Source organism: Flavonifractor sp. AGMB03687 (genome assembly GCF_017811815.1).
GTDB lineage: Bacteria > Bacillota > Clostridia > Oscillospirales > Oscillospiraceae > Flavonifractor.
The window spans coordinates 1-57112 of sequence record NZ_JADKZI010000008.1; the positions used below are offsets into that span (position 1 = coordinate 1).

Annotated in this window: 54 protein-coding genes and 1 tRNA gene (1 of these 55 cut by a window edge); 9 read left to right on the plus strand and 46 right to left on the minus strand. The window is 62.4% G+C overall.

The window, feature by feature from the left end; genetic code table 11:
* Positions 1 to 129 precede the first annotated feature (129 nt).
* Together J9789_RS14060 and J9789_RS14065 are read right to left on the minus strand one after the other, a co-directional pair.
* Entirely contained in the window at positions 130 to 456 is a 327-nt protein-coding gene (locus tag J9789_RS14060) for a hypothetical protein (RefSeq protein WP_209346477.1), read from the minus strand.
* Positions 457 to 714: 258 nt separating this feature from the next.
* On the minus strand, positions 715 to 1326 hold the full coding sequence (locus J9789_RS14065; RefSeq protein WP_245185289.1) for a single-stranded DNA-binding protein: 612 nt from the start codon (positions 1324 to 1326) through the stop codon (positions 715 to 717).
* A gap of 140 nt (positions 1327 to 1466) precedes the next feature.
* Between J9789_RS14065 and J9789_RS14070 the strand changes: the two genes are divergently transcribed.
* On the plus strand, positions 1467 to 1739 hold the full coding sequence (locus tag J9789_RS14070; RefSeq protein ID WP_209346326.1) for a hypothetical protein: 273 nt from the start codon (positions 1467 to 1469) through the stop codon (positions 1737 to 1739).
* Positions 1740 to 1772: 33 nt separating this feature from the next.
* On the opposite strand, the gene J9789_RS14075 is transcribed toward J9789_RS14070, so the two are convergent.
* From J9789_RS14075 to J9789_RS14135, 13 genes are all read right to left on the minus strand, one after another.
* Positions 1773 to 2189: a cupin domain-containing protein gene (locus tag J9789_RS14075; RefSeq protein ID WP_209346327.1), complete on the minus strand. Its 417-nt coding sequence runs from the start codon at positions 2187 to 2189 to the stop codon at positions 1773 to 1775.
* Positions 2182 to 3267 carry an ethanolamine utilization protein EutH gene (gene eutH, locus J9789_RS14080; protein WP_209346328.1) on the minus strand — a complete coding sequence of 362 codons (1086 nt, stop codon included), beginning with the start codon at positions 3265 to 3267 and terminating at the stop codon, positions 2182 to 2184. The genes J9789_RS14075 and eutH overlap by 8 nt, the downstream gene beginning before the upstream one ends.
* Before the next feature lie 21 nt (positions 3268 to 3288).
* Positions 3289 to 3519, minus strand: coding sequence for a EutN/CcmL family microcompartment protein (locus tag J9789_RS14085; RefSeq protein ID WP_209346329.1), 231 nt, complete (start codon positions 3517 to 3519; stop codon positions 3289 to 3291).
* Positions 3494 to 3766 carry a hypothetical protein gene (locus tag J9789_RS14090; RefSeq protein ID WP_209346330.1) on the minus strand — a complete coding sequence of 91 codons (273 nt, stop codon included), beginning with the start codon at positions 3764 to 3766 and terminating at the stop codon, positions 3494 to 3496. Before J9789_RS14090 ends, J9789_RS14085 begins: the two co-directional genes overlap by 26 nt.
* Positions 3763 to 4377, minus strand: coding sequence for a phosphate propanoyltransferase (locus tag J9789_RS14095; protein ID WP_245185306.1), 615 nt, complete (start codon positions 4375 to 4377; stop codon positions 3763 to 3765). The genes J9789_RS14090 and J9789_RS14095 overlap by 4 nt, the downstream gene beginning before the upstream one ends.
* Positions 4370 to 5095 (minus strand): ATP-binding protein, encoded by a 726-nt coding sequence (locus J9789_RS14100; RefSeq protein WP_209346332.1) that lies wholly within the window; start codon positions 5093 to 5095, stop codon positions 4370 to 4372. Before J9789_RS14100 ends, J9789_RS14095 begins: the two co-directional genes overlap by 8 nt.
* A complete protein-coding gene (locus tag J9789_RS14105) occupies positions 5096 to 5392 on the minus strand; it encodes a BMC domain-containing protein (protein WP_209346478.1) in 297 nt (98 codons plus the stop codon).
* A gap of 313 nt (positions 5393 to 5705) precedes the next feature.
* The gene (locus J9789_RS14110) at positions 5706 to 7163 is read right to left on the minus strand and encodes an acetaldehyde dehydrogenase (acetylating) (RefSeq protein WP_209346333.1); all 1458 of its coding nucleotides are present in this window, start codon (positions 7161 to 7163) and stop codon (positions 5706 to 5708) included.
* 4 nt (positions 7164 to 7167) lie between these two features.
* Positions 7168 to 7821: an ethanolamine utilization microcompartment protein EutL gene (gene eutL / locus J9789_RS14115; RefSeq protein ID WP_209346334.1), complete on the minus strand. Its 654-nt coding sequence runs from the start codon at positions 7819 to 7821 to the stop codon at positions 7168 to 7170.
* Positions 7822 to 7825: 4 nt separating this feature from the next.
* On the minus strand, positions 7826 to 8701 hold the full coding sequence (eutC, locus tag J9789_RS14120; RefSeq protein ID WP_209346335.1) for an ethanolamine ammonia-lyase subunit EutC: 876 nt from the start codon (positions 8699 to 8701) through the stop codon (positions 7826 to 7828).
* Between the two features lie 13 nt (positions 8702 to 8714).
* On the minus strand, positions 8715 to 10079 hold the full coding sequence (locus J9789_RS14125) for an ethanolamine ammonia-lyase subunit EutB (protein WP_209346336.1): 1365 nt from the start codon (positions 10077 to 10079) through the stop codon (positions 8715 to 8717).
* A gap of 18 nt (positions 10080 to 10097) precedes the next feature.
* Positions 10098 to 11513, minus strand: coding sequence for an ethanolamine ammonia-lyase reactivating factor EutA (gene eutA / locus J9789_RS14130; protein ID WP_209346337.1), 1416 nt, complete (start codon positions 11511 to 11513; stop codon positions 10098 to 10100).
* Complete coding sequence (locus tag J9789_RS14135; protein ID WP_209346338.1) at positions 11513 to 12598, minus strand: 1-propanol dehydrogenase PduQ; 1086 nt, start codon at positions 12596 to 12598, stop codon at positions 11513 to 11515. The genes eutA and J9789_RS14135 overlap by 1 nt, the downstream gene beginning before the upstream one ends.
* A 326-nt stretch (positions 12599 to 12924) precedes the next feature.
* On the opposite strand from J9789_RS14135, the gene J9789_RS14140 reads away from it, so the two are divergent.
* Complete coding sequence (locus J9789_RS14140; protein ID WP_209346339.1) at positions 12925 to 13404, plus strand: hypothetical protein; 480 nt, start codon at positions 12925 to 12927, stop codon at positions 13402 to 13404.
* Between the two features lie 52 nt (positions 13405 to 13456).
* Here the strand turns inward: J9789_RS14140 and J9789_RS14145 are convergent, their stop codons facing one another.
* From J9789_RS14145 to J9789_RS14170, 6 genes are all read right to left on the minus strand, one after another.
* On the minus strand, positions 13457 to 13660 hold the full coding sequence (locus tag J9789_RS14145) for an alpha/beta-type small acid-soluble spore protein (RefSeq protein ID WP_209346340.1): 204 nt from the start codon (positions 13658 to 13660) through the stop codon (positions 13457 to 13459).
* 183 nt (positions 13661 to 13843) lie between these two features.
* On the minus strand, positions 13844 to 15313 hold the full coding sequence (locus tag J9789_RS14150) for an S-layer homology domain-containing protein (protein WP_209346341.1): 1470 nt from the start codon (positions 15311 to 15313) through the stop codon (positions 13844 to 13846).
* Between the two features lie 1862 nt (positions 15314 to 17175).
* Positions 17176 to 18624 (minus strand): nicotinate phosphoribosyltransferase, encoded by a 1449-nt coding sequence (locus tag J9789_RS14155; RefSeq protein ID WP_209346342.1) that lies wholly within the window; start codon positions 18622 to 18624, stop codon positions 17176 to 17178.
* On the minus strand, positions 18621 to 19166 hold the full coding sequence (locus J9789_RS14160; protein WP_209346343.1) for an isochorismatase family cysteine hydrolase: 546 nt from the start codon (positions 19164 to 19166) through the stop codon (positions 18621 to 18623). Before J9789_RS14160 ends, J9789_RS14155 begins: the two co-directional genes overlap by 4 nt.
* 52 nt (positions 19167 to 19218) lie before the next feature.
* Positions 19219 to 19734 (minus strand): GNAT family N-acetyltransferase, encoded by a 516-nt coding sequence (locus tag J9789_RS14165; RefSeq protein ID WP_209346344.1) that lies wholly within the window; start codon positions 19732 to 19734, stop codon positions 19219 to 19221.
* Positions 19731 to 20537 carry a TIGR04255 family protein gene (locus J9789_RS14170; protein ID WP_209346345.1) on the minus strand — a complete coding sequence of 269 codons (807 nt, stop codon included), beginning with the start codon at positions 20535 to 20537 and terminating at the stop codon, positions 19731 to 19733. Before J9789_RS14170 ends, J9789_RS14165 begins: the two co-directional genes overlap by 4 nt.
* Before the next feature lie 132 nt (positions 20538 to 20669).
* Between J9789_RS14170 and J9789_RS14175 the strand changes: the two genes are divergently transcribed.
* Positions 20670 to 21548, plus strand: a complete 879-nt coding sequence (locus tag J9789_RS14175) for an aldose 1-epimerase family protein (RefSeq protein WP_209346346.1) — start codon at positions 20670 to 20672, stop codon at positions 21546 to 21548.
* Positions 21549 to 21596: 48 nt separating this feature from the next.
* Here the strand turns inward: J9789_RS14175 and bilS are convergent, their stop codons facing one another.
* The 6 genes from bilS to J9789_RS14205 all read right to left on the minus strand — a co-directional run bounded on the left by bilS (position 21597) and on the right by J9789_RS14205 (position 30167).
* Positions 21597 to 22079: a flavodoxin family protein BilS gene (bilS, locus tag J9789_RS14180; protein ID WP_209346347.1), complete on the minus strand. Its 483-nt coding sequence runs from the start codon at positions 22077 to 22079 to the stop codon at positions 21597 to 21599.
* Positions 22076 to 23188, minus strand: a complete 1113-nt coding sequence (gene bilR / locus J9789_RS14185) for a bilirubin reductase (protein WP_209346348.1) — start codon at positions 23186 to 23188, stop codon at positions 22076 to 22078. The genes bilS and bilR overlap by 4 nt, the downstream gene beginning before the upstream one ends.
* Positions 23161 to 23598, minus strand: coding sequence for a bilirubin utilization transcriptional regulator BilQ (gene bilQ, locus J9789_RS14190; RefSeq protein ID WP_209346349.1), 438 nt, complete (start codon positions 23596 to 23598; stop codon positions 23161 to 23163). Before bilQ ends, bilR begins: the two co-directional genes overlap by 28 nt.
* Positions 23599 to 23748: 150 nt before the next feature.
* On the minus strand, positions 23749 to 26760 hold the full coding sequence (locus J9789_RS14195; protein WP_209346350.1) for an S-layer homology domain-containing protein: 3012 nt from the start codon (positions 26758 to 26760) through the stop codon (positions 23749 to 23751).
* 234 nt (positions 26761 to 26994) lie between these two features.
* Entirely contained in the window at positions 26995 to 28434 is a 1440-nt protein-coding gene (gene proS, locus J9789_RS14200; RefSeq protein ID WP_209346351.1) for a proline--tRNA ligase, read from the minus strand.
* Positions 28435 to 28550: 116 nt separating this feature from the next.
* A complete protein-coding gene (locus J9789_RS14205; RefSeq protein WP_209346352.1) occupies positions 28551 to 30167 on the minus strand; it encodes an S-layer homology domain-containing protein in 1617 nt (538 codons plus the stop codon).
* A gap of 184 nt (positions 30168 to 30351) precedes the next feature.
* Between J9789_RS14205 and J9789_RS14210 the strand changes: the two genes are divergently transcribed.
* From J9789_RS14210 to J9789_RS14220, 3 genes are read left to right on the plus strand one after another with little or no spacing between them, the layout of a single operon-like run.
* Complete coding sequence (locus J9789_RS14210; RefSeq protein WP_209346353.1) at positions 30352 to 30924, plus strand: TetR/AcrR family transcriptional regulator; 573 nt, start codon at positions 30352 to 30354, stop codon at positions 30922 to 30924.
* A gap of 13 nt (positions 30925 to 30937) precedes the next feature.
* Positions 30938 to 33388 carry an MMPL family transporter gene (locus J9789_RS14215; RefSeq protein WP_209346354.1) on the plus strand — a complete coding sequence of 817 codons (2451 nt, stop codon included), beginning with the start codon at positions 30938 to 30940 and terminating at the stop codon, positions 33386 to 33388.
* On the plus strand, positions 33385 to 36546 hold the full coding sequence (locus J9789_RS14220; RefSeq protein WP_209346355.1) for a peptidase: 3162 nt from the start codon (positions 33385 to 33387) through the stop codon (positions 36544 to 36546). The genes J9789_RS14215 and J9789_RS14220 overlap by 4 nt, the downstream gene beginning before the upstream one ends.
* Before the next feature lie 39 nt (positions 36547 to 36585).
* Here the strand turns inward: J9789_RS14220 and J9789_RS14225 are convergent, their stop codons facing one another.
* The 9 genes from J9789_RS14225 to J9789_RS14265 all read right to left on the minus strand — a co-directional run bounded on the left by J9789_RS14225 (position 36586) and on the right by J9789_RS14265 (position 46329).
* The gene (locus J9789_RS14225; RefSeq protein ID WP_209346356.1) at positions 36586 to 37629 is read right to left on the minus strand and encodes a helix-turn-helix transcriptional regulator; all 1044 of its coding nucleotides are present in this window, start codon (positions 37627 to 37629) and stop codon (positions 36586 to 36588) included.
* 186 nt (positions 37630 to 37815) lie between these two features.
* Complete coding sequence (locus J9789_RS14230) at positions 37816 to 39417, minus strand: peptide chain release factor 3 (RefSeq protein ID WP_209346357.1); 1602 nt, start codon at positions 39415 to 39417, stop codon at positions 37816 to 37818.
* Between the two features lie 60 nt (positions 39418 to 39477).
* The gene (locus tag J9789_RS14235) at positions 39478 to 40119 is read right to left on the minus strand and encodes an HAD family hydrolase (RefSeq protein ID WP_245185290.1); all 642 of its coding nucleotides are present in this window, start codon (positions 40117 to 40119) and stop codon (positions 39478 to 39480) included.
* A 176-nt stretch (positions 40120 to 40295) separates the two neighbouring features.
* A complete protein-coding gene (locus J9789_RS14240) occupies positions 40296 to 42698 on the minus strand; it encodes an S-layer homology domain-containing protein (RefSeq protein WP_209346359.1) in 2403 nt (800 codons plus the stop codon).
* A gap of 71 nt (positions 42699 to 42769) precedes the next feature.
* The gene (locus tag J9789_RS14245; RefSeq protein WP_245185291.1) at positions 42770 to 43195 is read right to left on the minus strand and encodes a hypothetical protein; all 426 of its coding nucleotides are present in this window, start codon (positions 43193 to 43195) and stop codon (positions 42770 to 42772) included.
* Between the two features lie 14 nt (positions 43196 to 43209).
* Positions 43210 to 43386: a FeoB-associated Cys-rich membrane protein gene (locus J9789_RS14250; RefSeq protein WP_209346360.1), complete on the minus strand. Its 177-nt coding sequence runs from the start codon at positions 43384 to 43386 to the stop codon at positions 43210 to 43212.
* A gap of 39 nt (positions 43387 to 43425) precedes the next feature.
* Entirely contained in the window at positions 43426 to 45804 is a 2379-nt protein-coding gene (locus tag J9789_RS14255) for a ferrous iron transporter B (RefSeq protein WP_209346361.1), read from the minus strand.
* A 77-nt stretch (positions 45805 to 45881) separates the two neighbouring features.
* Positions 45882 to 46103 (minus strand): FeoA family protein, encoded by a 222-nt coding sequence (locus J9789_RS14260; RefSeq protein WP_209346362.1) that lies wholly within the window; start codon positions 46101 to 46103, stop codon positions 45882 to 45884.
* A gap of 13 nt (positions 46104 to 46116) precedes the next feature.
* Positions 46117 to 46329: a FeoA family protein gene (locus J9789_RS14265; RefSeq protein ID WP_209346363.1), complete on the minus strand. Its 213-nt coding sequence runs from the start codon at positions 46327 to 46329 to the stop codon at positions 46117 to 46119.
* A 202-nt stretch (positions 46330 to 46531) separates the two neighbouring features.
* Here J9789_RS14265 and J9789_RS14270 point away from each other — a divergent pair, with 202 nt between their 5' ends.
* Positions 46532 to 46846 carry a TIGR04076 family protein gene (locus tag J9789_RS14270; RefSeq protein ID WP_209346364.1) on the plus strand — a complete coding sequence of 105 codons (315 nt, stop codon included), beginning with the start codon at positions 46532 to 46534 and terminating at the stop codon, positions 46844 to 46846.
* 58 nt (positions 46847 to 46904) lie between these two features.
* Here the strand turns inward: J9789_RS14270 and J9789_RS14275 are convergent, their stop codons facing one another.
* From J9789_RS14275 to fabG, 7 genes are all read right to left on the minus strand, one after another.
* Positions 46905 to 47750 (minus strand): hypothetical protein, encoded by an 846-nt coding sequence (locus tag J9789_RS14275; RefSeq protein ID WP_209346365.1) that lies wholly within the window; start codon positions 47748 to 47750, stop codon positions 46905 to 46907.
* 161 nt (positions 47751 to 47911) lie between these two features.
* The gene (locus J9789_RS14280) at positions 47912 to 48613 is read right to left on the minus strand and encodes an ABC transporter ATP-binding protein (protein ID WP_348633703.1); all 702 of its coding nucleotides are present in this window, start codon (positions 48611 to 48613) and stop codon (positions 47912 to 47914) included.
* 12 nt (positions 48614 to 48625) lie between these two features.
* A complete protein-coding gene (locus tag J9789_RS14285) occupies positions 48626 to 49477 on the minus strand; it encodes an ABC transporter ATP-binding protein (RefSeq protein WP_209346367.1) in 852 nt (283 codons plus the stop codon).
* Complete coding sequence (locus J9789_RS14290) at positions 49470 to 50561, minus strand: branched-chain amino acid ABC transporter permease (protein ID WP_209346368.1); 1092 nt, start codon at positions 50559 to 50561, stop codon at positions 49470 to 49472. The genes J9789_RS14285 and J9789_RS14290 overlap by 8 nt, the downstream gene beginning before the upstream one ends.
* 10 nt (positions 50562 to 50571) lie before the next feature.
* Complete coding sequence (locus J9789_RS14295) at positions 50572 to 51444, minus strand: branched-chain amino acid ABC transporter permease (RefSeq protein WP_209346369.1); 873 nt, start codon at positions 51442 to 51444, stop codon at positions 50572 to 50574.
* A 177-nt stretch (positions 51445 to 51621) separates the two neighbouring features.
* The gene (locus J9789_RS14300) at positions 51622 to 52824 is read right to left on the minus strand and encodes an ABC transporter substrate-binding protein (RefSeq protein ID WP_209346370.1); all 1203 of its coding nucleotides are present in this window, start codon (positions 52822 to 52824) and stop codon (positions 51622 to 51624) included.
* Between the two features lie 141 nt (positions 52825 to 52965).
* Positions 52966 to 53688, minus strand: a complete 723-nt coding sequence (fabG, locus tag J9789_RS14305) for a 3-oxoacyl-ACP reductase FabG (RefSeq protein WP_209346371.1) — start codon at positions 53686 to 53688, stop codon at positions 52966 to 52968.
* A gap of 130 nt (positions 53689 to 53818) precedes the next feature.
* Between fabG and J9789_RS14310 the strand changes: the two genes are divergently transcribed.
* Positions 53819 to 53894: transfer RNA gene (locus tag J9789_RS14310), tRNA-Val, on the plus strand.
* A 102-nt stretch (positions 53895 to 53996) separates the two neighbouring features.
* Here the strand turns inward: J9789_RS14310 and J9789_RS14315 are convergent.
* Entirely contained in the window at positions 53997 to 54446 is a 450-nt protein-coding gene (locus J9789_RS14315; protein WP_209346372.1) for a hypothetical protein, read from the minus strand.
* 31 nt (positions 54447 to 54477) lie between these two features.
* Positions 54478 to 55281: a phloretin hydrolase gene (locus tag J9789_RS14320; RefSeq protein ID WP_209346373.1), complete on the minus strand. Its 804-nt coding sequence runs from the start codon at positions 55279 to 55281 to the stop codon at positions 54478 to 54480.
* 253 nt (positions 55282 to 55534) lie between these two features.
* Here J9789_RS14320 and J9789_RS14325 point away from each other — a divergent pair, with 253 nt between their 5' ends.
* Positions 55535 to 56125, plus strand: a complete 591-nt coding sequence (locus J9789_RS14325) for a TetR/AcrR family transcriptional regulator (RefSeq protein WP_209346374.1) — start codon at positions 55535 to 55537, stop codon at positions 56123 to 56125.
* A 67-nt stretch (positions 56126 to 56192) separates the two neighbouring features.
* On the opposite strand, the gene J9789_RS17160 is transcribed toward J9789_RS14325, so the two are convergent.
* Positions 56193 to 57112: the 3' portion of a S1C family serine protease gene (locus tag J9789_RS17160; protein WP_245185292.1), read on the minus strand. 361 nt of this gene lie beyond the right edge of the window; only the last 920 of its 1281 coding nucleotides appear in the window; its start codon lies beyond the right edge, outside the window — the gene reads right to left on this strand; its stop codon occupies positions 56193 to 56195.

Sequence of the window (57112 nt, forward strand, 5' to 3'; positions counted from 1 at the left end):
CCCAACGATCGGGGCCAGACGGGGCCCCCGGGCACCTACCCCTTGTGCGCCATGGTGTGGGGGGTGGGGGCGGCCCCTTTTTACCCCCCCCGGGGGGGGTGCTGCCACAGGCAGCACCACCGCTTTTCCTTACCCATCCTCCAGCAGGTCCCACAGCCGCAGTAGGGCGGCCAGCAGCACCAGCAGCGAGGCCCAGAAGTTGACCTCACCGCCCCGGGTGCTCTCCTTCCTGCCCTGCACCCCCAGGCAGAAGAAGTACCCCAGGGCCAGAACCACCAGGGATGAGCTAACCAGCCTCATCCCCGTCACATCCGGGGCCTTGCCGTCCCGGCACAGCCCCCGCCGCTGTCGGTCTAGGGCCAGCCAGGACAGGCAGATGGACCCCAGCAGCACACTGAGAAAGAACAGGGACCGGTCCGCCGTTTTAATCTGTTCCCGTAACGCCGTATCTTGCATCAAAAGCCCCCCTCCCGCCATCTTATCGGCGGAAGGGGGGCTTTGTGCCGCCCATCAGGCAAAATACGCCAGGGCACTATGGGTGATCAGCCCGATGGCCAGCGCCAGAAACACCAGCAATACTCTGAGGACTTGCACAGGAACGCTCCTCCAGAAAAAATATGAAACAAGCCTCCGCTTATTCCTACTATTTAAGTATTATATCAGGCTTCCGGATGCCGTCAGGCATGGGGCCCCTCCAAATCCTGCCGCCGGGGGTCAGCACTCCACCCCCTCCAGGCGCATCACCGACACCTCGAAGGCGGTGCGCTGGCGGCTCTCGCCGTTTTCCAGCTTGGTGTAGGCCCGGCTCTGGAGGCGGCCCTCCAGCCGCACGCCGTCCCCCACCTCCAGCTCGCCGCAGCAGCGGGCCAGGGCCCCCCAGGAGATGCAGGGTAAGTAGTCCGCCCGACCGTACTTGCGGTTGACTGCCAGCATGAGATCGCAGATCTCCCGGCCCAGGGGGGTGCGCCGGAGCACCGGCGGCTTGCACAGCACCCCGGCCAGGGTGAGGCGGTTTTCGTTGGGCCCCTCCCCCGGCCGGAGGCTCTTGGCGTGGAGGGTAATCACCAGCTTGCTGCCGGTGCCGCTCTTGTTGTTGAAAGAGCGCACCTCCCCCTCCACCTCCACCGGCATGCCCGCCTTTACCGGACAGGTCTCCAGCATCTCCCGGGGGACAATGACGTTGATGGTGTCCTCCGACCCGGACAGCCGGAGAACGGTAAGGGGAAATGTGTCGTACACAACGCCGTGGGTCTCGTGGGACCACACCGGGTCCGCCGCAGCGGTGCCCCGGAGCAGTGCCCGGTTTTCATTCCATCCTGTCTGCATATCCATCCACACTCCTGCCTGATTTCGATAGCTGTGGCATGTATATGCAGGTTTGTCCCTCACTATGCCCGCCGGATGAAGACAGCGGTTGACGGCACCCTCTCCTCTGGAGTATGATAGGCAAAAGGGGTGTAGCAAGCGTGAACAAACATTTTAAGAATCTGACCTTTCCCAAGCTCTTCTTTATCTGGTTTACCTTCTTCTTTGTGCTGCTGATGATCAACATGCAGACGGTGAGAAGCGGTCTGCTGGCCAGTCTGTCCGGTGCGGTTCTGGGTGTGTTCCTCCTGATTTTCCCCATTCCGCCCCGCTCCTTCCAGCGCCGCTACGGCCCGGAGCGTGCCGTCAATGTCACCCGCATCATGGCGGTGGTCATTATCGTCATCTCCTTTATCACCAAGATCAAGTTTTGAAAAAACGTCCAGCCCTGGGGGCTGGACGTTTTTTTACTGCTGATTCTGCCAGTCGGCGGGGTAGACGAAGTAGAGGAACCGGGCGTGGCCGGTGACCGAGAACTGGATCTCGCTGCCCTTGGGTATGTGGATCAGCTCCCCCGGCCCGGCGGACACCTTCTGCCCGTTGCACAGGATGTCCAGCCGCCCCTCCACCACATAGTCCATCTCGTCGTAGTTCAGGGTCCAGGGGAAGGTGGTGTCGGTCATCTCCATGATGCCCACCCCCAGCCGGGGGGACTGCTCCAGGGTAAACAGGTCCCGGGTGTATACCTTGTCACCGGGGTTGCCGGTGTTCATCCGGTGGGCCTCAGTGACGGTGAGGGCAGGCACCTTGACCGCCTGCACCCCACCGCCCAGGTGCTCCAGCAGCACTTGGCGGATGATCTCTTCCAGCTTACACTTATCCATGACCGGTCTCCTTTCGGGTGAGGAACATGGCCACCGCCACGGCAGTGACGCCGCCCACCAGCTTGCCCACGATCATGGGGAAGATCATGGTGGAGTCAAAGCCGGCGGTAAAGCCCAGATGGTCGCCGAACACGAAGGCCGCCGACACTGCAAAGGCCACATTGATGATCTTGCCCCGGCGGTCCATGTCGTGGAGCATCTGGAACATGGGGATGTTGTTGGCCAGGGTGGCCACCATGCCCGCCGCCGCCACGTCGTTCATGCCCAGCAGGCTGCCCAGCTTCATCAGAGGCTTTCTGAACACCTTGGTGATGACGTACACCAGGGGGAAGGCCCCCGCCAACACGATGGCGATGTCGCCCACGATGGAGATACCCTCGTCAATGGAGTTGAGGCCGGGGATGATGGTGAGGGGGGTCAGTGCCTCAATGATGGCGGCCGCCAGGCCGATGGTGATGATGATAACGATGATGCGGCCAAAGACCTGGAACCCCTTCACCATGCCGTTAGGCACAAAGGCCAGGCCCAGGGCGATGAGCACCGCGAAGAGCACGATAGGCAGCAGGTTGCGCAGCACCATCATCACGGGGAAGCCCGCCACCAGGCCGCCCACAAAGCTGCCGATGGGGATGGTGATGACGCCGGCCAGCACACCGGTGGCCAGGGCAGGCCGGTCCTCGGCCTTGATGATGCCCAGCCCCACCGGGATGGTAAAAACGATGGTGGGTCCCAGCATAGCCCCTACGATGAGGCCGCCGAACTGGCCTGCCTCCTCGGTGAGAGCCAGCTCTTGGGCCAGGGGCGCACCCCCCATGTCGTTGGCCAGGATGGTACCGGCGAACATGGCCGGGTCGGCCCCCAGGAACTGATAGAAGGGCACCACCACCGGCCGCAGCAGGTTGGCCAGCACCGGGGCCAGACAGATGATGCCGATCATGGCCAAAGCCAAAGAGCCCATGGCCATGATGCCCTCCTCAAACTTCTCGCCCAGCCCGAAGCGGTTGCCCAAAATGCGGTCGATGGCGCCCAGCGCCATGAACACCACCATCAGGTAGACGATGATCTCATTGATGGACATATTCTGTCCCCTTTCTTTTCCCTACGGGTCAATGATGCCCACGATGGCAGCGTCCACGGGGATATTGCCCCCCGCCGCCAGCCGGGCGGCGCCGCCGGTGGCGATGAGAACCCGCTCGCCCTCACCGGCGCCCACGCAGTCGGCACACACCAGCAGTCTGTCCCCCACCTCCACCGTCAGAAAGGTCTGACCGGTGAGGTTGGGGGCCTTTTTTGTGGCCCACACCTTACCGGCCACCTGTCCCAGCAACACAGATCCCCATCTCCCTCAGCTGCCGCTCCAGAGACAGGCAGCGGCGATAGATTGACGGCGGGGCGGTACGGCGGTAGAGCCGGTACTCCAGCGCCCGCCGCTCCAGGCACACCCTGGCTCCCGCCAGCAGGGCGGCCAGCACCTCAGTCTCTCCCGGGCTGCCGGGCGCCAGGGCAGCCAGCCGTCCCATGGCCCCCACCGGCAGCCAGGTGATGACCAGGGTGCGCCCCCGCCACTCCAGCCTCATGGCAGAAGCAGGGCCCGGTCCCCTTTTTTGAATCCGCAGGCGTTGGCCTCGTCGTAGTCAATGTGGGCGAAGGTGGCGAACTGGGGGGACACCCGCACCTCCACCCCCTCAAAGGTCAGGGGCCGCCCGGTGAGGCACTTGAGCCGCACCTCCCGACCATTCTCCACCCCGAAGCGGGCGGCGTCCTCCGGGGTCATGTGGATGTGCCGCTTGGCGGCAATGACCCCCCGGTCCAGACGGAGCACCCGGTCCCCGCTGCGCAGGGTGATGCCGGGGGTGCCCTCAATGTCCCCTGACAGCCGCACCGGGGGCGTAATGCCCAGCACCACGCCGTCGGTGAGGGAGATCTCCACCTGGCTCTCCTTCCGCTCGGGGCCCAGCACCACCACGTTGGGGATGGACCCTTTGGGCCCCTCCAGGGTGACCCGCTGGGCGCACACGAACTGTCCCGGCTGGGACAAATCTTTTACCCGGGTCAGCCGGAAGCCGGGGCCGAAGAGGGTCTCCAGGTCGGCCTGGGACAGGTGGACATGGCGGCCGCTGGCCTCCACCTCCACCATCAAGCGGCGGACGATCTGCTCCGCCAGGGCCTCGATATTGACATTATTCAGCGTGTTCATAGCGTCCCGCCTTTAGCTTGATCATCAAGATCCACATGAGGGAGGACAGCCGGTTCAGGGCCAGGATGATGTCCCCCCGGGTCACGTTGCCCTCCACATCTTTGAAGGCGGCATAGGCCGAAAGCTCGGCCTGCCGCACCATAGTGCGCACCTTGTTCACCGCCAGCAGGGCAGGCCCGTCGGTGTAGGCGGGCAGGAAGTGGGGCTGGCCCAGGTACTTGTCCGGGTAGTGGGAGTACTCCCGCAGCTGCCCGGCGTCGTAGCCGCACAAATTTAACTCCCCCACCGGCTCGTCCAGCACGTCGCAGCGGATGAGCCGCCGCACCAGGGCCAGGGCCTCTTCCAGCTCCTTCACCAGAGCCGGGTACTCATGGGATGCCTGTTGGGCCAGCATAATCTCCCCCTCCAGAGCGTCGATCATGCCTCGGAAGGCGATGCGGGGGTGGTCCTTGCGCACCAGGATATTGCCCTTGAGATGGGTCATGTGCTCCGGCTTTTCGTTCAAGGTAGCCCCAAAGAGGGTTCGGTACTTGGCAGCGGCAGGAGCAGCTGAATCATCCCGGCCTTGGGGAAAGACCGCCTGGATCTTGTGGGCAGCCAGCCAGTCCCGGGCCCCGGGGGTCAGCTTCTGGTCACGGTTGACCACCACTGGCCCCCGGGTGCCGTTGTCCGACATGCGGCGCACGTCCTCACGGGTAAGCAGCTCCATTTATTCGCTCATGCCCTCGCCGGCGTGGGGCAGGATGTGGTCCACCTCGGCGTGGGGGCGGGGAATGACGTGGACGGAAATCAGCTCGCCCACCTTCTCAGCGGCGGCGGCGCCCGCGTCGGTGGCGGCGTTGACGGCCCCCACGTCACCCCGGACCATGACGGTCACCAGACCGCCGCCTACCTGCTCCTTGCCCACCAGCTGCACATTGGCGGCCTTCACCATAGCGTCGGCGGCCTCAATGGCCCCCACCAGTCCCTTGGTCTCCACCATACCCAGCGCATTTGTATTTGCCATGTTCTGTTTCCTCCTGTCAGTTGTCTGTTTCATGGGCTCCACCGGTTGGGCGGGAGCCGCCTTACTTTTTCTGCCCCGGCCCGATTGGGCCTTCTTTTTTGGCTCCTGCCGGGGCATTTCGGCCACCGGCATATGGGGGGCTCCCCCGGCCTCGCCGGCCTCCTCCCCGTTGGCGGCCTGGACCGGGTGCTCCATATCCTCCTCCAGTCCCTCTGGCTTCTCGGCCAGCAGGGCATTGGTCAGGTTCTGGGCCTCCTGCAAAATGGCCTCATGGGGGTCCAGCAGTACGCCATCGGCGTTGACCTCGCTCATCTTATCTCAGCCTCCCCATGATCTGCTCCACCAGCCGGTTGAGCAGCGCCTCGTCCACGGTGCAGGTCGCGGTGGAGAGCGGACTGCCGCCCCGCAGCTCCTCCAGCTCCTTCACGCCCCAGGCCACCCGCTTGATGTTGATGAGGTCCAGAGGGCCGATGTTGTTGGAGGAGGACGACCCGCCCACCGCGCCGCAGCCCAGGGTAAGGGCGGGGAACAGGCAGGTGGTGGCCCCGATGCCGCCCAGGGCGGAGGGGGTGTTCACCAGCACCCGGCTGGCGGGGACAGCGGCGGCGAACCGCTTGGCCACCTGTTCGTCCTCGGTGTGGATGGAGAAGGTGTGACCCGCCCCCTCCCACTCCAGGATCTCGATGCAGCGGTTGAGCACCGCCTCCTCGTTGGGCTCCACAAAGCAGCCCAGGATGAGGCCCAGCTTCTCGCTGGAGTAGGGATGGCCCTTGCCCACCCCGGTCTCCCGGGCCACCAGCACCCGGGCGGAGGGGGGCACCCGATTTAAGCCCGCCAGCTGGGCCACGGTGGCCACGCTCTTGCCCACGATGGCGGGGTTCATGGTGCCGTTGGCCCGCAGGATGAAGCGGGAGAGCTGCTTTGTCTCCTCCTCATCCAGCAGATAGGCCCCCTGGGCCCGGAGGGCGGCTTTCACCGCCGGTTCCATCCGGGCCTCCATGATGACGCTCTGTTCGCTGGCGCAGATGGTGCCGTTGTCAAAGGTCTTGGAGTCCAGGATGCGCTTCACCGCCTGCTCCACGTTGGCGGTGTGGTGGATATAGGCCGGGCCGTTGCCGGCGCCCACGCCGATGGCGGGGGTGCCGGAGGAGTAGGCCGCCTTCACCATGGCCGCGCCGCCGGTGGCCAGGATAAGCCGGGTGGTGTCGTGGCGCATGAGGGCGTTGGTGGCCTCGATGGTGGGGGTGGTGATGCAGGAGATGGCCCCTGCCGGTGCCCCCGCCTCCTCCGCCGCCCGGCGGATCACGTTTACCGTCTCCTGGATGCAGTTGGCCGCACCGGGATGGGGGGAGAACACGATGGGGTTGCCCGCCTTCATGCAGATCATGGCCTTGTAGATCACGGTGGAGGTGGGATTGGTGGAGGGCACCAGACCGGCCACCACACCCACCGGCACGCCGATGTCCACCGTTCGGTGCTCCCTATCCTCGGCCAGGATACCGTGGGTCTTCTGGTCCCGAATGGCCTCGTACAAGGTCACCGCCGCGAAGCGGTTTTTGATCTCCTTGTCCTCCTTCCGGCCGAAGCCGGTCTCCTCCACCGCCATGTCGGCCAGCCGCCGGGCATGCTGGGCCCCGGCCCGGGAGATGGCCGCCGTGATGGCGTCCAGCTGTTCCTGGGTCATGACGGCCAGAGCCCTCTGGGCCTTTCGAGCCTGGGCCAGCAGGTCCCGGACCTCCTGAACCGATCTCAGATCTTTATCAAATTCCATAGGATCACACCTCCTTGGGATGGTCCGCCACCGCCTTCACCGCCTCGGCAAAGGCGGCTGCCGCCGCGTCGCAGGCACTCTGGGTGCCGGTGAGCAGGCCGCCGCCGAAGTTGGTTTCGCTGGGGGGCTCAAAGAGGGCCACCAGCTCCACATCGGAGGCCTTCATGGCTTCGTCCAGTCCCACCATGGCCTCCAGGGGCGGGGCGATGAGGTAGGCCAGCGCCTCCCCCTCCCGCACCCCCGCCACCTTGGACAGATAGGTCCCGGTGCGGGAGACGGTGTGGGCGAAGTAGATGACGGAGTCGTCCTGGTTGGCGGAGCGGAACCCCGCCCCGCTGTTCATGAAGTCCACGCAGGCCCGCAGGCCGGACTGGACCTCCGCCGGGTTGGGCCCGGCCAGGATGCCGATGACCTCACCGGCCAGGGCGGTGGAGGCATTGGCAGCCCCGGCATAGAGGGACTTGCCGTATACCACCTCCACCGCCGCCGCCTTGGTGGCCTCGTCCAGGGCGCAGTAGGTCATGTCGTCGCTGTCGGCGGTGATGAGGCCGATGGAACGGTACTGCCGGGGCAGGCCCAGCTTCTTGGCCAAGGTCTCGCTGACGTTGGCAATGGTGCGGGTGGCCAGCACCTTGGCCGGGATCAGATCGCCTACCATAGAATCACCCCCTTAGGTCAATGCCGCTGGCCTTCTTGTCCAGCATGGTCTTGATGAGTTCCGCAATATGGGCCCCGGCTTCCACGGCGGTGGTGCCCCCCTTGTGGATGTTGGAGATCACCGTCCGCTTGGACTCGGGGATGCCAATGTGGGGCTTGTAGGTCAGGTATGCCGACATGGACTCGGCGGTCACCAGGCCGGGCCGCTCCCCTACCAGCATGCACACAACCTCCGCACCCGTCAGGTCGCCGATGTGGTCGGAGGCGCCCACCCGGCAGTACTTCACATAGAGCACCGGGCCGCCCTCCAGACCGTAGGCCTTCAGGCCCGCCCGCACCGCCTGGAGGCAGTCCACAGCGTTGGCCTCGATGGCGGCGGAACTGAGTCCGTCCCCCACCACCAGGGCGATCTTGGGATTCTGCCCAAAAGTCTTTTTGATGATGGCCTGGTTCTCCTCGTCGAACCGGCGGCCCTTGTCGGGCCGGGTCAGGTACTCGTCCTTGGTCTGGCACAGGGTCTGGACGGGCACAAAGCCGTTGTTCACCGCAAACTCGTCGGGCACATGGGAGAACACCGAGTCCTGGGCAGCGGCGTGGTCGGCCCGCATCCGCAGCATGGAGATGGTCCGGTACCGGGCTCCCGCTCGCCCCAGGCCCAGCCGGGCGGGGGTCTTTAACTTCAGGTCCTGAAAGGCCTGGCCGCTGCGGGGGTTGTCCACCAGGTACTGCCGCCGCAGGTCGATCTGGGTAATATCCTCCAGGCAGCCCTGGCTCACATCCTCCTGCCGGGAGGCGGGCCGGGTCGCGGTCACGGCAGCAGGCTTTCCCGCCAGCTCCAGCACCATCCGCTCCACCATGGAGCGCAGTTCTTTTTCATCCAAATTCAAAACCTCCTTACCCCAGCAGCACCGACGCGTCACCCGCCAGGGGGGTCAGCTTGCCGTTCTCCACAAAGCCCATGTCCTCCAGCCACCGCTGGAAGGGGGGAATGGCGGTGAGGCCGAACATCTCCCGCAGGGCGGCGGTCTCATGGAAGCCGGTGGTCTGGTAGTTGAGCATCACGTCGTCCCCGTGGGGGATGCCCATAAAGTAGTTGCACCCGGCGGCGGTGAGCAGCACCGCCAGATCCTCGATGTCGTTCTGGTCGGCCTTCATGTGGTTGGTGTAGCAGGCGTCGCACCCCATGGGCACGCCGGTCAGCTTGCCCATGAAGTGATCTTCCAATCCAGCCCGTATTACTTGCTTGGAATTATATAGATATTCCGGTCCGATAAAGCCCACCACCGTGTTCACCAGGTAGGGCTGGAACCGCTTGGCAAAGCCGTAGCACCGGGCCTCCATCACCACCTGGTCCGCCCCATGGTGAGCCTCAGAGGACAGCTCGGAGCCCTGGCCGGTCTCAAAGTACATCACGTTGGGCCCCACGGCGGTGCCCTCCTTCAGGGCCAGCTGCCGGGCCTCCTCAATCAGCTTGCCGTCCAGGCCGAAGGCCTCGTTGCCCTTCTGGGACCCGGCGATGGACTGGAAGATCAGGTCGCAGGGGGCCCCCTTGCGCACCGCCTCCATCTGGGTGGTGACGTGGGCCAGCACGCAGATCTGGGTGGGGATGTTCCAGCGGTTGCGCACCTCATGGAACCGGTCCAGCACCCGGCGCACACTTTCCACCGAATCGTCCACCGGGTTGAGGCCCAGCACCGCGTCACCTGCCCCGAATGTCAGTCCCTCCAGCAGGGAGGCCAGGATGCCGTCCGGGTCGTCGGTGGGGTGGTTTGGCTGGAGGCGGCAGGACAGGGTGCCCGGCAGGCCGATGGTGGTGTTGCAGTGGGCGGTAACCTTGATCTTCTTGGCGGCATAGATCAGGTCCATGTTGCTCATCAGCTTGGTCACGGCGGCGATCATCTCGGCCGTCAGGCCACGGCTCACCCACCGGATGGCGTCGCCGTCGTGGTTTTCCGCCAGCAGCCATTCCCGCAGCTCGGCCACCGTCCAGTTCTTGATCTGGTCGTAAATCTTTTCGTTCACGTCGTCCTGAATGATGCGGGTGACCTCGTCCTCCTCATAGGGGACGGCGGGGTGGTTGCGCAGGTCGGCCAGAGTCAGATTGGCCACCACCACCTTGGCCGCCACCCGCTCCTCAGCGTTCTCGGCGGCAATGCCCGCCAGCCGGTCTCCCGACTTCTCCTCATTGGCTTTGGCCAGGGCGTCCTTGATCGACTTGAATTCATAGACATGCCCCAGCAGCTTGGTCTTGAGTATCATGTGATCGCTCCTTTGCGGCTACGATTTGTTAAATACAAGTGTTTTTATAACGATGGGTAATACCGCACCCCCGGCCACCGGGGCGCCGATGTCGATATAGTCCCCGTTGTCCACCCCCACGCTGTCCAGACAAAGCAGGGGGCCGGGCAGCAGGGCGGCCATGGCCTGACCCAGCACCTTGGCCTGGTCGGCCTCCACCGCCACGATGGGAACAAAGCCCGCCTCCACCAGGGGAGCCAGGCCCTTCGCCACCCCCTGGGCCAGCTCCTGGATGCGGCGGTAGGAGGGGTTGCGCTCTCCCCGCAGGGCCAGGGCCAGCTGCACCAGTCCCCCCTGGTCCTGGTACCAGCCCAGTTTGTCCCGAATACACCTTGCCAGTTCTTCCGGCGGTCCCCCCTCCTCTCCGGCGGCCAGCTTGAGGATGGGGATGTTTTTCAGGGGAAAGGTGATGTCCCGGTAGAAGATGGTGGAGCCGGACAGATCGGTGGCGTGGCTCCCCGCCCCCACCACCGTGGCCCGGATGGTCTCCGCCCCCCGGAAGCGGCCTGCCTTCTGAAAGGCCGGTGAGGCAGCAATGGCCCGCCCCAGCAGCACGCCCATGTCCCCGAAGGCCAGCCAGTCCGCTGACGGTTGATCGATGCAGTCGGCCACCCCGCCGGAGAAGGACACCACCGGCACCTCCTCCACCGTCCAGCTAGTGCCCTCCGTAAGAAAGGCATCCAGCTTATCCCGGCCGGGTCGCAGGCCCGCAGCCTGCTCCAGAGCCTCCACCATGATCCGCAGGGTGGGCTGCAAGGTTTCCGGCGTGACCCGCTGGCCCACCACCGGGGCGGGGCACCCGGCCCGGGGAAACACCGGGGACACGTAGGTGACCTGTCCGCCTTTGTCCACCTTGATGAGCCGCCCGCCCACGTCCAGGCAGCCGGTGCGCACCAGCTCTCCATTTCGGTACAAAGCCAGGTTGGCGGTGCCGCCGCCGATATCAAAGTGTAATACTGTTGTGTGATGCTCCTTTGCGTATTCATCCGCACCCGCTCCACGGGCGGCCAGGATGGACTCCAGGTCCGGCCCGGCGGTAGCCACCACGAAATCCCCGGCAAACTCCGACAGGGCAGAGAGCACCTCTTTGGCGTTCTCCTTCCGGGCAGTTTCTCCGGTGATGATGACCGCCCCGGTGTCTACCTGGGACTTGTCAAAGCCCGACTTGCGGTACTCCTCCTCCACAATGGTCCTTACCCCGGCAGCGTCGATGACGGTGTCGGACAGCAGGGGGGTGAAGTGGATGGCGGAGCGGTAGAGCACCTCCCGCCCGGCGATGGACACCCGGGGCACCGTGAAGGGGGTGGCCCGGTTCTCCAAAGTTAATCGGGATAAAATCAGTTGGGTAGTGGAGGTACCGATGTCAATGCCAACAGATAGCAGCTGCTCCCCCATTACGCCAGCTCCCGCAGAATGGTCTTGATGTCCTGGGCGGTGACGCTCCGGGGATTGGAGGGGGCGCACAGGTCGGCCAGGGCGGCGGCGGCGATCTCATCCCCCTTGGCCTTCACCTCCTTGGGGTCCACCCCGCACTCCGACAGGCGGCCCGGCTGCTCCAGCCGCCCCCGCAGCCGCTCCATGGCAAAGGCCAGCCCCCGGGCGGTGGGGGTCAGGCCGCAGGCCTTGGCCAGGGCGGCGTACCGCTCCGCCGTGTGGTGATCGGATGCGTTGAAGCGGATCACGTGGGGCAGCAGCATGGCGTTGAGCCGCCCGTGGGGGATGTGGAACCGTCCGCCCAGGGCGTGGGCCATGCTGTGACTCAGCCCCAGTCCGGCCCCATTGAAGGCCATCCCCGCCAGGTTGGAGGAGAGCAGCATATCCGCCTTGGCCTCCTGGTCCCCATGAAAGGCGGCGGGCAGGTTTTTCCAGGCCAGGGCAAAGGCCTTCTCCGCCAGGGCGTCGGTGTACACATTGGCACCCTTGGCCACATAGGCCTCGGCGGCGTGGGTGAGCACGTCCATACCGGTGTCCGCCGTCACCTTGGGGGGCACCCCGGCAAGAAAGACCGGGTCCAGCACCGCCCGGTGGGGCAGCAGATCGTCGTCCACCAGGGGGTACTTCACCCCCTTCTGGCTGTCGGTGAGCACGGCGAAGGAGGTGACCTCCGAGCCGGTACCGGCGGTGGTGGGCACCGCCCAGAAGGAAATCTCCCCCGCCGCCCCCAGCTTTTTGCCGTACTCCACCATGGCCTTGGCGCAGTCCAGGGCGGAGCCGCCGCCGAAGGCCACCACCGCCTGGGGCTTGAAGTCCGCCAGGGCCCTGGCACCCCTGGCCACCACCTCCAGCGGCGGGTCGGGCACCACGCCGGTAAAGGTCTCCACGGTGCAGCCGGGCAGCCGGGCCTTCACCTGGTCCAGCAGGCCGGATTTGGCCAAAAAGTCGTCGGTGACCACCATCACCCGCTGCCCGGCCAGCTCCTCCAGGGCGGCCAGCGCATCGGCTCCAAAGGAAATGGCGGTCTTCAGTCTGAATCGTTCCATGGGCGCCCCCTGTTTCTTCCTTGATGGCCTTAGTATGGCGGCAGTGGTTGAGAATATACCAAAAATCCACCCAAAGACATCGAAAGAAAAGCTTCATCATTCCTTTAGAATCTGTTCACACCCTGTTCACCATCCCTTGGCGAAAAACGGATATGATAACAGCGTCAGGTACAAATGACAAACCATTCTCCTCTCTCTCTTACCTCTCTGTTCAAACGCAGGAACGCCCGCCAAATGGCGGGCGTTCCTGTTTTTTGTCTTTCGGTGTATGCAAACGTACAACAAAAGGCCCTGTTTCTCCTTATAATAAAAGGAAGTGATCTCAAATGGGGCTATTCAACTATTCCATCCCGTCTGCCGGCGAGATCCAATCTCAGCAGATGCTGCACCTGCTCCAGCTCTTTGCCGCCCAGCTGGAACCCGCCCGGGCCATGGAGGTGGCTTGGGTCTACCCGGAATTTGTGCCCGGTGCAGTGTACCAGACGGGAGATTATGTCCGCCGAGGTTTCAACTCTGTGGGCGATCCCCAGCTCTACCAGGTGACCCTGGACCACCGGTCCTCCGCCGCCTCGCTGCCGGAGCACACTCCGGAGCTCTATGAGCCGGTGGGTCTGGACAGCGGCGGCGTCCCCCTGTGGAGCCGCCCCGCGGGGGATCGGGACGGCTATGCACGCGGGGACGTGGTGTCCTTCCGGGGCCTCCGGTACCGCTGTCTGACAGACGACTGCCTGCTCAGCCCGGAGGAAGGGCCGGACCAATGGCAGGCACGGAACGATACACGCACAGAAGAGCCGCCGGTCGATTGACTGGCGGCTCTTCTGCGTTGTTCAGAGCGGATCTTCGCTGATGACGGTTTACTTACTTGGTCATGCCGTCCTCATAGGCCTTGATCATCTTCTTCACCATCTGGCCTCCAACGGAACCGGCCTCACGGCTGGTGAGATCGCCGTTGTAGCCCTGCTTCAGGTTGACACCCACCTCGGAGGCGGCCTCCATCTTGAACTTGTTCAGGGCCTCGCGAGCGCTGGAAACCACGGGCTGATTGCTGTTGCTGTTGGACATGATGTTGCATCTCCTTTGCAATCGTTTTGTTGGATCGGTGATCCGAGCATAGCTTTGCCCCATGCGGATTTTCTATGCGATTTTTCTTCTGCCAATCCATGGACTACATAAATCAGCCAACCGCAAAAACTCAGCTCATAAAAATGGCCGCCCGAAGGCGGCCATTTTTTATTTGGATCTAATTTACTTTTCGATGAAGCGCATGAGGATGGTGGCAACCTCAGCGCGGGTAGCGGTGCCCTGGGGATTCAGAGCGCCGGCGCCGTTGCCGGTGATGACGCCGCTCTCCACGGCCCAGATCATGGCGTTCACCGCCCAGTCGCTGACAGAGGCGCTGTCGGGATAACCGGACAGGTCGCTCTCCACCACGGGGCTGCCGGCGTAGCGCCACAGCATGGTGACCAGCTGCTCACGGGTCAGGTTGGCCTCCAGGTTGGTGCCGTCGGACACGCCCTCGGCGATGGCCCACACAGCGCCAGCCTCATACCAGGTGGAGCCGGTGGAGGTGTCCACGCCGTCGTAGCGGGCCAGGATGGTGAGGATCATAGCCCGGCTGGTGGTGACGAAGGGAGAGAAGGTGGTAGCGGAGGTGCCGTTCATGAGGTCATTCTCATAGACGTACTCCACCGCATCGTGGTACCAGTCGCCCTTGTTCACGTCGGCGAAGGGCAGGGTGACCACAGGCTTGGTCTCCTCCTTCACGAACACGGCCTCCACGGTGACCTTGGAGCCGGGCATCTTGAAGGTGAACTTGTTGGCGCTCTTCTCGGTCAGCTTGACGGCGCCGCCGTCCTTGGCGGTGACGATCAGGCTGTCCAGCTCGTAGCCCTTGTCGGGTTTCACGGTGATGGTCACGGTGTCACCCTTGTCGGCCCGGCCGGGATTCACAGTCACACGGCCGCCGGTGGTGCGGTCCACATTCACCAGGTAGTCGCCGGAGGGCTCGGTGGTACCGCCAGTAGAAGAACCGCCGCCAGTATAATTCCAGTGGGCATAGATCGTGCTGTTGGCTGTAAATACATACTGTCCAGTAACCTGCATTCCACCCTCAGCGGCAGTATACCAGCCAGTAAAAATGTACTCGCCCGCTTTTGTCGGGGTAGGCAGTTCAGTTAGCTTACCCTCGTTATTAGTCGTAGCAGTCGTTTCGGCAAGTGCATTGCCGCCGTTGACGTCGAAGGTAATAGTGTAGGTCTGTGTGCCAGGAATTACGGTGCCTTCACCGCTACCTCCATCCGGTGCATAATACAGCGTGATCTCAGCACCATGGAGATACTTTTCATTGATAGCAGCAGCAATCTGCTCCTGGGTCGCGTCTTCGCTAATATGATCATCCTCAGCATTCAGAGCGATAGCGGTAGCCTTATCCGCATACACTAAGGGTTTGCCGGAGTTACCCGTCACATTGGACAGGGTGATCTCAGGGATCTCGGTCACTCCGCCGCCCATGGCATATTCGATATTGGCATAAGCACTTGCCGCCGGATGCAGATCGCAATTTTCCAATGTAACATTGGCACCATTGATCATAACAGAGGTGTAGGTACCGCCACGAACAGTTACACCACTAAGCTTGCCGCCACTACAGCAGTAAAACTGTACACCGTGCTTGATCTGGTCGTTAGTCTCAACGATCAGATTTTTAACGATCACATTCCCGCCACCAGCGTTTACAAACGCACCATCAGAGGGGGCTCCAACACTGCCGCCGGTATATGCCAGAGTCTTGCCATTACCATCCAAAGTTACTCCAGCAGGAATAGTGACAGCAACAGAGGACTCTACATCTTTCAGCAACAGAATAGTATCACCATTTTGAGCTGCATCGACCGCATCATCAAAAGATGCATAATAAGTAGAACCAATCCGTGCAGCAGCATCAAATAGATCATCCGCCTGTCTGTCACAGATAACACTCATACCATCAGCCAAGATGATCTTACCTCCACTGACGGTATATTCGCCCAACTTTAAAGTAAAGGGACCCACACCACCTGCCATTTTTACTTCCACATCATTGGTAAGGGTCGCATTTTGTCTCAGTTCGATACCTTCTCCGGGCGTCAGATTCAGGCCATTACTACTAGTTAAGACATCTTGCAAAGCGGCAAGGACACCGCCGCCCTCCCAGTAATAGTATACTTCATAGGAAGGCCATACAGGATTTCCATTTGGGGTATTGACCACCACCCCGTCTGTCAAATCGACGTGGCGCTCTATAAAGGCTATTGGGTCATCCATGTTACCAATATCAAACACTGCACCAGCACTACCACCCGTACTATCAGTAAAGGTCACCGTGCCATAAAACTTTACACTATTGTCATCTCTGTCGATCCGGATCAGTGTTTCAACCGGAGTTACATTACCGATAGTATCTGCAGCAATAGTAGAGTCTGCAATGACCAAACGATTTCCAGTTGCATCAGGATTTCCGGAATTATAAATATCCCCATTGATCACGATCACAGAAAAGCTATATTTTTTATCCGTATTATATTGTCCATTTGTACCAATGACCGTGGACTGATTCTGAATCGTGATACTGCCGTTGTCTGTCCAAATATTAAAACCACTCCAGCCCAGCAGCGAAGAATGATCCACAGTAATATCTGCACCATCCATATCTCCTGTGCTAGTAGTATTTACCGCATATTGCCACCCATATATTTTGGAATCATTTAAGATCTCAACAGAACTTACGGTATTTCCAGGCAGATTTAGGCCACGACTATATCCGCCCATCCACTCATTTTGCCAATTTACACCATTTCTTACAACGGTATTGTCCAGAATAAGCTTATTATCCTTTGTGTTGCCCTGTCCAAAAGAGATGCCACGCGCAGAGGCTGCGTTAAGAGCCACCGTAGAATTTTTGAGGTGGATCGTTACATTGGAGGGAGCGCTATTAAAGGTAGCCTTGGTAGATGCAACCTGGATCCCCTGGGCAGCAGTGGCAAAGCCATCGCTTCCACTGGTGCAGGTATTTTCCAGCACCATCCTATCCGAATAGAGCTGTGCATTATCTGCTGCTACCGTAATGGGCGCATAACCCGCATCCATTAGACCGCCGATCCGCAGATTCTGGATGGTCAAGTTTCCTTTAACCAGGATGGTATTCTGCCCGGAAGTGGCCAGCTTGGCAGCATCACTTTCGCCTTTCAGCGTAAGCTCTTTACCTTCCGGAATTTCCAGATCTCCATCCAGTTCAATCGTGTCACTTATCGTAATTGTGTCCCCAGAATCAGCAGATCGTACTGCATCCTTCAAGCTGCCAAAGCTTGTAACCGTAGTATCTGCCGCCATTGCCGACACAGGCAGCAACGTCAGCAGCATTGCCATAACCAGCAGCAAGCTGCCGAGCCGTTTATGTGTTCGTCTCATAAGCATATCCTCCTTAATTTGATTTTCGTACTTAGAGCCTTCGCACCCTCATTCTAGCTCCTGAGGAAAGATGTGTCGACCACAGGAAATGGAAAATCCGTGGAGCGCTTCCGCTCCACGGATTTCTTTCCTTACTTCCCCTCCCGGTTCAGCAGGTCCCGTTTCAGGTCCCACAGCTTCTGAGAAAGGTCGACATAATAATTATGAGGATTCTCGAAGCGCTTCACCTCGTCCCACAGCAGATCGATCTGCCCGGCGCACCAGGCCCGCATCTCCGCGATGGGCGGGGAGTCGTACACCCGCTTGCCCTTCTGGAAGATGGGCACCAGCAGCTCCTTGGCGGTGAAGTTGGTGAACACACTGCGCTTCCAGGTGGCGTCCGGGTCGAAGAGCTCCAGAGGCTGGCTCTCGTCCACCTTTTCGTCCCACAGGGTGATGAGGTCGGCAAAGGCCTTCCCCGTCTCATTGTCAAAGAGGCGGTACACCTTCTTGAAGCCGGGGTTGGTGATCTTGTCCGGATTGGCGCTGATCTTAATCTTGGGGATGATATTGCCCTCTTTATCCTCCACTGCGGCCAGCTTGTACACGCCGCCGAACACCGGCTCGCTCTTGGAGGTGATGAGCCGCTCGCCCACGCCGAAGGAGTCGATCTTGGCGCCCTGGAGCAGCAGGTCCCGGATGATGTACTCGTCCAGGGAGTTGGAGGCCACGATCTTGCACTCGGTGAGCCCCGCCGCGTCCAGCATCTTGCGGGCCTTCCGGGACAGGTAGGTCAGATCGCCGGAATCCAGCCGGATGGCGCAGTTGGTGATGCCCTGAGGCAGCAGCACCTCTTTGAAGGCCTTGATGGCATTGGGCACACCGGACTTGAGCACGTTGTAGGTATCCACCAGCAGGGTAGCGGAGTGGGGATAGAGCTGGCAGTAGGTCTTGAAGGCGGTATACTCGTCAGGGAACATCTGGACCCAGGAGTGGGCCATGGTGCCGCCGGCGGGAGAGCCGTACACCTCATCAGCCAGAGTGCAGGCGGTACCGGCGCAGCCGGCGATGTAGGAGGCCCGGGCGCCCAGAATGGCGGCGTCGGGACCCTGGGCCCGGCGGGAACCAAACTCGCTCACCGGCCGCCCGTCCGCCGCCCGCACAATGCGGTTGGTCTTGGTGGCGATGAGGGACTGGTGGTTCAGGGTGAGCAGCAGGAAGGTTTCGATAAACTGGGCCTCAATGGCGGGGGCCCGCACGGTGAGGAAGGGCTCCCGGGGGAAGATGGGGGTGCCCTCAGGCACGGCCCAGATGTCGCCGGTGAACTTGAAGTTCTTCAGATACTCCAGGAAGCCCTCGCAGAAGCAGCCCTTGCCCCGCAGATAGGCGATATCCTCTTCGTCAAAGTGGAGCCGCTCCACATAGTCGATGACCTGCTCCAGACCGGCGGCGATGGCAAAACCGCCCCCGTCGGGCACGTTGCGGAAAAACACGTCAAAGTAGCAGACCTGCTCGGCATAGCCCTCCGTCTGGAAGTAGCCGTTGCCCATGGTGAGCTCGTAGAAGTCGCAGAGCAGGGTGTAATTCATATGTTCCTTCATGGTGTTGTAACCTCCCGGTTGATAACCGTGATCTGCAGGGCCTCCATCAGGTCCAGCACGTTGTGATGGAGGGCGGGGTCCGGTCCGGCGGTACAGGCGGCATCCACCACCAACTCCGCCTCCGGCAGCGCCCCCTTGGCCACAATGGCATTGGACAGCACGCACAGGTAGGACACCAGCCCCACCAGCTCAATGCGGTCATACCCCTGTTCCTTCAGCCAGCCGCCCAGCCACAGGGAGGGAAAGGCGGGCTTGCGCACCACCATATCCCGGCTCTTGTCCATGGCCTGTCCAGTCTGGCCGTAGAGCTGCCACCCCTCCGAGTTCATGAGGCAGTGGGGTACCGGCAGCTTTCGCCCCTCCTGGGTCTCCAGGTAGTTTTCCTGGTGGGTATCCATGGTAAAGGCCACGTCGTGACCGGCGGCATGGTAGGCGGCAATTTTCTGGGCGATGGGGCCGTCCAGTTTCTCCGCCCCGGCAAAGCCCAGGGCGCCGTCCACAAAGTCCTTCTGGTAATCCACCACCAGCAGCAGCTGTTTCATGGCCGTTCCTCCTTTACTGTCAAGACACCTGTCTATTATAGGTGTCTTGCAGTCAAATTGCAAGGGCCTTCTCGAAGCAGGGGTAGGTAAGGGGCCGGCCGTGGAGGTGGGTCTCCCCCACCTTGGTAAAGCCCATCTTGCGGATGAGGGCCTGCATCCGGTCATTCAGCGAATAGGTGTCGATGCGCATGGCGGCAATGCCCTGACGGCGGGCCTCCCCCTCGGCAAAAGCAAAGAGGGCGGAGCCCACTCCATGGCGCTGGAAGATGGGGTCGATGGCCATGCGGTGGATGACCACCGCCGGGCGGCTGGTGGTCCAGGGCAGGGGATCGTACTCGGGAGACTCGCTGGTGTTGATACAGGCCACTCCGGCCAGCTGGCCGTCAATAATGGCGGCGTACAGCTCGCCCCGGTCGATATCCCCGGCATAAAAGTCCCGGGTGGGGTAGTCCTCCCCCCACTGGGGGTTGCCCAGCTGGTTCATATGGACCACCGCCCGGCGCACCAGGGCCCAGATCTGGTCCAGGTCCTCCCGCCGGGCGGGGCGGATGGTCAGTTTTTCGGTCATTCCGCCACCAGAGTGGGGCCCATGGCCTCGTGGAGGGTGGAGGTCACCGCGCCCCGGAAGAGGCAGACGGCGTAGCGGTGCATCTTCTCCAGCTTCTCCGGCACGGCGTCGGCATTGATCTGGCCGCCGGTGGAGAAGTCGCTGTCCAGGATGAAGCGGGTCTCCTTGGGCTGGTTGGCGTTCTGGGGGTTGTTGGCGCCCACCAGGCCGGGACCGGCGTGGACCTTCATGCGATAGCCGCCCACCAGAGGAGTCTCCACATCCAGGGCACACTTGACGATCTCACTCTCCTCCACGTCGGGCTCGCCCAGGATGCCGATATACTGGCTCTGGATCAGGTCGTCCCACAGCTGATCCTCCAGGCCCAGGGCCTTGCGGGAGACGGCGTTGACGTAGCGCAGGCCAATGCGCTCAAAGTAGGCGGGCTGATAGATCTGGATGAACTGGGCCAGGGCCTGATCCAGCCGGATGGCAAAGTCCTCCCACCGCTGGTAGGTCAGGGTGGACAGGGCGATGAAGTTCTGGGTCAGGTTGATCTTCCAACGGCCGTCCTCCGAGATGAAGTGGTAGTTGGTGATGGGCTTCTGGGGCTCCAGGGCGGTGGCGTTGCCCTTCTTCACCACCTTGGGGGGAAGCTGCTCCTGCCGGGTCATATACTTGGGGAAATCCTTCCGAATGGCCTCCTGGAAGGCGGCGGGCTCATTGGCCCCGATGGACAGGATGGTGGGGAAACGAAGCTGGCAGATAACCTCCACCAGCGGAGAGCGGGCGTAATGGACACGCTCGTATGGCGCAAACAGCATAGCGGCTGCTCCTTCCTATTGATAGTCTCATCTATTTTATCCCCGAATGTGCCCTGTGTCAAACGCTTCGGCCTTGCATTCCCAAACTTTGGCCGGTATAATGCTGGTGAGAATCATAAGGAGGCGCGTAAGATGGAACTGGAACTGAAGCGGGGCGGCCGCACCGCCCGGGTAGCCACTCACGGCGGCGAGCTGATCTCCTACCGGGACGAGGCCGGTCTGGAGTATATCTGGACAGGAGACGAGGCCTACTGGGCCGGGCGCAATCCCCTCCTCTTCCCCATTGTGGGCGGACTGCGGGACGGCAAGGTACACATCGAGGGCAACGAGGTATCCATGAAGCGCCACGGCTTTGCCCGCAACAGTGAATTTTCCGTCATCGGCCACGGTGAGGACTGGGCGGAGCTGGAGCTGCGGGAGAGTGCCGACACCCTGGCGGTCTATCCCTACCCCTTCAAGCTGACGGTGCGCCAGCAGCTCACTGACACCGGCTTTACCACCGCCGTTACCGTCACCAACACCGGAGACAAGCCCATGCCCTTCTGCCTGGGAGCTCACACCGGCTTCCGCTGCCCCCTGGAGGAGGGGGAGTCCTTCACCGACTACGAGGTGCTCTTTGACGAGAAGGAAACCTGCCCCACCCTGGTGCCCGACGCCAACGGTCTGGACCGCAACCGCACCCGCCCCTGCCTGGAGAACACCGACGTGCTTCCTCTGACCTACCAGTACTTTGATGACATGGACACCCTGGTCTTCCAGGGCCTCAAGTCCCAGTCGGTACGCCTGCGCAGTAAGAAGAGCGGCAAAGGCGTGCGCATGACCTTCCCCGGCTTCCCGGTGCTGGCCCTGTGGTCCATGCCAGGCAAGGCGGCCCCCTATCTGTGCATCGAGCCCTGGCACGGCGTCCCTGCCGTGGTGGACGAGGGCCCGGAACTTTCCGACAAGGCCTTCTGCATCACCCTGGCCCCCGGCGAAAGCCGCACCCTGAGCTATCAGGTGGACACCCTTTGATCTTAAAAAAGGAGCCCTTTGGACGTTTCTGTCCAAAGGGCTCTTTTTTCAATGGGTGATCTGTTCCTTCAGCCGGTCCAGGTCCCCCTGGTCGGGGTGGCACAGGGCCCGGTCAAAATTCTCCAGCATGGCGGTGCGCCGGGGGCTGTCCTCCATGCCCTCGTAGCGGTCCCGCACCACCTGTGGCATCTTGCCTTGGCACATGTAGGTGCCCACCACCTGGACGTTGGGACCCAGGTTTTCCTTCACCCGGCCCAGGATCTGGTCAAAGTAGGCGGGGGCGCCGCCGAAGCCGGCGGTACCGAAGAGGAAGATCCGCTGGTTGGTGAGGCCCTTCAGAAAGTGGGCGGTCTGCTCGTCGCAGGTACCCTTGTCGGTCCAGAAGCCCACATAGATGGTGTCGGCCACCAGGGCCTCGGCATGGGGCTCTCCGAAGTAGCGGCACTCCTCCTCAGACAGGGCCTCCCGGACGGCCTGGGCCAGCTGGGCAGTGTTGCCGGTACGGCTGCTGTATGCAATGGCGTAGCTCATGTACGTTCCTTCCTTTCATAGATGCAGTGGACGCCCTGGTGGGTCATCATGCCACCCAGGCACTTCTTGTTGCAGCGGACACAGCGATGAAGGTCCGCTGTCCGGCCGGAGCACACCTTGTTGGGCCACTCCGGGTCGGCAATGAGCTGGCGGCTCATGGCGGCACAGTCTATGCGGCCGCTTTGCAGCTGCTCCTCCACAAAGTCCGGGTCGGTGAGCCCGCCCACGCCGCAGATGGGCAGCGTGGTGAGTCTGCGCACCTGGTCGCAGAATTTGAGGAAGCAGCCCTCCGCCCCAAATTCCGGGTGGTTTTTTGGGGGAATGGTGTCGGTCAGCTCCCCGTGGTTGGCCAAGGTAACATGGAAGCTGGTGACGCCCGCCTCCTCCAGCAGGGGGACGAAGATGGGCAGCTCCTCCTCCAGCACCCCGGCATTGCCGTAGTGGGGATTTTCCTGGCGCACCGCCAGCTTGTAGTCGATGGGCAAGTCGGGCAGGCGGCAGCGGATGGCGGACACCGCGTCCACCCCAAAGCGGGCCCGGTTCGCCGGGCTGCCGCCGTAGCGGTCGGTGCGGCCATTGAAGACGGCGGAGCTGAAGCTGCCGCACATCCGGTCCCCGTGGACCTGGACCATGTCAAAGCCCGCCTGGACGGCCAGCTCCGCCGTCTTGCCGAAGGCGTCGGTGATCTCCGCCACCTTCTCCTCCGGCAGACCGGTGATATAGGGCCCCACCTGCTGGTTGAGCAGGGGCCGCAGCTCCGCTTTGGAGATGCGCCCGGTGAGCACGCCGGGGACATACTTCAGCATGGCCTTGAAGTTGGAGTCGGACTGGTGGAGCTGGGCACACAGCTTGCACCCGTAGGGGTGGACGGCATCTGCCAGGCTCTTGTAAAACGCCATGCCCTTCTTGGTATACAGGGAGGGTCCAAAACCGTGGGGCAGCACCGGCACATCGCCGATGATGATCATGGCACAGCCTCCGGCGGCGATTTTGCGCAGCCGCTCCAGCAGTTCCTCCTGCGGGAGGCCCAGACTGGTGGGGGCGAAGATGACCCGGTTCTTTAAGGTCAGCCCGCCGTAATTCAGGGGGCTGCGGATGGTGTCATACATGTGGAATTCGCTTCTTTCCTGGTTGCTTTGGCCAGGAGGGCAAAGAGCTGCTCCCGCTCGTGGGCGTCCAGGGCGGTCAAAGCCTGCGCATCCCAGTCGAAGAACACCTGGTGACTGACCTGGAAGGCCTCCTGCCCCTTGGCGCTCAGGTCCAGGCGGTAGGCCCGGCCCTTCTTCTCCCGGGTGAGGACCCCCTCCTCCACCAACCGGGTGACGGTGCGCTGGGAGTAGCCCCAGTCCAGCCCCAGAGCCTCGGTGAGCTCCGCCTGGGTGCACCCCGGGTGTTTGCCCACATAGAGCAGGGGAAAGAGAGAGCCAAAGTGCAGCCCCAGCTCCTGGAGCCGCCGGGTGGTGTAGGAGGTAAAGCCCCGGTGGAATACGGTGACATAGTAGGCCAGTGTCTGGAACATGAACGGTCAACTCCTTTTCCTGACTCGGCCCAGTATACCCGCATCACTTGACTAAGTCAAGTATATTTTGTGAACATCCGCAAACAACAGGGCCCCCGGCATTCGCTGTGAATGCCGGGGGCCCATCCTATGCGGTAGGTATTTCTTTGCTCAGGCCTGGCCGCCCATGGTGACCTGGAAGGTCAGGGTCATGGTGTGGCCGCTGGCGTCGGTCAAGGTCAGATTGAGAGGGAAGGTCTCGCCGGGCTCCTCCTGGAAGGCACTCACAATGGCGGACACCAGGGTATTGCCCTGTCCGGCGGGGCTCTCGGGGTCCTTCACCCAGTTGGAGCCCAGGTTGGAGGCGTTCTCGCCGTTGGCCCAGGTGTAGACCTCACCGCTGTAGGTGATGCTGGCCACGGTGGCCCCGTTGTCCTGCCAGTACAGGGCACCCAGGAAGCGGGCCATGTCGTTCATGGCGGAGCCGTCGCTGACAGCGGACAGGTCGTCGTACCGGCCGGTGATGGTCACCGCCACGTCCTCCTGGCTGCTGCCGGAGAGGACGGCCTCATAGGAACCGGCATAGGTGTAGCCGTCGGCGTAGGTGTATTCACCGGCCCCGGTCACCACACCCACCAGAGGGGCGTTCATCAGGAAGACCTGCTTATATCTCCCGTCCTGGATGTGCAGGACGGAGTCCAGGGCCACCCCGTCCAGGGTCACCTGGGCGGTGGCGGGGGTCTCGGCGCTACTCACGTCCTCCACGATGGCCAGGAAGTGCTCCAGGTTGGCATCGTTGAGGGTGAGCACCGCCCCCTGCTCCACAACAGAGCCCTTGGACAGATCGATATCCTGCCAGGCGCTGCCGGAGATGGACAGGCCGTTGGCGGTGACGTTGGAGCCGTTAACATTGAGGCCGGAGGCGTTGCTGTTAACCAGGGTCACCTGCTCCAGCACCACAGCGCCGGAGGTGTAGGCCTGCACACCGGCGGCCCGGTTGGCGCTGTCCAGGGTCAGGTCACGGATGGTCACCCCTTCGGCCACGCCGCCCACATTGAGCAGGTGCTTGTCGGCGTTGCTGGAGCCGGTCCAACCCTCGGCGGCAGTGATGGTGTGGCCCTTGCCGTCGATGGTCACAGGGCGGTTAACGGAGATCTGGCTCTCCACCTCAAAGGAGCCGCCCAGCTGGATGGACTCCACCTGGCTGGCCAGGGCGGCGGTCAGCTCCGCGCCGCTGTTCACCGTCACACCCAGGTCCAGCTTCAGGGTGATGGCAGCCTCATGGTTGCCGTTGAGGGTGAGCTCGCCCACGGCGCCCTTGGCGGCAAAGTCGGCCACCAGCACGGACACCAGGGTGTTGCCGCTGTTCTCCTCACTGGCGGGGTCCTTCACCCAGTTGGAGCCCAGCAGGCCACGGTCGGCGTCCCAGGTGTAGTTCTCGCCGTTGTAAGAGATGCTCTGGATAGCGGCGCCGTTGTCCTGGCGGTACAGAGCGCCCAGGAAGCGGGCCATGTCATTCATGGCGGTGCCGTCGGCCACCTGGGTCAGGGTGTAGGCACCGCTGACGGTGATCCCGTCGCCGCTCTCGGCGGTGGTAAAGTTGCCCTGGTACACCCAGATGCCGTCGGGCTGGTCCTCGTAGCCGTTGTAGGACTGGGCGTTCTTCACCAGGTCCTTCATGGCCTCCTTGGCCTGCTCCTGCTCGGTGCTGCCTTCGCCGTCACCGCCGTCCTCGCCGGAATCCTCGCCGCCGGAGCCGCCGTTGTCAGAACCGCCGGAACCGCCCCCGTTGTTGGAGCCGCCGCCGGAGCCGCCGCCGTTGGAACCGCCGGAGGTGCTGCCGGACTGACCGGCGTCCACGGAGCCGCCGGGAATGGTGACGGAATCACCGCTGTTGTTTTCCACCTGGGTGCCGCTGGTGCTGACAGTGGTGCCGCTGGCGTTGGGGGTGGCCTCCACCTTGGTAACGGTACCGGAGCCCTCCACTGTGGTGTTGGAGCCGGAGGTGACCACGGAGTCGATCTTGGAGCCCTTCTCGGTCTGGATGGAGACGCCGTCGGCCTCCTTGGTGACGCTGACCTGCTCCACCTTACCGGCCACCGCCAGGGCGGCGTCGGAGCCGGACACGGTCAGGTCGCTCACCACAGCGCCCTTGGCCACGGTGACCACGGCGTCGGAGGCCTCTTCCATTACGGTGATGGTACCCACGGTTCCGGTTACCTCCAGCTTGGCGTCGGCGCCGGTGACGGTAACGGAATCCACCGCGCCGTCCACCTTCACCTGCTGGTCCTCACCGGACACAACCACCTCGCCTACCTGGGCGTCGCCCTCCACGGAGACCCGGACGCCGCCGCCCTGACGGGCCACGGTGACCACATCCACTTTGGAGTCGCCCTTGATGACCACGGAGTTGGTGCCGCCGCCCCGGACGATGAGCTTGCCCTCCACGGTGACGCCGTCCAGCACCACGTGGCCGTCGGCCACGCCCTCGGCCACGATCAGGTCCCCGGCAATGGTGAGGCCCTGGAGGGTCACGTCGTCTGCGCTGATGACAGCGGAGCTGTCCACGTCCTCAGTATAAGTACCGGCCTTGTCAAAGGTCTCGGCAAACATGTTGTCCAGCATCACCGCCACCTCGGCCCGGGTGATGGGAGCGGTGGGCATGATGTTGCCGCCGCTGCCCTGGACGTAGCCCGCGTGGGCCATGGCACCTACGGCGCCCTTGGCCCAGTCGGCCACCTGATCGGCGTCCCGGAAGGCGCTGACGCCCTGGCTGCGGCCGGTGAGCTCCAGCACCCGGGCCAGCATGACCATGGCCTCCTGGCGGGTGATGGTGTCGCCGGGCCGGGCATTGACGCCGTCGCCCTGGAGCACGCCGGCGGCGCAGGCCTTGAGCACCGCGTCGGTGTACCAGGCCTCATTGGCCACGTCGGCAAAGCTGTTGTTGGCGGCGATCTGGTAGTCCATGATCCGGTCCAGGATCACGGCCAGCTCGCCTCGGGTGATGTAACCGGTGGGATTCAGGCTGCCGCTGCCATCCCCCTTCAAAACGCCCCGCTGGGCCCACACCGACATGGCGTCGTCATACCAGTTGCCGGCAGTCTGGTTGGGCTGGGCGGCCATGGCGGCGGGAGCGCACACCATGGAACCGGTGAGCAGCAGGGATACGATCTGTTTCTTCATGCGATTGTTCTCCTTGTGATTGTTGCCCGAAAAAAGGGGCGGAGCTCACTGCAGAGCTCCACCCCCGGTGGCGTCCCGATCCGGAATCTTCCCCTGCAGCGCCGCCGACTCTTGTCGGGTTTGCCGTAAGACAGGGGGTATCTTAGCATACTCCTTCTCAGATCACAAGACAAAATCGCGAATTTAATTCATGTAAATATAGCCATTTCAAGGCTTTTTCACATGTTTTGTGAATTAGTAGGCCACACCCCAGTACACCATGTGCTTGGCGGGCTTGCCGCAGATGGGGCACACATCGCCCAGATGCTCCTGCTCCAGCGGGATACAGCGGGAGGACACGCCGGCCTCCTCCTTCATCTTCAGCTCGCACTCCAGGTCGCCGCACCACATGGTCTTGGCAAAGCCGCCCTGGGTGGCCATCTTCTCCTTGACTTCCTCCAGGGAGGAGCAGGCGTAGGTGTTCTCGTCCAGGTTCTTCTTGGCCTTGTCGAACAGGCCCTGCTGCACGGTGTCCAGCATGGTCTTGACGGTCTCCTCGATGTTGTCCAGGGAGACGAAGCTCTTCTCACCGTTATCGCGGCGGACCAGCACGCACTGGTTCTTCTCCATGTCCTTGGGACCCATCTCCAGACGCAGGGGCACGCCCTTCATCTCGTACTCGGCGAACTTCCAGCCGGCGGACTGCTCGGAGGCGTCCATCTTCACCCGGATGCCGGCGGCCTTCAGGCGGTTCATGACGGCCTCGTTGGCCTCCAGGACGCCCTCCTTGTGCTGGGCCACGGGGATGATGATGACCTGAGTGGGGGCGATGCGGGGGGGCAGCACCAGACCGTTGTTGTCGCCGTGGGTCATGATGACGCCGCCGATGAGACGGGTGGACACGCCCCAGGAGGTCTGGAAGGGGTGGTGGGGCTTGTTGTCCTTGCCGGTGAAGGTGATGTCAAAGGCGGTGGCGAAGCCGTCGCCGAAGTAGTGGGAGGTACCGGCCTGCAGGGCCTTCTTGTCGTGCATCATGCACTCCACGGTGTAGGTGGCCTCAGCGCCGGAGAACTTCTCCTTGTCGGTCTTGCGGCCCTTTACCACGGGCATGGCCAGGTAGTTCTCGCAGAAATCGGCATAAATGTTGAACATACGCTCGGTCTCGGCAATGGCCTCCTCGGCGGTGGCGTGCATGGTGTGGCCCTCCTGCCACAGGAACTCACGGTGGCGCAGGAAGGGACGGGAGGTCTTCTCCCACCGCAGCACGGAGCACCACTGGTTGTACAGCTTGGGCAGGTCACGGTGAGAGTGGATGATATCCTTATAATGCTCGCAGAACAGAGTCTCACTGGTGGGGCGGATGCAGTAGCGCTCCTCCAGCTTCTCGGAGCCGCCCATGGTCACCCAGGCGCACTCGGGAGCGAAGCCCTCCACGTGGTCCTTCTCCTTCTGGAGCAGGGACTCGGGGATGAGCATGGGGAGGTACACGTTCTCGTGACCGGTCTCCTTGAACTTCTCGTCCAGGATCTTCTGGAAATTCTCCCAGATGGCGTAGCCATAGGGACGGTAAATGAAGACGCCCTTGATGGAGGAGTAGTCAATCAGCTCCGCCTTCTTGCAGACGTCGGTGAACCACTTGGCGAAGTCCACCTCCATATCGGTGATCTGTTCCACCTGCTTCTTATCCTGTGCCATATCTATTCTCAATCCTTTATTATAAAATACACACGTGGTCTATTCATTTTATGCATTTGCGGCCCAAAAGTCAAGTATTGGGCCCGGCTCACAAGAGCCGGGCCCAATTTTTCTGCTTAAAGCTGGATGATCAGGGTGGCGACGAACTGATTGCCGGAATACTGGCCGTAGAGCTGGAGTCTGTCCCCGGGGGTCAGGCTGCTCAGGGTGGCGGCGGTACCGGCGCTGGTGATCACATTGGCCGACGACACGTCGGCGGCAATCACATTGCCGTCGGTGAGCCGCAGGGCCATGGTGCCGCTGGTAAGATCCGTGACCACCAGGGTGCCGGTCACCTGGGAGGCGGCCTGGGTGGAGGCCGAAATGTCGGTGACCTTGCCGCTCTGGACGGTGACGGTGACCCGGTCGCCGGTGCGCAGCTGGTCAATGGTGGTCAGCTTGCCATCCCGCCGGATGGTGGGCAGGGCCAGCAGGTCCAGGGAATAGCTGACATTCTGCCCCTGGTTGGTCTGCACCAGCAGGGTGGTGGGGCTGCCGTAGGTGACGCTCTGGAGCACACCCTGAGTGGAGGTGGGGCCCCCGCCGGTCAGCTTCAGCTCGGCCAGGTGGCCCATGCTGTCCACCCAGCACTGGGCCTGGGTGTAGTCCGCCGACGGGTCGATGAGCTCCTGACCGCCCACCTGCTGGTCCACCTGGACCTTGGTGAAGCGGTCGATGGTCAGCAGCCGGTTGGCTCCATTGACCTGGACAGAGATGCTGCCCTGGTCAATGGTGGATACTGTGCCGGTGAGGGCGGTGAGGCCGCCCCCCAGCCGGGCCGACTGGGGATTGCCCGCGCTGTCCAGATTCACCCGGACATACTGTCCCTGCCGCAGGGCGGTGGGGGTGGTGCGCATGTTGTTCTCATAGATGGGGGCGCTGGCGGGCAGGGTCAGGCTGGTGACCCCGCTGATGTTGCTGGAGAGCACCATGGCGGTGGTGCCGTCGCTGGCGGTAGACACCGAGGTGATGGTGCCGCCGGTCCAGGTGTAGGAGGTGTAGGCGGGCAGCTCGGCGTAAATGCCCTGGGCATCGGTGAAGTCGATGGCGCGGCGGAGCATGGTGGCCATCTCCGCCCGGGTCAGGCTGCCCTTGGGCATGAACTGGTTGGCGCTGTTGCCCTGGACGATGCCGTATGTACTCAGCAGATACACATAGGGCTTGAGCACCTCGGCAATGGAGGAGGTGTCGGCATAGTTCAGGGAGTAGCTGGTCAGGTTCTCCGCCATGGAGTCCAGCTGCATGGCCCGCACCAGGTACATGGACAGGTTCTCACGGGTGATGGACTTGAGGAGGGCCCCGGAGGTGCACATGGCCTCCAGCTCCGGCTGGCTGATGATGCCGGTCTCCAGACAGACGGCCATCTCCTCCTCGGCCCAGCTGTAGACCTCCTCGGGCAGGATCTCGCTGAGCTGTTCGGCACGGTCGGCGGCGATCTTCTTTTTATCCTCAGCCGACACGCCGGTGGTACGGGAGCAGAAGAGAAGCGCTTCGCAGGCGGTCATCTGGCGGGTGGGGGAGAAGGTGGTGGCGCTGGAGCCGTTGATGACGCCCAGCCCGGCCAGGTACTCCACGTCCTCCCGGGCCCAGTGGCCCTGCATGTCGGTGAAGCTCACCGCCCCGGCAGGGAGCACCAGCAGGGACATGGTCAGCGCCGCGGCCAGAGCAAGAACGGCAATTCTCTTTCCTTTCATAGCTTTTCCTCCGTCGACTGCATTGGTTTCCATAACTAGATGCCCTCATTATACCGGCCCGGTAGGGAAAAAGCAACCTGAAATCCGTCGTCCCCTTTTTATAATCTACATTTGTATTTTATCTTGACAAGTGTAGCGTAAAGGAGTATGCTGTTCCAGCCAAACGAAAGGAGGGGGTCCCCCCATGGAGGAAAAACAGGAGGAAGGTCTGGACCTGCGCCAGCGCAAGACCCGCCGTCAGCTGACCCAGGCGCTGGTAGAGCTGATGGAGGAGCGGCCCTTTCAGGAGCTGTCGGTGACCGACATCTGCCGCCGGGCCATGGTCCACCGCACCACCTTTTACGCCCACTTCAACGACAAGCAGGAGCTGCTCCACTATCTGATGGTCCAGGTGGAGCGGGAGTGCATTGCCGCCTGCGTTCCCCAGGACGCCCCCACCCCCCGTCAGTTCTTCCTGACGGCGGCCCGCAACGCCCTGGCCTTTTTCAAAACCCGGAAAGGGCTGTACCGGGCCTGCATGGCCAGCGGCGCCGACACCCAGACCCGCCTGCTGGAGGACGCCGCCGCCGAGGAGCTGGCCCGCCGCCTGAGCCAGCCTCCCTTCCCCGACGCCCTGCCGGGGCTGGACCCCCGCATCGCCGCCCGCTTCTACGTGGGCGCCATGCTCTCCCTGGTCCGGTGGTGGCTCCTCAGCCCCGACCCGGTGCCCGAGGCGGTGCTGCTGGACCATCTGGACCGTTTCATTCCCCACAGCTGAGAGGATTTTGCTTATGGAACAACCGGAAAAGAAAACCGAAACCCCCATGACCAAGCTGGCCCGCTTCATCGTCGACAAGCGCAAGGCCTTCTTTCTCATCTTCATTGCCGCATTGATCTTCTGCGGCGCCTCCATCAATAAGGTACAGGTGAACAACGACATCACCTCCTACCTGCCGGCGGACACCGAGACCCGGCGGGGCCTGACCCTGATGGAGGAGCAGTTCGTCACCCTGGGCACCGCCAACGTAATGGTGTCCAACGTGACCTACGACACCGCCGCCGCCCTGGCCGCCAAGCTGGAGCAGGTGGACGGGGTGTCCCAGGTGGTCTTTGACGACACCGCCGACCACTACCACGACTCGGCCGCCCTGTTTACCATCTCCTTCGACGGCGAGGCGGCCGACCCGGAGACGGTGGAGGCCCTTCACCGGGTGGAGGATGCCCTGGAGGGCTACGACCTGTCGGTGTCCACCGAGGTGGGCCGGGATACCTCCGCCTCCCTGAAGAAGGAGATGACCGTCATCCTGGCCATCGCCGCCGCGGTCATTGTGGTGGTGCTCCTCTTCACCTCCAAAAGCTATATGGAGGTGCCCGTCTACCTCATCGTGTTCGTGGCGGCAGCCGTGCTCAACATGGGCACCAACTTTATTTTCGGCACCATCTCCTTTATTACCAACTCCATCGCCGTAGTGCTTCAGCTGGCTCTGGCCATCGACTACGCCATCATCTTCTGCCACCGGTACATGGAGGAGCAGGACGGCGGTCTGGACCCCCGGGAGGCCGACATCGCCGCCCTGAGCAAGGCGATTGTGGAGATCTCCTCCTCCAGTCTGACCACCATCTCCGGCCTGATCGCCCTGATGCTCATGCAGCTGCGCATCGGCTTCGACATGGGTATCGTGCTGGCCAAGGGCATCGTGTGCTCCATGGTGTGCGTGTTCTTCCTGATGCCCGGCCTGCTGATGGTGTTCCAGGGTCCCATCGACCGCACCCGCCACAGAAACCTGGTACCCAAGATCAACTTCTGGGGCAAGGCGGTGGTCAAGCTCCGCTTTGTACTGCCCCCCATCTTCCTGGTGGTGGTCATCGCCGGCGCGGTGCTGTCCAGCCACTGCGTCTACGTCTTTGACACCAACGACGCCGACTTTGACAACAAGCCCGACTGGCAGCTGGCCGACGAAAAGGTGACGGCCACCTTCGGCAAGAAGAACACCATCGCCATGCTGGTACCCCGAGGGGACTACCAGAAGGAAAAGCGCATCCTGGAGCGGGTATCCGAGCTGCCCCAGGTGACCCAGGTCACCGGTCTTGCCAACATCGAGGTGGAGGAGGGCCGGATGCTCACCGACGACATCTCGCCCCGGCAATTTGCCGAGCTGGCGGGGGTGGACGTGGAGCTGGCCCGGCTGCTCTTCCAGGCTTACGGCCTCAGCGTGGAGGAGTACGGGTCCATCTTCCAGAACCCGGACGACTACTCCGTTCCCCTGCTGGACATCTTCCAGTTCCTGCTGGAGCAGAAGGACAAGGGCGTGGTCAGCCTCACCGGCGACCAGGCCAAGCAGGTGGAGGACCTGCAGGAGCAGCTGGACGTGGGTCTCAAGCAGCTCCAGGGCGAGGATTGGTCCCGGATGGTCTTTGTGGCCGACGTGCCCACCGAGGGGGACGACACCTACGCCCTGCTGGATGAGATCCGCTCCATCGGTCAGGACTACTACGACGACGTGGTGCTGGTGGGCAACTCCACCAACGCCTTCGACCTGGCCAGCTCCTTCTCCGGCGACAATCTGAAGATCAGCGTGCTCACCGCCCTCTTCGTCATGGTGATCCTGCTGTTCACCTTCAAGTCCGCCGGTCTGCCGGTGCTGCTGGTGCTCACCATTCAGGGCTCTATCTGGATCAACTTCTCCTTCCCGGTCCTCACCAACACCAACCTCTTCTTCCTCAGCTACCTGGTGGTCAGCTCCATCCAGATGGGTGCCACCATTGACTACGCCATCGTCATCACCAACCGCTATCTGGAGCTGAAGGCCATCATGAAACCCAGGGAGGCCATCGTGGAGGCCCTGAGCCAGAGCTTCCCCACCATCCTCACCTCGGGCACCATCATGGCGGTGGCCGGCTTCCTCATTGGCGGCATCTCCACCGACGCCACCATCGGCTCGGTGGGTCTTACCCTGGGCCGGGGCACCGTCACCTCCATCTTCCTGGTCATGACCGTGCTGCCCCAGCTGCTGCTGTTGGGCGACGCCCTCATTGAGCGCACCGCCATCACCCTCAACCGGGACCGGTCCCAGCGGTTTAACAAGGGCACCATGCGCCTGGACGGCCATGTCCGGGGCCATGTGTCCGGCTTTGTGGACGGCGAATTTAAGGGCGTGATCCACGGCAGCGTGGACGCCCTTATCGAGAGCAACTATCAGGATATCCAGACCGAAGACGACCAAGAGGAGGACCAGCCATGAACCGAACCAAACGTATCCCGGCCCTGCTGCTGGCCGTCGCCCTCCTCTGCTCCCTGCTGCCCCCCGCCGGGGCGGCGGGGACGGTGACCATCGCCAACCTCTCCGACCTGCGGGACTTTGCCCGCAGCTGCACCAAGGACACCTGGTCGGTGGGGGTGACGGCGGAGCTTACCGCCGACCTGGACCTGAGGGGCGCCGACTTCTCCCCCATCCCCATCTTCCAGGGCACCTTCCGCGGCAACGGCCATACCATTACCGGACTCTCCTTTTCCGACAAGGGCTCCAAGGTGGGGCTCTTCCGCACCCTGACCGAGAGCGCCGTGGTGGAGGACCTAATTGTGGAGGGCGCCCTCTCTCCCGGCGGCACCGCCGGGCAGGTGGGGCTGATCGCCGGTGAAAACAGCGGCACCGTCCGGCGCTGCACCGCCAAGGGCACCGTCTCCGGCCAGGAGGACGTGGGCGGCGTGGTAGGCCTCAACACAGAGACCGGCACCGTGGAGCGCTGCATCAATGAGGCCTCGGTGTCCGCCCCCAGCAACGCCGGCGGCATCGCCGGCCAGAGCCTGGGCACCCTAGCTGGCTGCGCCAACACCGGCGCCATCAACACCGACCCCAACGAGGAGGCCCCCTCCAACTCCGGCGGCATCGCCGGACTGTCCCGGGGCACCATCTCCACCTGCTCCAACGCCGGTACCGTGGGCTATCAGCACCTGGGCTACAACACCGGCGGCATCGCCGGGCTCCAGTCAGGCTACATCTCCCAGTGCACCAACACCGGCTCCATCCTTGGCCGGAAAGACGTGGGGGGCATTGTGGGCCAGTTTGAGCCCAGCGTGGAAGTGCGCTACGGCCCCTCCCCCACCGAAAGCCTCAACAACAGCCTGGATACCCTCTTTGACGAGATGGATGCCTTCGGCGACCAGCTCAGCGCCATGGCTGGCCGGGGCATTGAGGACATTCAGGCCATCCAGGACGCGGTGGGCGGACTGCGGGACCGGGTCAGCGACGCCGGAAAGGAGGGGCTGGACGACTACCGGGCCATGACCGACGCCCTGGACCAGGAGATCTCTTCCCTGCGAGATGCGCTGAATAGCCTGGGAGACCATGTGGACGCCTTCTCCGACGCCGCCTGGACCCAGCTGGACACCCTGCTGGAGCAGACCGATGCTCTGCGGGGCAGCGTGGACGATCTGCTGGACAGCACCGACTCCGCCCTCTCCAAGGCGGCCGCCGCCCTGGAGGACGCCATCGACGGGGTGGAGAGCCAGGTGAAAACCATCCGCACTCACCTGAAGGCCATGTCCGATGAGATCAACAACATGAAGACCTACCTGAAGCAGGTGGCCGACCGTCTGCTTCACCTGGATCTGGAGGGTGCTCTTTCCATCCCCTTCCCCAACCTGGACCCGGCAGGCCACCTGTCCGCCATCGGAAAGGCTCTGGACCGGCTGCCCACCCTGGTGGGCGATCTGGTCCACAGCTGGGAAACCATCGGCAAGCACACCTCCCACGAGGTGGACGCCATCCGGGCTGACGCCGACAAAGCTGCCGACGCCATCTACAGCGCCGCCAGCCACCTGGTGGAGGAAGGCCGCACTCTGTCCCAGAACGCCAGGCAGGACCTGGACACCGTTACTGCCCAGGCCGACGCGGTGCGCGGCCTGCTGAAAGACTACTCCGACACCCTGGGCAGCAAGACCCAGGATGCGGCGGACGACATCGGCGATCAACTGGATGTGATCCAGGACCGGGTGGACAACATGACCCAGGCCGCCGGTCAGGACAACCAGGCCCTCCATGCCGCCGCCCGGCGGGTGAGCGGAGCCCTGGACCAGGTGCGCCAGTCCATCTATGAGATGGGCCAGGAGCCCGAGCTCACCACCGCCGACCGGTCTCAGGACGCCACCGAGGGCACCGGTGTAGTCACAGGCTGCACCGCAACCTGCACCGTGGAGGGCGACTCCAACACAGGCGGTATCGTGGGTGCCGTGGGGGCCGAGATCGGCGACGACCCGGAGGCCACCTTTGACGCTGAGGACCTGAAGCTGCTGGCCGACGTATATGCCACTCTGCGAGCGGCGGTACGGGACTGCCGGTTTGACGGCACTGTCACCGTGAAGAATGACTGCGGCGGCGGTATCGCCGGCCGGTGCACCACCGGCGCCATCGTGGACTGCGCCGCCCGGGGCACCGTCACCACCGGCACCGACTACTGCGGCGGTATTGCCGGACATACCGGAGGCTCTATCCTCCGCTGCGCCGCCCTGGTAGACCTGGACGGCGGCAGCTGGCTGGGGGGCATCGCCGGTCTGGGCGGTACCCTCACCGACTGCCGGGCCATGGTGCGGGCCCAGGGTGACGGCGAATATCGAGGTGCCATTGCCGGTCAGTCGGAGGACCCCCTCACCGGCAACCGCTACCTGCTGGAAGATCTGGCGGGCCTGGACGGCGTGGATGTGACCGGCCAGGCCGAGGGACTGGACTTTCCGTCCTTCTCCCAGCTGGACTACATCCCGGCGGACTTCCTCATCTTCTCCTACCGCTTTACAGTGGACGGCCAACCCGTGGCTGAGATCCCCTTCTCCTACGGGGACGACCTGGACCAGAGCCTGGTGCCCGATCCCCCGGAGAAGGACGGGGAGTACGGCGTGTGGCCCGACTTCCCGGTGAAGGATCTGACCCGCTCCATGGTGCTGGAGGCCCAGTTCACCCAGCCCACCGCCACCCTCTCCTCCGGCGGAGAGTTCCCCGTCCTGCTGGCGGAGGGCGCCTTTGCGCCGGAGTCCACCCTGGACCTGGAGACCCTGGAGGACGCTCCCGCTCTGTCTGGCTGGCAGAGCATGGGCAGCTGGTCCTACACCGTCACCGACTGCTCCAGCGACACCGTGACCCTCCGCCTGCGGGCGGCGGACACCAACCGCCCGGCGGCGGCCATCCGGCAGGAGGATGGCAGCTGGCAGGTGGTGGAGGGCCAGCTGGACGGCAGCTACCTGGTGCTGGAGGGCCCCGCCCAGGGGCAAATTGCCCTGCTGGATCGGCCTGCCATCAGCCCCCTGCTCATCGCCCTGCCCATCTGCGGCGGCCTGCTGGTGCTGCTTGTGGCAATCCTGCTCCTGCGCCGGCGGAAGAAGCAGCACACCCCCGCCGCCGTCAACTGAATCAAAAAAGAGGCAGACACCATAGTGTCTGCCTCTTTCTTATTCCACTCGATTCTTTTTTCGGCGGAGCCGCCGCAGCTCCAGCACCACGCCCACTCCCACAAGGGCCAGGGCCGCCAGCAGCATGATGGCAAAGATCAGCACATTGATCCAGGAGAAGCCCCCCACGTCGGCGTGGGTGATCAGCACCTGCCAGGCAAAGTACTGGGCCAGGGTGGGCACCTTCTGCTCGGGCACCAGGCAGGCGCCCAGGCAGTTGCCCAGGGGGAGCACAAAGGTGATCTCCAGGGTGGCCAGACCTCCCTTCAGCCAAGGGCCCGCCGGCAACCAGTAGAGGATCACGAAGAGCAGCCAGACCAGGGCCATTACAAAGGCGGCAATGGGATATCCCAGGCGGAGCAGCCAGTTTCCTCCGGTGGTGAGGGAGATCACCGCCAGCAGCACGAAAAGCCACACCGTCAGCAGGGCCAGGAATGCGGGCAGGCGGCGTCCGCTATAGAAGCGGTTGACCGCCCACAGCCCCCAGGGCAGGGCCAGACCGGCGGCGGTGATGGCCAGCCCGCCCCCCAGCCAGGGGCCGCCGGTCACGCCCCAGCAGGCCAACAGCAGCAACAGCAGGCAGGCCGACAGGCCCCCCATGCAGATGGGCAGCTTGTTTCTCTTCAGGCGGAAGGGCAGGTTGGTCACGCAGAAGGCCATCCCCAGGGAGAAGAGCACGATCCAGAACCAGCTCAGCCGCCCCTCAAAGACCAGGTTGCAGAGGAAGCAGGGGACCAACGCGGTGAGGTAGGCAACCGCAAAGAAGATGCGGGTCCCCTTCACCACCCTGTTCCACACCGCCGCCGCCCGGGCCTGGGCGGACGCCTCATCGTCGTCGCAGGCGGTGAAGAACTCGTGCTCCGAGATGTGGAGCAGGCGGCAGATGGCGGGCACCAGGGAGACGTCGGGGTAGGACAGCCCCCGCTCCCATTTGCTCACCGAGGACTCCGTCACATAGAGGGACTGGGCCAGCTCCCGCTGGGTCAGGCCGGCCTCCCCCCGCTTCCGGCGGATGTAAGCGCCAAAGGTTTTCTTTTCATCCAATGCAAGGACCTCCGATCTTGGGCGAACCGCCCGACACACACCCTACCCGCCCGGCGGGGAAAAGTCAAGAAAAGAGCATCTATTTCTCCCTCGACTGTTGGTCGAGTTCTTCTGCCCCAATGGTTTGCAGGTTTTCTGCCAAAAACGAAAAAGCGGCCCGCGCAGTGTGCGCGGGCCGCCGGGGACTCAAAATTTGGTGCCGCCGAACTCGTGGAAGGTGAGGTTCTTGTTGCGCTCCTCCGTCCAGTTGATGGCCCACTGGGACCCGAAGAGGAGCAGCTGGTTGCCCTTGTAGTCCTCCACCAGCTTGGTGTCGGTGCCCAGGTTCAGGTCCTCCTCCTTCACCGGCTGGCCGTCCTCGGTCTCGATCCACCGCAGGTACTCGTAGGGCAGGCCCTCCATGTAGAGGTCCACGTTGTACTCGTTCTTCAGCCGATACTCCAGCACGTCGAACTGCAGGGTACCAACCACGCCCACAATGACCTCCTCCATACCGGAGTAGGGGGTCTTGAAGATCTGGATGGCGCCCTCCTGAGCGATCTGCTCCATGCCCTTCAGGAACTGCTTGCGCTTCATGGTGTCCAGAGAGCGCACCCGCTTGAAGTGCTCGGGGGCGAAGGTGGGGATGGGGTCAAACTTGAACTTCTTGGAGGCGGTGCACAGGGTGTCGCCGATGGAGAAGATGCCGGGGTCAAATACGCCGATGATATCGCCGGCGTAGGCCTCCTCGATGATCTCCCGCTCGGCCGCCATCAGCTGCTGGGGCCGGGACAGACGGATCTTCTTGCCACCCTGGACGTGGTAGACCTCCTTGTCCGCCTCGAACTTGCCGGAGACGATGCGCATGAAGGCGATCCGGTCCCGGTGGGCCTTGTTCATGTTGGCCTGGATCTTGAACACGAAGGCGGAGAAGTTGTCGTCCATGGAGTCAATGATCTCCTCGCCCGCCTTCCGGGGCAGGGGGGCGGTGGTCATCTGGAGGAAGTGCTCCAGGAAGGGCTCCACACCGAAGTTGGTGAGGGCGGAGCCGAAGAACACGGGGGACAGCTTGCCGTGGCGCACCCGGTCCAGGTCAAACTCGGCGGCGGCGCCGTCCAGCAGCTCGATCTCGTCGTTGAGCTGCTGATGGAGCCGCTGGCCGATGAGGCCATCCAGGTTGGGGTCGCCCAGCTCCACCTCGGTGGCGGTGGCGGCTTTGGCGCCGCCGTTGGAGGTGAAGTGGATGATCTTCTTGCTGCCCCGGTCGTACACGCCCTTAAAATCCTTGCCGCAGCCGATGGGCCAGTTGACGGGGTAGGTCTCGATGCCCAGCTCCTTCTCCAGCTCTTCCAGCAGCTCAAAGGAGTCCCGGGCCTCCCGGTCCATCTTGTTGATGAAGGTGAAGATGGGGATGTCCCGCATGGCGCACACCTTGAACAGCTTGCGGGTCTGGGCCTCCACGCCCTTGGCGGCGTCGATGACCATGACGGCGGAGTCGGCGGCCATCAGGGTGCGGTAGGTGTCCTCGGAGAAGTCCTGGTGGCCGGGGGTGTCCAGGATGTTGATGCAGTAGCCCTCGTACTGGAACTGCATGACGGAGGAGGTGACCGAGATACCGCGCTGCTTCTCGATCTCCATCCAGTCGGAGGTGGCGGCACGGGTGTTCTTCTTGCCCTTGACCTGTCCGGCCTGGGCGATGGCTCCGCCGTAGAGCAGGAACTTCTCGGTCAGGGTGGTTTTACCGGCGTCGGGGTGGGAAATGATCGCAAAGGTTCTGCGACGCTTGATTTCAGATTCGTATTGTGACAAGGTGATGTCCTCCTTGTTAAAATGTCAAATATCCATCCGTAGGGGTCGGCGTCTCTATGATTACGGCGGGCTGAGCCGCTCCACCGCCGCCGGAAGATCCGCGAAGGCGTCCACGTGGGGCACCTCATGGTCGATGTGTCCGAAGCCGTAGGCGGCGTGGAGGAAGGGCACCCCCGCCTGGGTGGCGGCATTGTAATCCCCCTGGGTATCGCCGATGTACAGGGGGTTTTTCAGGCCGTTGCGCTGCACCACCAGGGCGATGTTGTCCCCCTTGGGCTTGCCGGTGCGGCCGGGGTTTTCAAAGTCCTTGAAAAACTGGCCCAGGCCGTGGGCCTGGAAGAAGGCCTCAATGTAGCCCGCCTGGCAGTTGCTGACGATGAACAGGGGATAGTCCCGGGACAGGCACTCCAGGGTCTCCTCCACCTGGGGATAGAGCACGCCGCCGTGGGTGGCCACGTAGTCGTTTTCCACCACCAGCAGCTCATCCAGCAGGGGACGGATCTCCTCCTTGGGAATATCGGGCACCAGCTTCTTCACGATATCGGGCAGCAGCATGCCCATGCAGCCGGTGACATTTTCCCGGGTCACCAGTCCCGCCAGCTGGGGATTTCGCCGCTCCAGCACGCTGTTCCAGGACAGGCAGATGGCGTCTACCGAGTCCCACAGGGTCCCATCCAGATCAAAGAGCAGTCCGTCAAACAAAGGATACGCGCCTCCCGCTTTCGTCTCAAAAAACGACCACATCCACCTGGATGCAGCCGACAATCATACCATGTTACTATATCATACCCCATCCCTCTTTATCAAGCCTTCCAACCGCCATATTTTGCACAAAAAGGCCGGGTCCGCTTTACGGACCCGGCCTTTCCGGTTCTGCTTTACAGGGTAACGCCGCGGTAGAGAATGGTAGCCATCTCAGCCCGGGTCAGGGTGCCCTTGGGATTGAGCTGGCCCTGGCCGTTGCCCTGGATCACGCCGGCCTGCACCATGGTGGCCACGGCGGTGCGGGCGGAGGCGCTGACGGAGGCGCTGTCGGGGAAGCGGGCCAGCACCACATCGCTGGCATCCGCCACGCCCCGGTTGGCCGCCTTCAGGGCCCGGTAGAGGAAGACCATGGCGTCCTCACGGGTGACGGCCTGGGTGGGATAGAACTTGCCGCTGCTGTCGGCAGTGGCGATGCCCAGGGTCTTGGCGGCAGCCAGCGCGCTGGCATAGTAGCTGTTGGTGGGCACATCGGAGAAGCTGCTGGTCTGGGTGGAGGTGAAGCCGAAGGACCGGCACAGCATCAGGATGTAGTCGCCCCGGGTCATCTTGCTCAGGGGGCTGTAGGTGGAGCCGGTGCCGGAGCCGGTGGTGATGCCGTACTCGGCCAGGAACTCCACGGCGGGGATGGCCCAGCTGTAGCCGCTCATGTCGCTGAAGCGGCTGGTGGTGGGCGCGCTCACCATCACGTTGACAGTACCGCTGAAGGTGATGCCTGCAGCGTCGGTGCCCAGGTAGGGGATGCTCACCAGGCCGGTGTAGCCCGCCTTGGGCACGAAGCTGACCTCACTGAGCTGGTAGTTGCCCACCAGGGAGTACTGCAGGGCGGCGTTCACCTTGCTCTGATACTTGGCGGGACTCTCATAGCCGTAGTAGAGCTGGCCGCCGTCGGTGGTGGGGGACAGGAAGCGGACGGACATCAGCAGCTGACCGCCCCGGGCAGCGCAGGCCGTCACAAAGTCCACGGCGCTGAAGTCCACCGCCTTGCCGTTGGTGGTGTAGAGAATCACATTGGGCTCCTCCAGCTCGGAGAAGGTGATCTTCACCTGGCCGTCAAAAGACCGGCCGTTGGTGGCTTTGCCGCTGAAGGGGATGGTGACGGTGTCGCTGGTGCTGCTGCCGGGCACGAAGGTCACATCGTCCAGGCTGGGGGTGGAGGAGCGGTAATAGTTCTCTCTGCCCACCGTGCTCTGGCCGGACTGGTTGTACTTGTAGTACAGGTAGCCGTTGCGGCTGCTGGAGGTGAAATCAAAGCTCACATAGCTCAGGTTGGAGCCGGTCTCCTTGGAGCAGGCATTGTTGAAGGTACCGGACTGGAAGGTCACGCTGCCGCCGCTGCTGGCCTGGAGCTCGATGGTCACGTCGCCGCTGGCGGCGTCACCCACGCGGATGACCAGATCGCCGGAGAAGCTCTTCCTGTTGTCCGTTTTTCCGGTAAAGGGAACTCTGACGCTGCCCTCATAATTGCGGGCGGGTACAAACGTGATGTCATTGATCTCATCATAGCTGTACATTCTCTCGTCCACTTTGGCCTGATTTCTGCCATCGTAGTCGTAATAGAACACGCCCTTGCCGGAGGAGGGCAGACTGGTAAACTGGATCTGGGCGATGCTGTCCCGCACCGCGTCTATGGTATAGGCGTCAAAATCCTTCCAGTTCAGGGTAACCGTGTCGTTCTTGTCCACATCATAGGTCACGTCGCCCTCGGCGGACGCGCTTTTTCCGACATAAATGACCATTTCGCCGGTGAAGCTCTCGCTCTCGTTCGACTTGCCGCTGAAGGGCAGGGTCACGGTGCCCTCATAGTTCCGGGCGGGCACAAAGGTCAGGCTGTTAATGGCGTCCGCGTAATAGCGGACGTTCTCCCCCGCCTCCTCTTCATTCCGGGTGCCGTAGTCGCAGTAGAGCGTACCCCTGCTGGAGGATGGCAGATCGGTAAACTTGATGGACTCGATCTTGGTGCCGGAAGGCAGTTTCTCATAAACGTAGTCATCAAAGTCGGCCCTGCTCAGATCCAGCGTCTTGTTCACGTTGATCTCATAGGTCAGCAGGCCGTCAGAAGAGGAGGACCCCCGGGCGGCAGTCACCGTGACCTTTATCGTGCCGCTATAGCTCCTGCTGAAAAATGTTCCCCTGTCGCTCTCGCCCTCAAAGGGGATGTAGACAGTGCCCTCAAAATCCTCATTGGGTTCAAACACCAGCTGATAGAAATCATTGTAATCGATCGCCCGTCCCTCACAGACCTGCTCCTGATCTCCTCTGGAATTATACTCATAATAGAGGGTGCCCTCCCGGTAAACGGGCAGGTCAGTAAACCTGATGTCGCTCATGCCATAGCCGGTCTCATCGCTGCAGTAGTCGTTGAAGGTATCGTCCTCGATTTTCAGGATCTCGTCCGCCCGCACCTCATAATTCATGTTCGGTCGGGCCGCCAGGGCTCCGGGCAGCATACCGGCCACCAGGGCCAGGCAGGTGCCCGCGGACAGCAGCCGCGTCAGGCTCTTTCGCATCCACTTCATGTTCGCATCGCTCCTTCCAAAACGTCAGTGGTATGGTTGGTTCCGTCTCATACCCATGATTATCTCTTATTTCAGACGAAATGTCCAGCGCAATGGTTCCCGGTTCTTAAAATGAATTTCAGCCGGGCAAAGCCGCCGCCCGCCGGGAACTTCCGGCGGGCGGCGGCAGAGAGGGGAACTGTATTTGTCAGGCCGGCACAGCGTCCAGCCAGCCGGACCCGAAGCAGCGGCGGGGCAGCTGACACACGGCGGCACAAGCCGCCCTCCGTGCCTCCTCCCCGGACAGGTCCATCCTGGCCCGGGCCGGTCAGGTGGATCTTGCCGTAGCGCTCCTTATCCACCAGACGCTTGTCAATGAGGATGGACATCATACTGGTAACCGACGCGCGGGAGACCGCCAGAGACTGGGCAATGTCCTTGGAGGATACCTCCAGCCGGACCTTGGACAGGTCGTAGATGGTCAGCAGATAGCGGATGTTGGTGTTGGTCAGTTCCATGGTATGCTCCTTCCTTAGGACTGGGTGGGTTCTTCGTGGTGGGAATGGCACAGGCCGGAGCATCCGCAGCTCCCGCAAGAGCCGCCGCAGGAGCAGCTGCTCTTGCCCTGACGCCGGTTCTGGACGCCGCGATAAGCGATGACCGCGCACACCGCAAAAATGGCGAAGCTGATGAGAATGGTGGATAGCATAGTAACTGCTCCTTTCTGGATGGGGATGGGCGGGCCGCCTTACTTGGCGGCGGCCACCGCCCGCAGGTTGACGTCGGATTCCTCGTACTTATTCTTGCGCACCAGCAGGTAGATGAGGCCCACCAGGCAGATGAGAGCGGCCACAGTGCCCACACCGAAGGACACCTGGCCCAGGATGAGCCCACCGATCTGGTAGACGATGAGGGAAATCACATAGGCGAAGCCGCACATGTAGCCGATGGCGGCCAGGGTCCACTTGGGGCTGTTCATCTCCCGCTTGATGGCGCCCATGGCGGCAAAGCAGGGGGCGCACAGCAGGTTGAAGATCATGAAGGAGTAAGCGGAGATGGCGGTGAAGTGGGCGGCGATCTGCAGAGTCTGGTTGCCCGGGAAGAGCACGCCAAAGGTGGACACCACTTCCTCCTTGGCGATGAGGCCGGTGACCACCGCCACGGTGGCCTGCCAGGTACCGAAGCCAAGGGGAGCGAAGATAAAGGCCACCGCGTGACCCACAGCGGCCAGCAGGGAGTCGTTGTTGTCCTCCACCATCTGGAACACGCCGTCCACAAAGCCGAAGCCCTGGAGGAACCACAGGATGACGGAGGAGAGGAGGATGACGGTACCGGCCCGCTTGATGAAGGACCAGCCACGTTCCCACATGGCCCGCAGCACGTTGCCGGCAGCGGGGGCGTGGTAGGCGGGCAGCTCCATGACGAAGGGAGCGGGATCGCCGGCAAAGCCCTTTGTCTTCTTCAGGATGATGCCGGAGAGTACCACCGCTGCCACGCCGATGAAGTAGGCGGAGGTGGCCACCCAGGCGGAGCCGCCGAACAGGGCACCGGCAAACAGGGCGATAATGGGCATCTTAGCGCCGCAGGGAATAAAGCCGGTGGTCATGATGGTCATGCGCCGGTCCCGCTCCTGCTCAATGGTGCGGGAGGCCATGATGCCGGGCACACCGCAGCCGGTGGCCACCAGCATGGGGATGAAGCTCTTGCCGGACAGACCGAAGCGGCGGAAGATCCGGTCCATGATGAAGGCCACGCGAGCCATGTAGCCGCAGTCCTCCAGCAGGGCCAGCAGCAGGAAGAGCACCAGCATCTGGGGCACAAAACCCAGCACCGCGCCCACGCCGCCGATGATGCCGTCCAGGATGAGGGTCTGAACCACAGGGTGGGTGTTCCAGCTGGTCAGGGCATTCTCAACCAGCACGGGAATACCGGGTACCCAGGTGCCGTAGTCGTTGGGATCGGGCTCGGACACCTGGAGGGCGGCCTGATAGGCCTCCTCGGTGACAGGCACCACGGTGGTCTCGCCGGTCTCGTCGTCGTAGAAGTAAACCTCGCTGTCGCCGGCTTCATAGCCCGCGATCATGGCGGAGGCCTCCTCCCAGGCGCCGGAGTCTTCCTCCCAGGCGTCCACGTCGGCGGTGAAAGGAACGAACCAGCCGTCGCCGAACAGGCCGTCGTTGGCCCAATCAGTAGCCCGGGTACCGATGGCAAAGGCGCTGCCGCCCATGGCAATGGAATACACCAGGATCATCACCGCCACAAAGATGGGCAGGGCCAGGATGCGGTTGGTGACGATGCGGTCGATCTTGTCGGAGGTGGTCATAGAGTGGGCGGCCTTCTTCTTTTTCACAGCCTTGCCCACCACGGAGCTGATGTAGGAGTAGCGCTGGTTGGTGATGATGCTCTCGGCGTCGTCGTCCAGCTCCCGCTCGCAGTCGGCGATGTGGGCCTCCAGGTGCTCCTTCAGCTCGCCGGTCAGGTTGAGGGAGGCAAGCACCTTCTCGTCCCGCTCGAAGACCTTGATGGCGTACCAGCGGAGATACCGCTCATCCACCAGATCAGCGATGGACTCCTCGATGTGGGCGATGGCGTGCTCCACACTGCCGGTGAACACATGGGGCAGCTCGCCGGCCTTGTGGCTCTTGGCCAGCTCCACCGCCTTCTGGGCGGCCTCCTTGCCGCCCTCGCCCTTCAGGGCGCTCATCTCCACCACCTGGCAGCCCAGGGCGTCGCCCAGCTTCTTCAGGTCAATGACGTCCCCGTTCTTGCGCACCAGGTCGATCATGTTGACAGCCACCACCACCGGGATGCCCAGCTCGATGAGCTGGGTGGTGAGGTACAGATTGCGCTCGATGTTGGTGCCGTCCACAATGTTCAGGATGGCGTCCGGCTTCTCGTTGACCAGGTAGTTCCGGGCCACCACCTCTTCCAGGGTGTAGGGGGACAGGGAATAGATGCCGGGCAGGTCCTGGATGATCACATCCTTGTTGCCCTTCAGCTTGCCCTCTTTCTTTTCCACCGTCACGCCGGGCCAGTTGCCCACGTATTGGCTGGAGCCGGTCAGGGCATTGAACAGGGTGGTCTTACCGCAGTTCGGGTTGCCCGCCAGCGCGATCTTCAACTCCATCTTCTTGCTCCCTTCTCAATTAGTTCTCACTAACCATTGTTCTGAAAAAAGGCCGTCCTCCGACGGCACAGGGTGGATTACCCCACCTCGATCATTTCAGCATCGGCGCGGCGCACACTGAGCTCGTAGCCCCGCACGTTCAGCTCCATGGGGTCCCCCAGGGGAGCCACCTTGCGGATCTGGATGTTCACGCCCTTGGTGATGCCCATATCCATGATACGGCGCTTCACCGCACCCTCGCCGTGGAGGCGTACCACCGTGACGGTATCCCCCACCTTGGCGTCCTTCAAAGTTCTCATTGCTCTGCTCCTCTCAGATCATGATTCGTCCGGCCATGTTCCGGTCCAGGGCGATGCGGCTGTCCTTGACCTGCACGATCAGGTTTCCGCCCATCTCACTGACCACGGTGACCGTGGCGTCCATTACAAAACCAAGCTCAGCCAGGTGCTGATGGATCTCATCCTTTCCCGTGATCTTGCGGATGGTCACCGGTTCCCCCCGGCCTGCCAATGTCAGCGGCATCATAGGTCCTCCCTCCAGCGGCGGCTCTCCCGCCTTTCATCATTGGTTAGCACAAGCTAACCTCTTTAGCGAGTATGAGTTTACATCAACTAACCGATATTGTCAATCCCCTTTTTTTAAAATTTTTCCTGCCGCTTCTCCTCCGCCTTGACTCGTGCATATGTTTTATTTATAATGGGACCATCTGAATGTGGGAGGTGTCCCTGTGAAACAGGTGAAAATCACGGTCCTGCGCAAGCAGCTCTATCCCGACCTTGTCCGACGCTATCTGACGGAGCCGCCAGAGGAATGTATCTGCGATTTCTTTGAAGAGGGCGACGTATTTCTCTATGCCGGCGGGGCGGAAATGCCCCAGGGCTTTTGTCCCTGGGCCTGGATCGACATTTACCGCTCGGTTTCCGCCCTGTCCTGTGGGGCCACCTACACGCCCTGGCAGCGGGATGAGGGTACCTCGGTGGTATGCTGTACCGACGGCATCCGCCCGGTCAGCTTCCTGTTGGAAGCGGTGGACCCTGCCTGAGCAGCAAAAAACGGGCGGCCACAAGGGCCGCCCGAATTCGTTCTATTTGATAGAATTGTCAGGAGAGGGCCCCGCTGTGCACGGTGTTCCAGCCCTGCTCCCCCGCCTGGGGCGTGCCCTTGAAATCCCGGTCGAACCAGGCGGGCACGGGAGCCTCCTCCCGGATGGCCTGGAAGAAGGCGTCGATCTGGCGGGTGGTCTCGTCCACCGCCCCCTCCAGCAGCCGGTCCAGGTGGGCGCTGCTCTCCAGGGAGGCGGGATGGGGGGTCTCCTTCAGGGCCACGTCCTTGGCGGATTGGATGGGGAGCATCCGGCTCACCGCCCCGATGACCCTGCCTCGGCGGGTACCGCAGGAGCGGGCGAAAAAGTCCAGATAGAAGTTCATGGCCTTGTAGGCCCGGCGGACCTGCCGGGGAGAGGCGTGGACATAGGCGCAGGCGGCGGCATCCCACACCTGGCTGCCCTTGTGGGGCGGCACAGGCAGGTGGGCCTGACTGCCGGCGTCCAGACCGTCGCCGGCCATGAGCATCCGGTCAAACTCTCCCTCCATGGCCATGTGGGAGATGGGGCCCTCGGCGGAGCGCTCGTCCACGTAGCCGTGGCAGGCGCTGTCCAGGGCCAGGTGACACAAAAAGCCGGCCCCGTAGCCCACCGACATGGGCACCTGGGCCTCGATGGCCTGCCGCAGCCGCTCCACAGCGGGCAGGGCGGAATTGCGGTGCATCCGCACCCCCTCCCGGCGCACGGCGTTGGGGCGGATGGGCTGATAGAAAAACAGCGGGTCGGGTCCCAGGCAGCCCAGGTCAAAGGCTTCCCGCTCGCGGTCGATGGCCTGAGCCAGCGGCGCCGGCAGGCCGCCCAGGACTTTATCTCCAAACTTCAGATGCGCGTAGTAATTTGGCATGTTCCTGTATCTCCCTCCTGTCATAGTCCATAGCAGTCCATTTTATAGCTTCATTCTAACACGCTGTTCCAGAGAGAGAAAGCAAAAAAATATTAAATCTTTCGACATACAGAGAAAAAAAGGGAGCGTCCCACGGGACGCTCCCTTTTTGTTCGGTTTTCTCAGCCGCCCAGGTAGGCCTTCTTCACGGCCTCGTCGGCCAGCAGCTCCTTGCCCGGACCGGTGAGGGTGACCCGGCCGGTCTCCAGCACGTAGCCGCGGTCGGCCACGGACAGAGCCATCTGGGCGTTCTGCTCCACCAGCAGGATGGTGGTGCCCGCCTTGTGCAGCTCCTTGATGATGTCGAAGATCTGCTCCACCAGGATGGGGGCCAGGCCCATGGAGGGCTCATCCAGCATGAGCAGCTTGGGATTGGACATAAGGGCACGGCCCATGGCCAGCATCTGCTGCTCGCCGCCGGACAGGGTGCCCGCCACCTGCTTCCGGCGCTCCTTCAGCCGGGGGAACTGGGCATACACCCGCTCCAGGTTGGGGGCGATGGTGGAGTTGGGCTGGGTAAAGGCGCCCATCTCCAGGTTCTCCTCCACCGTCATCTGCTGGAACACCCGGCGGCCTTCGGGCACCTGGGCCAGGCCCTGGGCTACCAGCTTGGAGGCCGGCACGGCCTGGATGGGCTTGCCCATGAACTCAATGGAGCCGGTACGGGTGTGGAGCAGGCCGGAGACGGTCTGCAGGGTGGTGGTCTTACCGGCGCCGTTGGCGCCGATGAGGGTCACGATCTCCCCCTCCTCCACGTGGAAGGAGATGTCTTTCACGGCGTGGATGGCGCCGTAATACACGTTGATGTTCTTGACATCCAGCAATACCGCCATGGCTTATACCTCCTTCTGGTCGCCCAGATAGGCCTTGATGACCTCCGGGTTGTTCTGGATCTCCGAGGGGGTGCCCTTGGCGATGATCTGGCCGAAGTTGAGCACGCAGATGCCCTCGCAGATGCCCATGACCAGGTTCATATCGTGCTCAATGAGCAGGATGGCGATGTGGAAGGTATCCCGGATCTTGACGATGTTGTCCATCAGCTCGGCGGTCTCGGAGGGGTTCATGCCGGCCGCCGGCTCGTCCAGCAGCAGCAGGGAGGGGTTGGTGGCCAGGGCACGGACGATCTCCAGCTTGCGCTGGGCGCCGTAGGGTAGGCTGCCCGCCTTGGCGTTGGCCAGATCCTGCATATCAAAGATGCTCAGCAGCTCCAGCGCGCTCTCATGGGCCAGCTTCTCCTTCTTCCAGTAGCTGGGCAGACGGAGAATGCCGCTCCACATGGGGTAGCGCACATGGTTGTGCAGGCCGATCTTTACGTTGTCCTCCACCGTCAGGTTGTCAAACAGGCGGATGTTCTGGAAGGTACGGGCAATACCCGCCTTGTTCACCTGAACGGTGGACATGTTGTGGGTATCAATGCCGTCCAGCAGCACGGTGCCCCGGGTGGGCTGATACACCTTGGTCAGCAGGTTGAACACGGTGGTCTTGCCGGCGCCGTTGGGGCCGATGAGGCCGGCGATCTCGGTACGGCCGATGGCCATATTGAACTCGTTGACGGCAGTCAGGCCGCCGAAGTCGATGCCCAGGTGCTGACACTCCAGAATGGGAGTCTGCTTGATGTCGCGCTCGGGGATGATATTGGGGCTGGGCACAGGCACCAGCTTGGTCTCGGGGCGCTTGGGCTTACTCATGGCTGACGCCTCCCTTCTCGGCCGGCTCTTCCGGCGACTTGCGGAATTTCTCCTTGATGCCGCTGAAGAAGCCGCGCATCACCGGGTTGTTGGTGGCGATCATCACCAGGATCAGGACGATGGCGTACACCAGCATCCGGTACTCATCCAGATCGAAGGCACGCAGCAGCTCGGGCAGGTAGGTGAGGAAGGCGGCGGCAATGATGGAACCGCGGATGTTGCCGATGCCACCCAGCACCACGAACACCAGCACCAGAATGGAGGTGTTGAAGTCAAACTTCTTGGGAGCCACGGAGGAGAAGTTCATGGCGTAGAGCACGCCGGCGGCGCCCGCCATGACAGCGGAGGTCACGAAGGCCATCAGCTTGTACTTGGTGGCGCCGATGCCCACGCTCTCAGCGGCGATGCGGTTGTCCCGCAGGGCCATGATGGCCCGGCCGGAACGGCTGTTCACCAGGTTGAGCACCACAGTCAGGGCAATGAGCACCAGCACAAAGCCGGCGGTGAAAGAGGCCAGCTTTACGTTGGTGGTAAAGCCCATGGGCCCCTTCAGGATGGCCTTGCCACCCTCGGCCAGGTTGAGGGCCGCCTCATTCTCCAGGGAGAAGTGGAGGCCGTTCTTGTCCACGCCCACATAGAGCACGTTGAAGATGTTGCGGATGATCTCGCCGAAGGCCAGGGTCACGATGGCCAGGTAGTCGCCCCGCAGACGGAGCACAGGCACGCCCACAATCACGCCGGCGACACCGGCCAGCACAGCGCCCACGACCATAGCCACCGCCAGACGGAGGCCGGCATTGGGAATGGCCTCCTGCAGGGACATGGCGGTCACCACGCCGGAGAAGGCGCCCACGCTCATGAAGCCGGCGTGGCCCAGGCTCAGCTCGCCGGAAATACCTACCACCAGGTTGAGGGACAAAGCCATAACGATGTAGGCGCAGATGGGGATCAGCTGACCTTCCAGAGAGGAGGAGAGCATATCGCCGGCGCTGCACAGCTGGAGGATCACAAAGGCGGCAATGACAATGCCGTAGGTGATGGAATTGTTGATGAGCCGCTTGCGGCCCGGAGTCAGTTTCTTCATATCCCGCACCTCACACTTTCTCGCGGACAGTCTTGCCCAGCAGGCCGGCGGGCTTCACCAGCAGCACGATGATGAGCACGGCAAAGACCACCGCGTCGGAGATGTTGGTGTTGATGACCTTGGCAAAGGTCTCGATGATGCCCAGCAGGATGCCGCCCAGCATGGCGCCGGGGATGGAACCGATGCCGCCGAACACGGCGGCGGTAAAGGCCTTGATGCCGGGCAGGGAACCGGTGGTGGGCATCAGGGTCTGGTAGCTGGAGCACAGCAGCACACCGGCGATGGCCGCCAAGGCGGAGCCGATGGCAAAGGTCATGGAGATGGTGCGGTTGACGTTGATACCCATGAGCTGAGCGGCCGCCTTATCCTCGGAGCAGGCACGCATGGCCTTGCCCATCTTGGTCTTGGTGGTGAACCAGGTGAGGGCCAGCATGATGATCACGCAGGTCAGCACGGTGACCAGGGCCTTATAAGTAATGTTGACGCCCGAAATGGGCAGGGAGCCCTCGGGAATAACGGAGGTAAACACCTTGGTATCTGCGCCCCACAGCAGCAGGGCGGCGTTCTGCAGGAAATAGCTCACGCCGATGGCGGTGATGAGCACGGCCAGGGAGGAGGCCTGCCGCAGAGGCTTGTAGGCCAGGCCTTCGATGACGACGCCCAGGACGGTACACACCACCACGGCCAGCAGCACGCCCACCACAGGGGGCAGGTTGAAGCTGCCGGTGGCAAAGAAGGTCACGTAGGCGCCCACCATGATGACGTCGCCGTGGGCAAAGTTCAGCATCTTGGCGATGCCGTACACCATGGTATAGCCCAGGGCGATGATGGCGTAGACGCTGCCCAGGCTGATACCGGTGATCAGATTATTGAGGAAGCTCAAACCATTCACCTCTCTACTTGTTTTCTCTGTGTATGGCAGAAACATCGGCGGTCCTGCGGGGCTGCCGATGTTTCCACCATACATCCGTTTCTAGGATACATGGGGAAAAGCGGGCTGCCGGGTCCCCCCGGCAACCCGCTTCTGGGTCCCTGTCAAGCGGTGGTATTCCGATTCAAATTACTGGGTCACGTACACGCCGCCCTCGACCTTGACGACCACGGGGGCCTTGGAGACCTCGCCGTTGGCGGACCAGGTCATGCCGGTGCCGGTCAGGCCGTCCACGCTGAAGTCGCTGGAGGTGAACTGAGCGATCAGAGCCTCGCAGATCTCCTCGGCGCTCATGTCGGCGGTGACGCCGGCAGCGGTGCAGGCCTCGTAGATGGCGTACATGCAGTCATAGCCGTCAGCGGCGAACTGGTTGGGGATGCCGCCGTAGGCTTCCTGGTACTCGGCCACGAAGGTCTTGGTGCGCTCGTCCTCGCCCCAGGCGTTGAAGGGAGTCATGAGCATCAGGCCCTCGGCCAGGGTGGTGTCAAAACCCTCCAGGTCCAGGATGCCGTCCATGCCGTCGCAGCCGAAGAAGGTGGGCTCATAGCCCATGCTCTTGGCCTGGGCCAGGATCAGGGAAGCGGGGGTGTAGTAGATGGGCATGAACACCAGGTCGGCGCCGGCGTCCTTAGCAGCGCCCAGCTGCACGTTGAAGTCGGTGTTGCTGTCGTCGGGGAAAGTCTGCACGGTGACGATCTCCAGGCCGATCTCCTCGGCGGTAGCCTGGAAGGCGTTGAAGATACCGGTGGAGTAGGCGTCGCCGTTGTTGTAGATGACGGCGATCTTGGTGCCCAGGTTGTTGTCCTTAATGTAGTTGGCAGCGGTGATGCCCTGGTTGGGGTCGGTGAAGCACACCTGGAACACGTTGTCCTTGCCCGCAGTCACGTCGGTGGAAGAGGCGGAGGGGGTCAGCTGGAAGTAGCGGTCAGCATAGGTCTCGGAGGCCACCGCGGTGCAGGGACCGGTGGTGGTGCAGCCGTAGATGATCTGAGCGCCGTCATCCTTCAGCTTGCCGTAGGCGTTGATGGCCTTCTCGGTGTCGCCCTCGTCGTCCTGGGAGTTCAGGGAGAACTGCAGGCCGCCCAGAGCGTTGATCTCCTGAATGGCGATCTCGGCGCCCCGCTTGGTAGCCAGGCCGTACACGGCATTGGAGCCGGTCAGAGGACCGATGCCGCCGATCTGGATGGTGCCTTCGGTGTTGCCGCTGGTGGTCTCATTGCCACCGGCAGGGGTGTTGGCGGAGCCGCCCTCGTTGCCGCCGCCGCAGCCGGCCAGCATGGAGAAGCTGAGCGCACCCGCCAGCGCAAGAGACAGGATGCGAGACTTTTTCATTTCAATTCCTCCTTTGAGAAGTTGTTGACAATTATATGCGTGTCATCGGAAATTGTCAACCTTAAAAATGCACAAGTGCCCACCTGTCACGGAGGGCACTTGTGTGAACTATGAACAATTTATGAACGCAAGCGGGCAATTTCAAATAATCAGTCCGCCATTGGGGGACAAAACCTGCCCGGTAATAAAGTTTGCAGCGTCGGAACCAAGGAACCACAAGGCCTCCGCCACATCCTCCGGCCGGCCGATCCGCTCCAGGGGGGTCTCCTCCGCCAGGGCGGCCAGATCCTCGGGGCCCAGGTTGCCGTTCATCTCGGTGTCAATGACTCCGGGAGACACACAGTTCACCGTGATTCCAGAGGGCCCAAGCTCTTTGGCCAGAGCCTTTGTAAGCCCTATGACAGCTGCTTTTGCGGCGGAATAGGCCACCTCGCAGGAGCCGCCCACCTGTCCCCACATGGAGGACAAAGTTAGGATTTTCCCCGTCTTCCGGTGGATGAAATGAGGCAGCGCCGCCCGGATGGTATAGAACATACCGTCCACATTGACGGCAAACATCCGCCGCCAATCCTCGTCCGTCAGATCGCCAAACAATTTCTGCTGGGCAATGCCGGCATTACATATCAGAATGTCAAGTTGACAAAATTTATCCAACACATTGTCAACCATATTCCGCACCTGAACCGGGTCGGACACGTCGGCCTCCACCGCCCAGCCGCCGATCTCCGCCGCCAGGGCCTCCGCCCGCTCTTTGGAGCGGCAGTAATTGATCACCACCTGGTCTCCCCCGGCTGCAAACCGCCGGGCTGCCGCCGCGCCGATGCCCCGGCTGCCGCCGGTAATGAGTACTACCCGTCCTGCCATGGTCTGTCCTCCAGTCCTGTTTTTCTTTTGTTGGTTAGAGTATATCAGCCCCCCAGCAGATTGAAAAGAGAATTTTTAAAAAAAGTATTGACAACCCTCCCGAGTTTCGCTATAATAGTCCATGCTGTTCGGACGATTAGCTCAGCTGGTAGAGCATCCGCTTGACGTGCGGGAGGTCACAGGTTCAAGTCCTGTATCGTCCACCAGAAAAATCTCCAAAGCCTGAGGCTTTGGAGATTTTTTATCCTCAAACAACAAAAGGCCGGTCTGTGAACCTTCGTTCACAGACCGGCCTTTTTGGCAGAGACTCAGTCCCGCACGCACAGGGCCTTGGCCCCGTTGATACACACAGGGAAGAAGATCAGCGCGGTGACATAGGCCACCACAAAGATGGCAGGCACCTTGGTAATCCAGAAGCCGAAGAACCCGGCACCCAGCAGGAAGCCCACCTCACAGAACATGAGGATGAAGCTCATCAGCAGCACCAGCAGCAGCACGATGAAGAAGATGCGCACAAAGTAGGCAGGCAGGCTCTCCATCTTCAGGCCGAACTTCTTGACGAAGAAGTTGCCGAAGGCAGGCAGGTCGATGATGGTCTCCAGGGTCATATTCAGGCAGAAGCCGTAGATCATGCTCACCACCAGAGCGGGCACATTCAGGTTGTTATTGACCAGCAGGTTAAAGATGGTCACAGCCAGGGTGATAAAAAACGCCAGGAACACGTTCATGACCACGGGGAAATCTTTCTTTTTACACATAATACTCCTTCTCCTTTTCGGTCTGCTCCGCTTACCAGCGGTCCTTTTCCTCGGCGTAGAGGGAGGGCAGGATGGCGGCCAGGTGGCCGAACTCCTTCAGGTTGTGGGCGAACAGGCCCATGGGCACCACCGGGGGCACGCTGACGCCGTCGGGCAGCAGCTTGACCACCTGGCCGTCCACCAGGCCGTAACCGATCCAGAAGCGGCTGCGCAGCTCGATGCCCCCCTCGATCTCACGGACCATGTGGGTCATGATGGCCGCCACGCCCTCGCCGGGCTTGGGGCCGTGGCCGTTGGCGCACATCATGGTGGCGCAGGCGGGGGTACCCACCTTGGACTCGTCATAGCCCAGCTCATGGGGATAGCGGAAGTTCAGGATGAGCTCGTCGGGACCGGCACCGATGTCCTCCAGCACGTGGTGGACGGTGCCCCAAGTCTTCTCCCGCATGGGCACGCTGGGATCCAGCACCTTATCCGGCATCTGCTGGCGGGCATAGAAGTGATCCTCCGGGTCCCAGATGCGGTAGCGCATGTCGTTCAGGCCGTGCCAGGCAAACCACCACTCAAACATCTCGGGGGTGACGCCGGGCATCTCGGTACGGTTGGCCAGGTAGCCGGTGCCGTTGGGCATAACACAGTAGCCGATCTCGCCGGGCAGATAGCCGGGCAGGAATAGGTCGTTGCGCCGCTCGATGGGCAGGGCGTCCTTGGGATCCATGGGGCCGCCCTCCAGAATGGCGATCTTCTCGGCGGGAATGGGGGTGATGGGCAGGTCGTAGTACTTGGCGTAGGACAGTGCACGCTCTTCGGCAGTAAGAACAGGTCTCTGGCTCATAAAAGCTCCTCCTTGTCTGTTTGTTTTGCTGAGGTGAGAATAGCATAAAGCGCATATTCTTGTACGCATCATACAAAAAGCAGCCGTACAGTTCCTGTACAAAAGAAGGCAAAGTGTCCGAAGGAAGGCGAATTTTGCTTGCATTTCCATCTATGGTCAAATATAATAATTATTTAGCCAAAGCCCCCGCTTTTTTACAGCATTTCAGCCAGAGCCCCTTGTTCCTGCCGTTTTACCGTATGAAAGCGAGTTGATGGAAATGTCTCCCCGGGGAGCCTTGAACCGCCAGCGCACCATTCAGGACATCGAATCCGCCTTCCTGACCCTCTACCAGCGGGATGGCATCGATGGCGTCAGCATTTCCGGTATCTGCCAGGCCTGCGGCATTGCCCGGTCCACCTTCTACCTCTATTTTGAGGACAAATTCGCCGTGCTTCAGGGGGTGGAGGACCGGCTGCTCTCCGCCCTGTGGGAGATCTGCCGCAACCTGCCCGACGTGATGGACCACACCAGCGGCACCGAGACCGCCCTGAGCACCGTCACCCACATCCGGGAGAACCTGGAGTGGTACCGGGCCCTGCTGAGCAACCGGGGCGACCCCATGTTTGTCTACCGGTGGAAGAAGGACATCGTGGAAAGTCTGCGGCGTAAGCTGGAGCAGCGCAACGTCACAAAGCTGGACGCCGAGATCCAGGGAGTCTTGTTCTCCTCTGCCCTCATCGGGCTGTACACCCACGTGACCATGGAGTGCCCCGACATCCCCGACCGCACCCTGTGCCGCTACATGGACGACCTGCTGGCCCGCTCCCTGCGGCAGCCCATCACCCCGGCCCAACCCTATTAAAAAGACCGATCCCCCCGGACGTGCCGTCAGCCGGCACATCCGGGGGGATCGTTTTTTCGTTTGGAATTCACAGCAGGCCCCGGGCAAAGTCCAGGATAGTTCTGGCGTCCACCGCCAGGTTCAGGTTCTGTCCGTCGTCAAAGCCCGCCGTCAGGATGCCGATCAGCTCCCCGTACAGGTTCAGCAGGGCGCCGCCGCTGCTGCCGTGGGAGGTGGGGGCGGTAAACTGGATCATGGAGCGCTCCCCCACCGTCCGGAAGCCGGAGATAATGCCGTCGGACACGGTGTTGAACAGCCCCAGGGGGCTGCCGATGGCCACCACCTTCTGGCCCCGGACCAACTCCTCGCCACCCCGCCACACCGGAATGGGGGACCTGTGCTTCTCCATGCGCAGGATGGCCAGGTCCTGGTCCTGGTTGTACTTGATGAGCTCGTCGGTGTAGCACACGTCCTGCTCCTCCTCCAGAAGCACCCCAAAGTACCGGCCTCCCGCCACCACGTGGAAGTTGGTCAGGATGTAACCGGTCTGGTTGATGATGACGCCCGAGCCGGTCTTGAAGCACTTCTGCTCCCCGTCGTACACCTCCAACATGACCACGGAGGAGGCCAGCTTGGCAAGCTCCACATAGTCCAGCGGCTGCCGCGCGCCCGCCGACGGGGCGGGGGCGGGCCGGACCGGGCTGACCTGGGGCTGCCGGGGCGGAGCCGGGGTCTCCTCCCGCACCAGCACGGACAGCTGGAGCAGCTGGCTGTCCTGCACCTGCACGTCCTGCTCCCCGCTCACATAGAGCACATCGCAGCCCATGCGGAAGAGCAGGCAGAGGAAGAGATACTCCGGCAGCTTGACCGGGCCGCCGCACACGAACTTGGGGGAGGCGCCGATCCGCCGGGTGTCCACGAAGAGCCGGGGGAAGCAGCAGTCGATCCAATAGAACAGCTTTACCGCGAAATTGCGCACGATGGACTCCTCCGTCCTGCCCCGGCTCC

Excerpts from the sequence above, each read along its gene's own strand:
- J9789_RS14325 (WP_209346374.1), top strand. The coding sequence starts at position 55,535 with ATGGAAATGTCTCCCCGGGGAGCCTTGAACCGCCAGCGCACCATTCAG.
- J9789_RS14245 (WP_245185291.1), bottom strand. The coding sequence starts at position 43,195 with ATGGAACTGACCAACACCAACATCCGCTATCTGCTGACCATCTACGAC.
- J9789_RS14135 (WP_209346338.1), bottom strand. The coding sequence starts at position 12,598 with ATGGAACGATTCAGACTGAAGACCGCCATTTCCTTTGGAGCCGATGCG.
- bilR (WP_209346348.1), bottom strand. The coding sequence starts at position 23,188 with ATGTATGACACCATCCGCAGCCCCCTGAATTACGGCGGGCTGACCTTA.
- eutH (WP_209346328.1), bottom strand. The coding sequence starts at position 3,267 with ATGTCCATCAATGAGATCATCGTCTACCTGATGGTGGTGTTCATGGCG.
- J9789_RS14125 (WP_209346336.1), bottom strand. The coding sequence starts at position 10,079 with ATGATACTCAAGACCAAGCTGCTGGGGCATGTCTATGAATTCAAGTCG.
- J9789_RS14215 (WP_209346354.1), top strand. The coding sequence starts at position 30,938 with ATGGAACAACCGGAAAAGAAAACCGAAACCCCCATGACCAAGCTGGCC.
- J9789_RS14255 (WP_209346361.1), bottom strand. The coding sequence starts at position 45,804 with ATGGAGTTGAAGATCGCGCTGGCGGGCAACCCGAACTGCGGTAAGACC.
- J9789_RS14275 (WP_209346365.1), bottom strand. The coding sequence starts at position 47,750 with ATGCCAAATTACTACGCGCATCTGAAGTTTGGAGATAAAGTCCTGGGC.
- eutL (WP_209346334.1), bottom strand. The coding sequence starts at position 7,821 with ATGGTAGGCGATCTGATCCCGGCCAAGGTGCTGGCCACCCGCACCATT.
- J9789_RS14260 (WP_209346362.1), bottom strand. The coding sequence starts at position 46,103 with ATGAGAACTTTGAAGGACGCCAAGGTGGGGGATACCGTCACGGTGGTA.
- J9789_RS14175 (WP_209346346.1), top strand. The coding sequence starts at position 20,670 with ATGGAACTGGAACTGAAGCGGGGCGGCCGCACCGCCCGGGTAGCCACT.
- bilS (WP_209346347.1), bottom strand. The coding sequence starts at position 22,079 with ATGAGCTACGCCATTGCATACAGCAGCCGTACCGGCAACACTGCCCAG.
- J9789_RS14300 (WP_209346370.1), bottom strand. The coding sequence starts at position 52,824 with ATGAAAAAGTCTCGCATCCTGTCTCTTGCGCTGGCGGGTGCGCTCAGC.
- J9789_RS14155 (WP_209346342.1), bottom strand. The coding sequence starts at position 18,624 with ATGAAGGAACATATGAATTACACCCTGCTCTGCGACTTCTACGAGCTC.
- J9789_RS14195 (WP_209346350.1), bottom strand. The coding sequence starts at position 26,760 with ATGAAGAAACAGATCGTATCCCTGCTGCTCACCGGTTCCATGGTGTGC.
- proS (WP_209346351.1), bottom strand. The coding sequence starts at position 28,434 with ATGGCACAGGATAAGAAGCAGGTGGAACAGATCACCGATATGGAGGTG.
- J9789_RS14110 (WP_209346333.1), bottom strand. The coding sequence starts at position 7,163 with ATGGAATTTGATAAAGATCTGAGATCGGTTCAGGAGGTCCGGGACCTG.
- J9789_RS14290 (WP_209346368.1), bottom strand. The coding sequence starts at position 50,561 with ATGAAGAAACTGACTCCGGGCCGCAAGCGGCTCATCAACAATTCCATC.
- J9789_RS14140 (WP_209346339.1), top strand. The coding sequence starts at position 12,925 with ATGGGGCTATTCAACTATTCCATCCCGTCTGCCGGCGAGATCCAATCT.
- J9789_RS14320 (WP_209346373.1), bottom strand. The coding sequence starts at position 55,281 with ATGAGCCAGAGACCTGTTCTTACTGCCGAAGAGCGTGCACTGTCCTAC.
- bilQ (WP_209346349.1), bottom strand. The coding sequence starts at position 23,598 with ATGTTCCAGACACTGGCCTACTATGTCACCGTATTCCACCGGGGCTTT.
- J9789_RS14315 (WP_209346372.1), bottom strand. The coding sequence starts at position 54,446 with ATGTGTAAAAAGAAAGATTTCCCCGTGGTCATGAACGTGTTCCTGGCG.
- J9789_RS14105 (WP_209346478.1), bottom strand. The coding sequence starts at position 5,392 with ATGGCAAATACAAATGCGCTGGGTATGGTGGAGACCAAGGGACTGGTG.
- J9789_RS14065 (WP_245185289.1), bottom strand. The coding sequence starts at position 1,326 with ATGCAGACAGGATGGAATGAAAACCGGGCACTGCTCCGGGGCACCGCT.
- J9789_RS14100 (WP_209346332.1), bottom strand. The coding sequence starts at position 5,095 with ATGGAGCTGCTTACCCGTGAGGACGTGCGCCGCATGTCGGACAACGGC.
- J9789_RS14250 (WP_209346360.1), bottom strand. The coding sequence starts at position 43,386 with ATGCTATCCACCATTCTCATCAGCTTCGCCATTTTTGCGGTGTGCGCG.
- eutA (WP_209346337.1), bottom strand. The coding sequence starts at position 11,513 with ATGGGGGAGCAGCTGCTATCTGTTGGCATTGACATCGGTACCTCCACT.
- J9789_RS14220 (WP_209346355.1), top strand. The coding sequence starts at position 33,385 with ATGAACCGAACCAAACGTATCCCGGCCCTGCTGCTGGCCGTCGCCCTC.
- J9789_RS14285 (WP_209346367.1), bottom strand. The coding sequence starts at position 49,477 with ATGAGTAAGCCCAAGCGCCCCGAGACCAAGCTGGTGCCTGTGCCCAGC.
- J9789_RS14060 (WP_209346477.1), bottom strand. The coding sequence starts at position 456 with ATGCAAGATACGGCGTTACGGGAACAGATTAAAACGGCGGACCGGTCC.
- J9789_RS14240 (WP_209346359.1), bottom strand. The coding sequence starts at position 42,698 with ATGAAGTGGATGCGAAAGAGCCTGACGCGGCTGCTGTCCGCGGGCACC.
- J9789_RS14265 (WP_209346363.1), bottom strand. The coding sequence starts at position 46,329 with ATGATGCCGCTGACATTGGCAGGCCGGGGGGAACCGGTGACCATCCGC.
- J9789_RS14090 (WP_209346330.1), bottom strand. The coding sequence starts at position 3,766 with ATGAGGCTGGAGTGGCGGGGGCGCACCCTGGTCATCACCTGGCTGCCG.
- J9789_RS14205 (WP_209346352.1), bottom strand. The coding sequence starts at position 30,167 with ATGAAAGGAAAGAGAATTGCCGTTCTTGCTCTGGCCGCGGCGCTGACC.
- J9789_RS14170 (WP_209346345.1), bottom strand. The coding sequence starts at position 20,537 with ATGCTGTTTGCGCCATACGAGCGTGTCCATTACGCCCGCTCTCCGCTG.
- fabG (WP_209346371.1), bottom strand. The coding sequence starts at position 53,688 with ATGGCAGGACGGGTAGTACTCATTACCGGCGGCAGCCGGGGCATCGGC.
- J9789_RS14210 (WP_209346353.1), top strand. The coding sequence starts at position 30,352 with ATGGAGGAAAAACAGGAGGAAGGTCTGGACCTGCGCCAGCGCAAGACC.
- J9789_RS14160 (WP_209346343.1), bottom strand. The coding sequence starts at position 19,166 with ATGAAACAGCTGCTGCTGGTGGTGGATTACCAGAAGGACTTTGTGGAC.
- J9789_RS14165 (WP_209346344.1), bottom strand. The coding sequence starts at position 19,734 with ATGACCGAAAAACTGACCATCCGCCCCGCCCGGCGGGAGGACCTGGAC.
- J9789_RS14145 (WP_209346340.1), bottom strand. The coding sequence starts at position 13,660 with ATGTCCAACAGCAACAGCAATCAGCCCGTGGTTTCCAGCGCTCGCGAG.
- J9789_RS14075 (WP_209346327.1), bottom strand. The coding sequence starts at position 2,189 with ATGGATAAGTGTAAGCTGGAAGAGATCATCCGCCAAGTGCTGCTGGAG.